We start from the raw sequence: 41,253 nt of genomic DNA on the forward strand, positions 1-41,253 counted from the left end.
TCGGGGGCAAGCCCCCTCCCACAATTAAAGGTTTTCACAGATCAAAATGTGGGAGGGGGCTTGCCCCCGATAGCGATGGAAAATTCAGCGCCTGGTCAACTGATACACCCGTTCATCCAGCCGCGTGACGCCGTCCTGCACGAACTTCCAGCTCTCGCCCAGGATGTCTTGTTCTTCCAGCACCTCCAAGGCCCAGTGCGCACCCAGCAACACCTTCACCTCGTCATCCGTTACTGCAAACGGTGGTCCGGCTTTTTGCGTCTGGTCGTAATCGAGGGTGATCAACAGCCCCTCGCAACCTGGACGCAACAGACTGTTCAGATGCTCGGCATACCGCACACGCATCAGCGGCGGCAAGGCGATGAGGGCGGCGCGGTCATAAAGCGCAGCGCAATCGGCCAGCGCCTCAGCATCAAGGGTGAAGAAGTCGCCACACCACACCTCGATCAAGCCCGCCTGATACACCGCAAAGGTGCCCCGTTGCGTGATACGGGGCACAAGGTCCTGTTCGTCGAAAAACGCCTCGACCGCCTGCTCCGACAGCTCCACACCCAATACTCGCAGCCCCTGGCTGGCCAGCCACATCAAGTCCAGGCTTTTGCCACACAAGGGCACCAACACCTGCGCGCCCTCGGCCAGGCCCAGTTGCGGCCAATGTCGTTGTAGATACGGATTGACCTTGGGTAGGTGAAAGCCGATCTGGTTGCTTGCCCAGCGGTCCTGCCAAAATTTAGGCTCCATAGATCACCCCGAAAATTCGATCAAAAGGCACTAAAACTTATATTAGATTTAGATCAATGATCTGATTGAAGATGGGCCCATGTTAACGCTCAGGACCCTCCTTATGTTGCCCAGCCTGTTTATCTCCCACGGTTCGCCCATGCTCGCCCTGCAACCCGGCGCCAGCGGCCCGGCGCTGCAACAGCTAGCGGCCGAGCTGCCCCGACCGAAGGCCATCGTGGTGGTGTCGGCGCACTGGGAAAGCCCTGAACTTCTGGTCAGCGGCAGCGCCGCGCCGGAAACCTGGCATGACTTCGGCGGCTTTCCCCGCGAGCTGTTTGCCGTGCAATACCCGGCCCCGGGCGACCCGCAGTTGGCCGGCAAGATTGTCGAGCTGCTGCACGCCGATGGCCTGAATGCGCGCATCGATGACCGTCGCCCCTTTGACCATGGCACCTGGGTCCCGCTGTCGCTGATGTACCCGGCGGCGGATATCCCGGTGGTGCAGGTGTCTTTGCCGAGCCGCATGGGCCCAGCCCTGCAGACCCGCGTCGGGCATGCTCTTGCGGGCCTGCGTGAGCAAGGCGTGTTGTTGATCGGCTCCGGCAGCATCACCCACAACCTGGGCGAGTTGGACTGGCATGCAGGCCCGGAGAGCATCGAGCCATGGGCGCGGAATTTCCGGGACTGGGTGGTGGACAAGCTGGCAGCCAACGATGAAACCGCGCTGCACGACTATCGCCGCCAGGCACCAAATGCCGTGCGTAGCCACCCCAGTGATGAACACTTGCTGCCCCTGTACTTCGCCCGTGGCGCCGGTGGCGAATTCAGCGTGGCGCACCAGGGATTCACCATGGGCGCGCTGGGGATGGACATCTACCGCTTCGGCTAAAGTAAATTTCAGGCAAAAAAATCCCCGAACCAGTCGGGGATTTTTTTTGTGCGATCAATCAGCCCAAGGGCGGATCAATCTTCGCGGTAGCGACGCAGTTTGAGCTGCTTACCGGCAACGCGAGTGTCTTTGAGCTTGGTCAGCAGTTTTTCCAGACCGTCTTCCGGCAGTTCCACCAGGGAGAAGCTGTCACGGACCTGGATGCGACCGATGGCTTCACGTGCCAGACCACCCTCATTGAGGATAGCGCCCAGCAGGTTCTTGGCAGCGATGCCATCACGCGCGCCCAGCGCGGTACGGCAACGCGCACGGCCTTCAGCCAATGGAACCGGAGCGCGACGCTCACGATCACCACGGTCTGGACGGTCGCCGGAACGCTCCGGACGATCACCGCGCGGTGCGCTGTTCGGCACCAGTGGACGTTCTTTCTCGATGGCCGCCAGGGTCAGGGCTTGACCGTTGGTTGCCTTGCGCAGCAGGGCTGCAGCCAGGGCACGCGGGGTGCAACCGATGTCGGCGGTCAGGCGGTCCAGCAGGTCGCCGTGGGTCGATTCAGCGTCAGCCACCAGTGGTGCCAGGCTGTTGGTCAGTTTCTTGATGCGGGCATCCAGGACTGCCTGGGCATCCGGCAGGCGCACTTCAGCGACTTTCTGACCGGTCACACGCTCGATCACTTGCAGCATGCGGCGTTCACGCGGCGTCACCAGCAGCAGTGCACGACCTTCGCGACCGGCACGGCCAGTACGGCCGATACGGTGCACGTAGGACTCCGGGTCGTACGGCATGTCAACGTTGAACACGTGGGTGATACGTGGAACGTCGAGGCCACGGGCAGCAACGTCGGTCGCTACAACGATGTCCAGGCGGCCATCCTTGAGGGAGTCGATCACGCGCTCACGCTGGTTCTGGGCGATGTCACCGTTCAGCGCAGCGGCTTTGTAGCCTTTGGCTTCCAGGGCACTGGCCAGGTCCAGGGTCGCTTGCTTGGTGCGCACGAACATGATCAGGGCGTCGAAGTCTTCGACTTCCAGCAGGCTCAATACAGCCGAGGTCTTCTGGTCAGCGTGAACCAACAGGTGAGCCTGTTCGATCGCGGTAACGGTCTGGGTCTTGGTCTGGATCTTCACGTGTTGCGGATCGCGCAGGTGGCGTTCGGCAATGGCACGGATCGACTGTGGCAGGGTGGCCGAGAACAGTACGGTCTGACGGGTTGGTGGCAGTGCCTTGAAGATGACTTCCAGGTCATCCATGAAGCCCAGCTTCAACATTTCGTCAGCTTCGTCCAGAACCAGGTGGTTCACGGTCGACAGGACTTTCTCGTCACGACGCAGGTGGTCACACAGGCGGCCCGGGGTGGCGACAACGATCTGTGCGCCATTGCGGATTGCCTTGAGTTGCGGGCCCATAGGCGCGCCGCCGTAAACGGCCACAACGGTTACGCCTGGCATTTGCTTGGCGTAGGTTTCAAAAGCGGTTGCTACTTGCAGCGCCAACTCACGAGTTGGCGCCAGGATCAGGGCTTGCGGTTCGCGCTTGGCAGGATCGATGCAGTGCAGGATAGGCAGGGCGAACGCGGCGGTTTTACCGGTACCGGTTTGCGCCTGGCCAATCATGTCCTGGCCGGCCATGATGATCGGGATCGATTGCTGCTGAATCGCCGAAGGCTCTTCGTAGCCGGTCGCTGCGACGGCTGCAAGAATATTCGGGTTGAGATTAAAAGCGGCGAAGCCGCCGGTTTCCTGGGTCATGGGTCTGCCTCTAAGTGCATCCGCAAAGACCCATGCTCCAAAGCTGCGCATGCCGTGTTGAGACTCAAGAGTCGCCCTGGCTGCTTTGTCGGCGGGGATTTGCGAAAACGAATGAATGAAAAAGATTCGTCAAGGGAGAGTCCGCTGTGCGGACGTGCAGCCGAAGCTGACTTCGGGGAATTGCGCTACCTAAACGCGGCCCGGTTAAAGGCCGGCGCGCACTATACCGGAAATAGCTGAAAAAGGGAGCTTTTTTTATCGCCATGTACCGATAAACCGCGCTATGTCACAGTCTTTGCAGATAACGCCGGCAGGGTCTATTTTCCAGAGGCCCGGCCCTGTTGGTCATAACGCTTAAACGGTTCACCTGAGCGTTGCGGCCCTTTGGTCCGAAACCTTTCCCCGCGCCCGAGGGCACACCCGATGAATCAAGCCAGCAGCAGCCGCGTCAGCCGTGAACTCCAGGGTCATGTCTTGCTTTTGGGTCTGGACCGGGTGGCCAAACGCAACGCGTTCGACCTCGACCTGCTCAATGAGCTGAGCCTGGCGTATGGCGAATTTGATCGAAATGATGACGCTCGGGTGGCCGTGGTGTTTGCCCATGGCGACCACTTTACCGCCGGGCTGGACCTGGCCAATGTCAGCGGCGTAATGGCCGGTGGCTGGCAGCCGCCTCTGGGCGGTTGTGATCCGTGGGGCGTATTTGCCGGCCCGCGCGTGAGCAAACCGGTGATCGTCGCAGCCCAGGGCTACTGTCTGACCATCGGTATCGAATTGATGCTGGCCGCCGATATCAACTTGTGCGCGAGCAACACGCGCTTTGCGCAGATGGAAGTGCAGCGTGGGATCTTTCCGTTCGGCGGCGCGACACTGCGCCTTCATCAGATCGCCGGCTGGGGCAACGCGATGCGCTGGCTGCTCACCGGCGACGAATTCGATGCCCATGAAGCCCTGCGCCTGGGCCTGGTGCAGGAAGTGATGGCCAGCGAGGACTTGCTGCCCCGCGCCGTCGAACTGGCCAACCGCATTGCGCGCCAGGCACCGCTGGGCGTGCAGGCCACGTTGATGTCGGCACGGCTGGCGCGCATGGAAGGCGAAGCCGTGGCGGCTGAGGCGTTGCCGCCGATGGTGGACAAATTGCTCAACAGTGAGGATGCCAACGAAGGGGTGCTGGCGATGGTGGAGAAGCGGCCAGGGGTGTTCAAAGGTATTTAGTCGTCGTCAGTGATGGCCTCTTCGCGGGCAAGCCCGCTCCCACAGGGGAATACATTTCAACAGGGGAATGCAGTCCAAATGTGGGAGCGGGCTTGCCCGCGAAAGGGCCAGTTCAGGCAATCAAGTAGCCGGCCGGATCGCCTTGATCAACGCCTGCAACGAATACCCCAGGCGTGGCACCAATGCCTCGGCACGCGCCGTCAACGCTTGCATATCCAGCTCCTGATCCAACTCCGAAGGCACCAGCAAGATCACGTTGCCCTCCTTCACCGGCAGCTCCCAGTAATGCCGGTGATACAACCCGCGCAACAATGCCGCGCCCAACGGCTTGCCGTCATCGGTGGCCCATTGGTTGATCACCAGCCAGCCGCCAGGATTGAGTTTCTTCTGGCAGTTTTCCAGAAAGGTCCAGGCCAGGTGCCCGACGCCGGGACCGACGTCCGTATAGAGGTCCACGAAGATCAAGTCTGCCGATTCGGCGGTTTCCAGCAATTGGAGGGCATCACCAATGCGGATATACAACCGCGGGTCGTCATCCAGCCCCAGGTATTCGATGGCCAGGCGCGGCACGTCGGGGCGCAACTCGATGGCTTCCACATCTTCCAGCGGCAGGAACCTGAGGCACGCCTGCGTCAACGTCCCGGCACCCAGGCCAAGGAACAGCGCGCTCTCAGGCTGTTCATGACACAACGCACCGATCAGCATCGCACGGGTGTAGTCATACTCCAGCCAGCTCGGGTCAGCGGTGAACACGCAGCTCTGCTCGATGGCATCGCCAAACTCGAGAAAACGGTAATCGGCCACTTCGAGCACACGGATCATGCCGAATTCATCATGGACTTCGGCGAGCAGGCGCTCGACACGCTCCTCGGTCATCACAACTCCTAACGGGTTTGCTGCACGGCAAAGGCGCGATTGTCGGCCAACCGGCGGCAACAGGTCACGCACTAATTGCTGATAACATTGGCGCCCCACCGTCAATCAGCCAATCGAGTTCATGATGAGCCAACCCTGGAGCCCCGACAGCTGGCGCGCCCTGCCGATCCAGCAACAACCCCGGTACCCGGACGCTGCACACTTGCTGCAAGTGGAGCAGAACCTGGCCAGCTACCCGCCACTGGTGTTTGCCGGAGAAGCTCGCGAACTGCGCCGCCAGTTTGCCGAGGTGACCCAGGGCCGTGCGTTCCTGCTGCAAGGCGGCGATTGCGCCGAGAGTTTTGCCGAGTTCTCCGCCGCGAAAATCCGCGACACGTTCAAAGTGCTGCTGCAAATGGCTATCGTGATGACCTTCGCCGCCGGCTGCCCGGTGGTCAAGGTCGGGCGCATGGCGGGCCAGTTCGCCAAGCCGCGTTCGGCCAATGATGAAACCATCGACGGTGTCACCCTGCCCGCCTACCGTGGCGACATCGTCAATGGCATCGGTTTCGACGAGAAAAGCCGCGTGCCGGACCCGGACCGCCTGCTGCAGTCCTACCACCAGTCCACCGCTACCCTGAACCTGCTGCGCGCCTTTGCCCAGGGCGGTTTTGCCGACCTGCACCAGGTGCACAAGTGGAACCTGGACTTTATCGCCAACTCTGCGCTGGCCGAAAAATACAGCCAACTGGCCGACCGTATTGACGAAACCCTGGCTTTCATGCGCGCCTGCGGCATGGACAGCTCGCCGCAACTGCGCGAGACCAGCTTCTTCACCGCCCACGAAGCGCTGCTGCTCAACTACGAACAAGCCTTCGTACGCCGTGACAGCCTGACCAACGACTACTACGACTGCTCGGCCCATATGCTGTGGATCGGCGATCGCACTCGCCAACTGGACGGCGCTCACGTCGAGTTCCTGCGCGGGGTGAACAACCCGATCGGGGTCAAGGTCGGGCCGAGCATGAACCCGGATGACCTGATCCGCCTGATCGATATCCTCAACCCGGACAACGACCCCGGCCGCCTCAACCTGATCGCGCGCATGGGCGCGGGCAAGGTCGGCGATCACCTGCCCCACCTGATTCGTGCCGTGCAGCGCGAGGGCAAGCAGGTGCTGTGGAGCTCGGACCCGATGCATGGCAACACCATCAAGGCCAGCAGCGGCTACAAAACCCGCGACTTTGCGCAGATCCTCGGCGAGGTGAAGGAGTTTTTCCAGGTGCACCAGGCCGAAGGCAGCTATGCCGGCGGGATTCACATCGAGATGACCGGGCAGAACGTCACCGAGTGCATCGGCGGCGCACGGCCGATCACCGAGGATGGCTTGTCGGACCGCTATCACACCCACTGCGACCCACGGATGAATGCCGATCAGTCGCTGGAACTGGCGTTTCTGATTGCCGAGACCTTGAAGCAAGTCAAACGCTGAGTTTTCAGTTGCCTTCAGGGCCTCATCGGGGGCGAGCCCCCTCCCACACTTGAATGTATTCACAGATCAAAATGCGGGAGGGGGCTCGCCCCCGATGAGGCCCTGAAGACCAACCCCCATGCTGATCATCGCCGCCCGCAACCGCTCGGCACTCGGCCTTTGGCAATTGAGTTGCACCTGCTCCAGCCCCAGCCAGTCGGCCATTTGCCGCAGGTTTTGCGCCAGCGCCAACATCCCTTGCTCATCCAGCCCCGGCTCTTCTTCGTGCACCGCATGCACCGCCAGGCGCCCATTGGCGCGTTCGGCGCGCAGGTCGACGCGCGCGGCGATCCGCTCGTTGTGCAGGAACGGCAGCACGTAGTAACCGTACACCCGCTTGTCCTGCGGGGTGTAGATCTCCAGCCGGTAACGGAAGTCGAACAGCCGCTCGGTGCGACTGCACTCCCAGACCAGCGAATCAAACGGTGACAACAAGGCGCTGGCCGGCACTTTGCGCGGCACTTTGGGATCGGGCAGGCAGTACGCCGCCTGTTTCCAGCCTTGTACCTGGCACGTCACCAGTTGACCGTCCTCCACCAGTTCAGCGAGGCGATGGCGGCTGTCGGCCGGGTCGAGACGGAAGTAATCGCGCAGGTCTTTTTCAGTACCGACACCCAACGCGGTGGCGCTGTGCAGCAACAAACCACGCTGGGCCTCGGCTTCGGTCACAGTGGTTTGAAGGATATCGCCGGGAATGACCCGCTCCGGCAAATCATAGAGCCGCTCAAACCCGCGCCGACCGGCGACTGTGACCAAACCAGCAGCAAACAGCCATTCCAACGCGTGCTTTTCGTCGCTCCAGTCCCACCATGGGCCGGCGCGTTCCTCGCGGGTCGACAAGCTGCCGGCACCCAGCGCGCCCTGCTGCTCAACAGTGTGCAGTACACGTTGAATCGTGGCCTGTTGCTCACGCCCAAAACGCGCCATCTGCGAATAAATGCCCTGCCCTTGCCTGGCCCGCTCCATGCGCCAGCGCATCAACGGGAACAATGCCATCGGCAGGAGCGACGCCTCATGCCCCCAGTATTCGAACAGAGAACGCCGCCGCCCCTGGCTCCAGGCAGCCTGTTCGAGCAACAACGGGGAATAGTGACCCAGACGGGAAAACAGCGGCAGGTAATGGGAGCGCACCACCGCATTGACCGAATCGATCTGCAGCACGCCCAGGCGCTCGATCATACGGTTGAGGTGCGCAGCCTTGATCAGTGCAGGCGCCTGGCGCCCGGAAAAACCCTGGGCCGCCAGCGCCATGCGTCGAGCTTGCTTGAGTGAAAACGACTGGTCGGCGGGCATGGGTTTCTCCGTGGGGGCTCGCCGACTACCCTACTGCATCCGCGATCATTTTCGCAGCGGATCTTGCCAGAAATGCAGGTGGAGCTCCTGCTCCACGTCGCCGCGATTGAGGCCGATGTCCTTGAGCGCATCATCGCTCAAGGTCGCCAGCATCTGGCGCTCCTCATGCAGCGTCTGCCAACGGACAATCTTGTGAAGCAGCCCGGTAAACGGACGTTTCGCCAGTAATACAAAACCTCTTTGACCTTTCATCTTCTCGCCCTCCAGTGGGGATGGCGCAAGTGTGTGCGTGGGCTTAAGATCAATCCAACGAATGTTTTTTATGCAATACATCTCGGAGATTGATCAATTGTCCGGCTACCCAAGCATCGACACTGAGGTGCTGCGCACCTTCGTCGCCATCGCCGACCAGGGCGGCTTTACCCGCGCCGGCGAGCTGGTCAACCGCACTCAATCGGCGGTGAGCATGCAGATGAAGCGCCTGGAAGAGGACGTATTGCAGCGCAAGCTGTTCGAGCGCGATGGCCGGCAGGTGCGGCTGACGCCTGAGGGTCAGGTATTACTGGGCTATGCGCGGCGTATCCTGAAACTGCACAGCGAGGTGTTCAACACCCTGCGCGAGCCGCACATGGTCGGGTTGGTGCGCATCGGCACGCCGGACGACTACGTGATGCGGTTCCTGCCGGGCATTCTCAAGCAGTTCTCCAAGGCGTACCCGCTGATCCAGATCGAGATGCACTGCGAGGCGTCGACGGTATTGATGCAGCGTCGGGATTTGGCACTGACCGTTGTCAGTCGTGAGCCGGGCAATGAGATCGGTGAACTGTTGCGCACGGAGCGCATGGTGTGGGCAGCGGCGCCGTGCTTCTGCGCCGACGAGCACGACGCCCTGCCGCTGGCGATGTCCGGCGCCGATTGCCTTTATACCCAGTGGGCACGCTCGGCACTGGACGCGGCCGGGCGCGATTATCGCCTGGCCTACCACAGCTCCAACGTGTCGGCGATCCAGGCGGTTGTCAATGCAGGCCTGGCGGTGATGGTCAGCATGGAGAGCCTGGTGACCGAAGACCTGCGCGTACTCGGCCGCGACGAGGGTTTCCCGCCGCTGCCGTCAATGAATCTGCATTTGCTGCGTAACCCGCAGATGAATTCGCCCATCACCGACTGCCTGGCGGAATACATCCTCGAAGGTTTCAGACTTTAAAGGTCAACATCACCGCGCACACCACCAGGAAGCCGCAGAACAGACCGCGCAGCACACGTTCCGGCAGTGCATGGGCCACCTTCACGCCCCAACTGATGCTGAGCAAACCGCCCACGGCCAACGGCACACCGATCATCCAGTCAACTTCCTGATGCCAGGCGTAAGTGACCAATGTCACCCCCGTGCTCGGCAAGGCCAAGGCCAGGGACAACCCTTGGGCAACCACCTGGCTCGTGCCGAACACACTGGTCAGCACCGGCGTAGCGACCACGGCGCCGCCGACGCCAAACAAACCGCCCATGGACCCGGAAGCGGCACCGAGCACTCCAAGCCACGGCCAGGAATAGCGCATCTGCGCCGTAGGCGGTGCGTTGCGGGTGAACATGCGCAGCAGGTTGTAGGCAGACAGTGCCAGCAAAAAAGCGATAAAACCGATGCGCATTGCACCCGCGTCCAGCCCCACCGCCCAGATCGAACCCAGCCAGGCAAACGTGAACCCCATGACGCCGAGCGGCAGCGCATGGCGCAACTCGATACGGTTGCGCTGGTGATAGCGCCACAGCGCCAGCATCACGTTGGGCACCACCATCACCAAGGCGGTGCCTTGGGCCAATTGCTGGTCCAGGCCGAACAACACGCCCAGCACCGGGATGGCAATCAACCCACCGCCAATGCCAAACAGGCCGCCCACCGTGCCGAGGGCCGCACCCAAGATCAGGTACATCACTAAATCCAACACCGCTTGTTACTCCGCAATCCCAGGCCTTGCATGCTACGCAGTCGGCTCTGGCGCGGAAACGCACAGCAACGCACAATGGCTGTGCCAATCTCGCATAAGCGACTTTACGATGAACCCCAATCCTCTGACCGATCAACTGAGCCTGTTTCTCGATGTACTGGAGACCGGCAGTTTCTCCGCCGCCGCACGCCGCCATCCGCTGACGCCGTCGGCGGTAGCACGGCGGATCGACAGCCTGGAAAGCTCGGTGGGCAGCCGCTTGTTCCAGCGCAGCACCCATGCCGTGGTGCCGACCCCGGCCGGCCTGGCCTTCGCCGAGCGGGCACGGCGGATCGTCAGCGAGCTGCAACTGGCGCGTGCCGAAGCGGTGTCCCTCAGCCACGCGCCGGAAGGCCTGATCCGGGTAGATGCGCCGGCAGCGTTTGGGCGACGGCATCTGGCGCCGGTGATTGCGGACTTTCTGAATGTCTACCCGGGGCTGGATGTGCACCTGCATTTGATCGACAGCTTTGTGGATATGCAGGGCGCACACCTGGGCAAAGTGGACCTGGTGCTGCGCGCCGGGCATCTCGTCGACACGCGGTTGATCGCCACGCCCTTGGCGAGCATCGTGCGCATCGCGTGCGCCAGCCCGGCCTATCTGAAAAGCCGCGGCACGCCGATCCACCCTCGGGAACTGAGCGAACACGATGGGTTGGACTGGGATGGCCTGGCGCCCACGTTCGCCTGGCGCTTCGAGCTGGATGGGCGCCGCGCCACCTATCGCCCGCAACGCATCCGCATGAGTGCCAATAACGCTGAAGCCTTGTTGTCTGGTGCTTTGGCAGGACTGGGTATCGCTCACCTGCCCACGTGGCTGGCCAGCGAATACCTGGTGCGCGGCGAACTGCTGCCCTTGTTCTGCGAAGACGGCCTGCCCAGCCCCGAGACCACCGGGATCTACGCGCTGCGCCTGGAACAGCAACCCAATGCCCGCAGCCGATTGCTGCTGGAGTATCTGAAGTCCCGGTTCAGCCCGGTGCCGCCTTGGGATCTGGCGCTACAGAGTGGCCTGGTCTAACCATTCGGTCAGAATTATCTGGCGCATTAAAGATTTGCCCGCTAGATTCCAGCCCAGACATGCTTTTTCGAGGTACCGCCATGAGCAAGAACCCTGATCCGTGCGAATCCCTGATGCTGGACAACCAGCTGTGCTTCGCCCTGCACTCCACCTCGCTGCTGATGACCAAGGTCTACAAGCCAATGCTGCAAGCACTTGGCCTGACCTACCCGCAGTACCTGGCCATGATGGTGTTGTGGGAAGAGGATGGTTTGACCGTCGGCGAAATCAGCAGTCGCCTGCTGACCGATCCGGGCTCGCTTACCCCACTGCTCAAGCGCCTGGAAGCCGAAGGTGTGCTCAGCCGTACCCGCAGCCGCGAGGATGAACGCGTCGTGGTTGTAGAACTGACCGAGGCCGGGCGGGCACTGCAGGACAAGGCCCTGGGGATCCCGCAGTGCATCCTGGGCGCCAGCGGCCTGGAATTGGACCAACTACGCAAGCTACAAGCTGATTTGATTGCACTGCGCAGCAACTTGCAGAACGCAATTTAGAACGCCCCTCCCACATCGGTTTTGGCTACACGAAAATATTTTATAAATTTATCTTGCGCACTAAACATTAGCGCTATACATTTGCCTCACCAACTACTTAGCGCGCAAACATTTAGCGCTAACGACCAAGAGGAAAACACCATGCAAACGCTCTACACCGCAGTAGCTACCGCCACCGGCGGCCGTGATGGTCGTGCTGTTTCCAGCGACAACATCCTCGACGTCAAACTCTCCACCCCCAAAGAACTGGGCGGTGCCGGCGGCCAGGCCACCAACCCTGAACAACTGTTCGCTGCCGGCTACTCGGCCTGCTTCATCGGTGCCCTGAAATTCGTCGCCAGCCAGACCAAACGCAAAATCCCGGATGACGCCTCGATCACCGCCCACGTTGGCATCGGCCAGATCCCCGGCGGTTTCGGCCTGGACATCGACCTGCACATCAGCCTGCCCGGCCTGGCCCAGGACGACGCGCAAAGCCTGGTCGACGCCGCCCACCAAGTCTGCCCGTACTCCAACGCCACCCGTGGCAACGTCGATGTACGCCTGCACGTGATCGTCTAAATGAAACCGGCCGCCCCTGGAGAACGAAATGAACACAATTGGTAAAGCGCTCACCGGCACCCTGCTCGCCTTGTCCATCACCCACGCCTTTGCGGCGACCGGTGAAGTCGAGCACAACACCCAGGCCTTCCTGGATGTGTTGAACGCAGGCAACGGCAAACCGATGGAACAACTGACGCCCAAGGACGCCCGTGCCGTACTGACCGGCGCCCAGGCCGGTGTGAAGCTGACCTTGCCCAAGGCGGATGTGAGCCAGAAGACCATCCAGGTCGACGGCAAGCCGCTGGACCTGACCATCGTGCGGCCAGCCGGGGTCAAGGGCACATTGCCTGTGTTCATGTTCTTCCACGGTGGCGGCTGGGTGCTGGGGGATTACCCGACCCATGAGCGCTTGGTGCGGGATCTGGTGGTGGGTTCGGGGGCGGTGGCGGTATTCGTCAACTACACGCCTTCACCGGAAGCACGTTACCCGGTGGCGATCAACCAGGCCTACGGCGCCACAAAATGGGTGGCCGAGCACGGTAAAGAGATCAATGTCGATGGCAAGCGCCTGGCGGTCGCGGGCAACAGCGTCGGCGGCAACATGGCGGCAGTGGTCAGCCTGATGGCCAAGGATAAGGGCACGCCGGCGATCAAGTTCCAATTGTTGCTATGGCCGGTGACCGACGCCAATTTCGACACCGCGTCCTACAACCAGTACGCCGAAGGGCACTTCCTGACCCGCAACATGATGAAGTGGTTCTGGGACAACTACACCACCGACGCCAACCAGCGCGCCGAGGTCTATGCCTCGCCGCTGCGGGCCACCACCGACCAGCTCAAAGGCTTGCCGCCTGCGCTGATCCAGACCGCCAGCGCCGATGTGCTGCGGGATGAGGGTGAAGCCTACGCCCGCAAGCTGGACGCAGCCGGTGTACCGGTGACTGCCGTGCGCTACAACGGCATGATTCACGACTACGGTCTGCTCAACGTGGTCAGCCAAGTCCCGGCAGTCCGCTCCGCATTGCTCCAGGCCTCGGATGAGCTGAAGCAACACTTGAAGTAAAAAGCAGCGCCCACGAAAAAGCCCGACTCAAGGTCGGGCTTTTTTTCGTATCGGCGGGGCCAGAATTACTTCTTGGCGCGACCTTTGTACGAACCGCCTTCGCGGGTATCGATCTCGATCAGGTCGTCGATTTCGATGAAATCGGCCACTTGCAGTTCGGTACCATTGCTCAGCTTGGCAGGCTTCATCACCTTGCCCGACGTGTCGCCGCGAGCGGAACCTTCGGTGTAGGCCACTTTACGCACGATGGTGGTCGGCAGCTCTACGGAAACCAGGCGCTCTTCGAAGAAAATAGCTTCGCAGACGTCTTCCATACCTTCTTCGATGAACGGCAGAACAGCTTCGATATCTTCAGCGTTCAGCTCGTACATGGTGTAGTCGGTGGTGTCCATGAACGTGTAGGTGTCGCCGCTGATGAAGGACAGGGTCGCTTCTTTGCGGTCGAGGATTACGTCGTCCAGTTTGTCATCGGCGCTGTAGACGATCTCGGTCTTGTAACCGGTCAGCAGGTTCTTCAGCTTGGTCTTCATGATGGCGCTGTTACGACCAGACTTGGTGAACTCAGCTTTCTGAACCAGCCAAGGGTCGTTTTCGAGACGGATCACTGTACCGGGTTTCAGTTCTTTACCAGTTTTCATTGCATATATCCGAAATTTGGATGGGATTTACAAAATTCAAGGTGGCGTATCATATCCAACTTTCATGAAAGTTCACCAGCGCCGTCGCAAGATCGGCCCGCAAGCCCTGTTCCAGACACCACGTTTCGGCGTGCTGGCTGACCTCCGGCCAATGTTCCAGCAGCATTTTCCACGGCTGGGCCATATCGCCCTCCGTGTTCCAGGCTTGCCAGAGCCCGATCAGCGCCGCCCTTGCCGAGGGTGATAAGCCTGCGGTGTACAGCTCCAGGAAGGCATCGAGTTTGTCGAGGTGAATATCTTCGTCCTGTCGATAGATATGCCACAGCAGCGGTCGCCCGGCCCACTGGGCGCGCACGAACGAGTCTTCACCGCGTACGGCATTGAAGTCACAGCACCACAGCAGGCGGTCGTATTGCTCCTGGCGCACGAACGCAATCACCTGCACCGTCAGCGATCCCCGCTGCTGGATATCCCCCGCCACCAGCCGCTCCAAGCCCAACCAACGCTGCACATCGCCAAGAATGCGCCCCTCCGGCACCAATAGATGAGTGGCACGCCCGTCCGTCGATAACACGTCCAGCCAACTGGCGAGCCCGGCATTCTCATAGGCAAACAGTGAGATCAGCCGCGCACCGGCTGTGGGAAACACACCCAAGGTTTGCAGGAAGTCTTGTTGCACGTTCACATCCTGCTGAAAAGCCCGACGCTGTTCCAGCAACCCGGCCTCACGCAAAAGGCCGCCGGTGCCAGGCCGGAATCCGGGGAAGAAGAAGTACTTCTGCACGCCCTTGAACTTCACCGATGGCAGCCGGTGGCAACCGACGACCCATTCCTCGGCGCTGAGATAATCCAGGTTCATCCACACCGGCGTGCGTTCGCGCTCGGCCATGGCCTCCATATACTCAGGTGGCAACTGGCAGGCAAACGCGGCGATTACGACATCCGCTGCAGGCGCGCCCACCCACTCCGTCGGCCAATGACGCACTTCGACACCTTCCTGCCATTGCTGGTCGAGTTGCACATCAATCTCAGGGCACATGCGCTCGAATGCGCGCAGGTCGTCGACCCACAAGCGCACAACACAGGCATGTTCCGCCACCAATTGCCGGGCCAGGCGCCAGGTCACGCCGATGTCGCCGAAGTTGTCGACGACGCTGCAAAAAATATCCCAGCGGGCTTTCATTCCGGGCTCCAACGCTCAAAGGTTCGATTGTCCGCATAAATGCGCGGATGCAGAAGGCTTGATCGCGATTATTCTGCACTGTGGCTGTGCGACAATCGCAGCCACGCCATCAATGCCTGCCAGGAGGGCACCATGTCTGATCGTCCGTTGTCGCTGTTCAAGCTCAGTGCCGCTATTGCGTCTGGCGTATGGCTGGGGTTTATCGCCATCGTGCTGACCACCTGGCTGGCGTCGCGCTACCTGTTTCCCCAGAGCCTGGCGCCAGTGGCCCAGGCCGTACAGCAATTGGGCAAACCTGCTGTGGCGGAGCCTGAACCGCCGAATCGCATGTTCGAGCAATATCAGCAGAACCTGCAGAAGCAGGAACAGCAACAGAGCCTGGAGCAGGCGCGCAACAACGCGCGCAACCTGTCCAACCCCAAATGCCAGTTCTGGCTGCAACAGGACCAGAACGCCCCCAACGAAAAGACCCGGGCCAATGTCCTGCAATTCTGCGATTGATGACCATGAATAAACACGCCGTCCACCTGCTGATCCTGGAAAAGCTCGGCGTCGACCTCGACATCGCACAGCGCGCTGCGCAGACCGCCTACGAAACCGCGACCCACGAAGAAAACATCGCTGAAAACAAATACGACACCCTGGGGCTGGAGGCGTCCTATCTGGCGGCCGGGCAAGCCAAGCGCGTCGAGGAGATCAGGCAGGCGTTGGCGCTGTGCCAGAACATGCCATTACGTGCCTTCGATGATCAGCGCGGCATAGAAGTCGGCGCCCTGCTGGGCCTGGAAGACGAGAACGGTCGCCAGCAATGGCTGTTCCTGGCACCGGATGCGGCCGGTTTAAAGGTGGACGTGGTTGGACAACCGGTGACCGTCATCACCCCGCGCTCACCACTGGGCAAAAGCCTGCTGGGCAAGTTCGAAGGCGATGAGGTGGAGATTCTGGTGGCAGGCGCCCGGCAACATTTTACGGTTACCGAGGCCAAATAAACCGCTGGCTTAATGGACGGGCAATTCAACGCCGTCGAACAGCTCTTCCAGCTCCTGCTTGTTGTGGCACTGGATCGCCTTGGCCATGACTTCGCGGGTCAGGTGCGGCGCAAACTTCTCGATGAAATCGCACATGAAGCCACGCAGGAAGGTGCCACGACGGAAGCCGATCTTGGTCACGCTGGACTCGAACAGCTCGCTGGCATCGAGCACCACCAGGTCTTTGTCGAGGGCCGTGTCGACCGCCATCTTGGCGACGATACCCACGCCCAGGCCCAGGCGTACATAAGTCTTGATCACGTCGGCGTCGGCGGCAGTGAACACCACTTTCGGCGTGAGTCCACGATGGCTGAAGGCTTCGTCGAGCTTGGAACGGCCGGTGAAACCGAACACGTAGGTCACGATCGGGTATTCGGCCAGGGCTTCCAGGGTCAGCTTCGGCAGCTTGGCCAATGGGTGACCTTGCGGCACGACCACGCAACGGTTCCAGCGGTAGCACGGCATCATCACCAGGTCGCCGAACAGCTCCAGGGCCTCGGTGGCAATGGCGAAATCGACGGTGCCGTCAGCGGCCATCTCGGCGATCTGCATCGGCGAACCCTGGTGCATGTGCAGGGCCACATCCGGGTACTGCTTGATGAAATCACGGATCACCGGCGGCAACGCGTAACGCGCCTGGGTGTGGGTGGTGGCGATGGACAGGGTGCCTTTCTTCTCGTTGGAGAATTCCTGGGCGATCTGCTTGATGCTTTCGACTTTGCGCAGGATCTCGCCGGCGGTGGTGATGATGCGCTCACCGGCGGGGGTGACACGGGTGAGGTGCTTGCCACTGCGCGCGAACACTTCGACGCCCAACTCGTCTTCGAGCAGGCGGATCTGCTTGCTGATACCGGGTTGCGAGGTGTAGAGGCTTTGAGCGGTAGCGGAAACGTTGAGGTCGTGGTGCGCCACTTCCCAGATGTAGCGCAGTTGTTGAAGCTTCATATGTGTCCCTCAAAGCAGATAGACGCCACGGGTATCAGCGACGGTATATAACTATATTAAAGGTTTGATGGATAAATCTAGAACTTTTTATCGTTTTCATCCATCACACGTCATCACTGCGTCGACGTTGCAACGAAGGCACCAGGTAGACCGGCACCGTAGACAGCTGCAGCACCCGTGCAGCGGTGCGACCCAACGGGGTGGCCGCCGCGGTTGCATGGCTATGACTTCCTACGATCAACAGATCCACGGAAAGTTTGCGCAGTTGGTCGAGAATCACCTCGCAGGGGTCCCCCTGGATCACCCGTACCGAGCGAATCAACTTCAGGTCTTGCTCCCCGTCCTCCAATTCCTCGCGAAAACTGTCCAGCACCCGCTGTTCGATCGTCGCCATGACCGTGGTCAGCCCCTGGCTTTGCCATTCACTCAGGGCCTTCTCATCAAGGTAGCTCTGCAACACCGATTCGGCGAACAGGCCGATGGGCTCGACCACATGAATCACATACAGGTCCGCCTTGAACGTTCGGGCCAGCGCCAGCGCATGTTGCATCACATAAGGCGCGTACAGACCGAGGTCCGTGGCGTACAGCATCGAACGGATCATAGAACCTCCTGGACTGCCAGGATGGCGGAGATGAAATCAGCTTAGCAGCGCCCTAGATCTTCACCTCATTACTGATTCCATGGGGCACGTGCCCGGTGGCGACAAATTCCATGGCTTTCTCGCAATGCCCGGCCTGGTCATCGAAAAACACGTCGGCGGCAAACGCTTCCAGGAATGCGGATTTCTCCAGGCCGCCAAGGAACAACGACTCGTCCAGGCGGATATCCCATTCACGCAAGGTGCGAATCACCCGCTCGTGTGACGGCGCCGAACGGGCAGTGACCAAGGCGGTGCGGATCGGGCAGGCCTCATCGGGAAACTCACGCTGCAACAGGTTGAGCGCCGCCAGAAATCCCTTGAAAGGACCGCCGTGCAACGGTTGGCGCGCCGCCTCCCGCTCATTGGCCTGGAACGCGGCCAGGCCACCGGCCTGGTACACACGCTCGGACTCATCGGAAAACAGCACCGCGTCGCCGTCGAAGGCAATGCGCAGTTCTTCGCTGGAAGCGCGGTTCGGGCCGCCTGACAGAATCGTCGCCGCCGCGAACCCCGCATCGAGGGCACTGCGTACATCCTCGGCATGGGTCGAAAGAAACAGATGGCAGCCAAACGCCGCCAGATAAGGATAAGGACTACGCCCGCCTACGAAAGCGGCGCGGGAAATATCCAGGCCGTAATGCTGGATCGAATTGAACACGCGCAAGCCGGTGTCAGCGCTGTTACGCGACACCAGCACCACCTCAACCCGCGCACGGCCCAGGCTGGCGTTCAGGCTCAGCAGTTTCTTGACCAGCGGAAATGCATCGCCGGGTTCGAGGATTTCTTCTTCGTGCTCGATCTGGTACTTGCGGTACGCCTCGACGCCTTGGGCGAGGTAGATCTTGTGGCTGTCACTCAGGTCGAACAGTGCCCGCGACGAAATCGCCAGCACCAGTTTGTCGCCCAATCCCTTTGCCATGGTATGCCCCCCCTGCTCAGCGGTTACGCCGATCAATAAAACTCAAGGCCTGATACAGCGCCTGCATCCGTGGCAGCTCACAGCCGGCAGCCCTGGCCGCAGCAAGTGGGCGGGCGTAGATCGCCGCCAGTTCCAGCGGGCGTTTGTGCACGTGGTCGTGGTACATGCTCGGCAGGTAATCGTCCATGGTTTCAGTCAGGGTAAACATCTGTTCGGCGTAGCTTTTGGGAATCTCATGACCACAGGCGTGGGCGCCCTGCACCACTTCGGCCATCAGCGCCTGGATCAGTTCGCGGCTGGATTCGTCCGCCATCATCGCCGTGGTCCCCGCGCCCAATAACACGGACAGGCCGTTATAGGGCACGTTCCACACCAGCTTGTGCCAGCGCGCCAGATGCACATTGGCCATGGCCTGGGACTCGATACCCGCCTGGTGAAACAACGCGGCGCCCGCTTCGACAATCGCTTTCTGGAGGGCGTCATCGTTGGCCGCCGTACCACTGTGATACCCCAGGTTGACCCGCCCCAGCGCCTGGTGCTCGATAACGCCCGGACCCGAACGGTGCACGCCGATATAACACAGGCCACCCAGCAAGTGCAGCGATGCTGGCAAGTGTTCACGCAGGCAATCTTCCACATCGAGGCCGTTTTGCAGCAACACCACCTTGGCATCCGGCGCCGCCGCCTGGGCGAGGGTCGGGGCCAATTCGACGTTACCGGTCGACTTGGTGCCCACCAGCAGCCAGTCGCACGGCGGCATATCGGCAGCGCGGGCATAAGCCTGCACGGGATGCAGATGCAATACGCCGTGCACGGTGCTGTTCAAGTGCAGGCCGTGCTCGCTGACCGCCGCGTATTCACTGCGCAACAGAAAGTGCACATCGAAACCGGCACGCGCCAGCATCAGTCCGTAGAAACCACCAATGGCACCGGTGCCGATAATGCCGATGCGGGGTGACTGGAGGTTAACTGCTGTCATGGCAAATCCTCAGGTGAACGGGTGAGTGCCTGTTTTACGGCATCGAAAACGTCATCACGCGTAAGACGTGTCTGTATTTGCCCGAGGAATTGACCCTCGCACACCACGAACAGCGCCGGCAAATGAAAGATCTGGTAGCGCTCGACCGCACCACCGTTGTGCCCGGCGTCCACCCAGCACAACCGGTCCACCGGTAACGGCCAGCCCGGCATTTGCTGGCGTGCCCAGCGGCAACTGGAACACCCTGCGCTGGTAAAGATCACCAGAGAAATACCTGGCAATCCCAGCAATTGCTGGTCAATATCCAGGTCGGTCAATTCCAGTTCCTTCACTATACTGCTGCCACCGCCGTCAATTGGACGGTGCTCGGAGTCCGTGTACATGGGTCGTTTTTTACCTCACCCTGATGATGTCGCTGTCGAGTTAATCCAACGTCCCTCTCCCGCTATCCCCCGCCAACGCCTGCACACGATCGGCCTGGGCGGCATCGCCTGCCATTGGCCACGCGCCTGGCGCGAAGGCACGGCGGTTGATCTGCATATCCCGTCCCTGGGTGCCAGCGCGCGTTATCCAGGCTATGTGGCGTGGTGTCGCAAGGTGGAAAACGGCTACCGCGTCGCTGTCTTGTTCACCGATGAACATGCGTTGTTCGGTGCACGCATGGGTGAGCAAGCATGCCGGATAGAACGCTACTGCCGCCAGCACGAAGACGCCGAGCCGACACCCCAGCAACTCGAAGCCCTGGCCCGCGAGTGGGTATCGCGCCATGCCAGCGAGTTCTCCCATGAGGCATTTGTGGCGCCGGCACTGGATTAAAGCGGGCTTTGCCCATTGTCGCGGGCCGGTGTTACGCGCTAAGGTTCCTCCCCCCTGCATTCAAATCATGCTGTGCTCCGCCGCACGGGGATGGCTGGCGGCCGGCACCCGTGACCCTGACGAGTAACACGATGGCTGATTTACCGATCAATGACCTAAACGTTGAATCCAACGAGACCCTGATCACGCCCGATCAGCTCAAGCGCGAAATCCCTTTGAGCGGCGCTGCCCTGCAGACCGTCACCAAAGGCCGCGAAGTCATCCGTGACATTCTCGATGGCACCGACCACCGCCTGTTCGTCGTCATCGGGCCTTGCTCGATCCACGATCTCAAGGCTGCCCACGAGTACGCCGAGCGCCTCAAGGTGCTGGCGGCGGAAGTGTCCGACACCCTGTACCTGGTGATGCGCGTCTATTTCGAAAAACCGCGCACCACGGTCGGCTGGAAAGGCTTGATCAACGACCCGTACCTGGACGACTCGTTCAAGATCCAGGACGGCCTGCACATTGGTCGCAAGTTACTGCTGGACTTGGCCGAGATGGGCCTGCCCACCGCCACCGAAGCCCTGGACCCGATCTCCCCGCAGTACCTGCAGGACCTGATCAGCTGGTCGGCCATCGGCGCACGCACCACTGAATCCCAGACGCACCGCGAAATGGCGTCTGGCCTGTCCTCGGCCGTGGGCTTCAAGAACGGCACCGACGGCGGCCTGACTGTGGCGATCAACGCGTTGCAATCGGTTTCCAGCCCGCACCGTTTCCTGGGTATCAACCAGGAAGGTGGCGTGTCCATCGTCACCACCAAGGGCAACGCCTACGGTCACGTAGTACTGCGCGGCGGCAACGGCAAGCCCAACTATGATTCGGTCAGTGTTGCCCTGTGCGAGCAAGCGCTGAACAAGGCCAAGATCAAGCCGAACATCATGGTCGACTGCAGCCACGCCAACTCCAACAAGGACCCGGCCCTGCAGCCGTTGGTGATGGAAAACGTCGCCAACCAGATCCTGGAAGGCAACCAGTCGATCATCGGCCTGATGGTCGAGAGCCACCTGAACTGGGGTTGCCAGGCGATTCCAAAAGACCTGGCCGACTTGCAGTACGGTGTGTCGATCACCGATGCCTGCATCGACTGGGCCGCCACCGAAAACACCCTGCGCAGCATGCACGCCAAGCTCAAGGACGTGCTGCCTAAGCGCAAGCGCACCTGAGTCTGTATCGAGCGCACACAAAAACGCCGGGCTGAGCCCGGCGTTTTTTTCATGCTGCTGTTTATGCCTTACAACTTCGCGGCATGACGCTGGTGGCGCTCCATGTAGCGTTCGACATAGGAGCAGGACGGGATCACCGTGTAGCCCGCCTCCTCGGCAAACTTCAAGGCTTCCTCGGTCAGTGCCGCCGCAATACCACGGCCCCGCAGTGCGTTGGGCACGAAGGTCCGATAGATATCCAGGGTCTGTTTGCCGAGGTCCATATAGGTCAGATAGGCACGATGACCGTCCACATTGGTCTCGAACTGATGACCAGCCTGGTCATGGTGGATGGACAACGCCTCGCTCATCACTACTCCTCGCGGGTCTTGGTTTCTGACCCCTACCTTACCGATGTTTTTCCGGCGAAGGAACATCTACGCCACCCCGTGCCGGTTTCGACAACGAGAAAACCTTGAGCGCTCACACCTGCACGTAGGGAATAGTAGGCACCAATCCTGCAATTGCTCAAGGCGCACTCGTCATCCCCTGCCACGGGTGGATATAGAAAGGGCTTCGATCTACCGATGATCGAAAGCCTGAACATTGCCGGCAGTTGAACCTTGAGACGAACAGGCGCTCTTAAAGTCACCTCTACATGCGCAAAAGATACCGGGCAACGCGAAGCCATGCTGAACGTAAGTGTCAGCGTGGATATATAAAATTTCATCTGTTTACAGGGCTTAACACATGCGGGCCGGCCCTTTCAGCCTGGATCCGATTTGCGCCAGGTTAAAAAATTGGACAGTTTTTATACAAACCTCAAAAAGATTAGCCAAAATAGATTCGGCACGAGAATTTTTTTTGCTTCTTGCGCTACGTCAGTTTACTTACTACAAGTAATGGGTAGTATGTACGCCGGCTATTGGCTCACTCTGAGATACTAGCCATCTAATAGAAAGTCCTTGAAGGGGAACACGATGAACAACGTTCTGAAATTCTCTGCTCTGGCTCTGGCCGCAGTTCTGGCTACCGGTTGCAGCAGCGTCTCCAAAGAAACCGAAGCTCGTCTGACTGCGACTGAAGACGCAGCAGCTCGCTCCCAGGCCCGTGCAGACGAAGCCTACCGTAAAGCTGATGAAGCGCTGGCTGCTGCTCAAAAGGCACAACAGACTGCTGACGAAGCTAACGAGCGCGCTCTGCGCATGCTTGAAAAAGCTAGCCGCAAGTAATAATCCCTCGGGGTTGTTATCAAGCCGATCCATTTATGGGTCGGCTTTTTTATTGCCTGGGATTTGTGCCTGGATCACGGGCAATAAAAAGCCCGCCGTGGCGCAAGGCCTTGGCGGGCGTTTGATGTCGTGCCTTATTGCTGCAGATCGATCGGCGCGCTGGCGGCGACCGCCGCTGCGCCGGGCACACCGATTTCCGTCGGCAAACCATCTTCCGCTGCGACCACGTCACGTACCTGATCCCAATTGACCCGCAAATTGTTGGCCAGGTCTTCACGCTTGAGCAAGGCGTTGATCACCGCAGTGTGCTTGTCGACCACCGACGGCGTACCGTCATCATTCAACGGCGTATGCGCTTCAAGGTACACCTTGCCGCCACTGCTGCCGAACTTGTAGGCATCGTTGATGATGCGCACCGATGTCCCCACCGGCACCATGCCGGCCATCTCCAGCACATTGTTGTTGAACATGCGGAAGCAGCCGTGGCTTGTACGCGTGCCGATACCAAATTTCATGTTGGAACCGTGGATCAGGTAACCCGGTGTGCCCAGGGTGAACTTGAACGGCCCCAGCGGGTTGTCCGGGCCGGCCGGCACCACGTTGGGCAGCGGGTCGCCGTTGGCGGCGTGCTCGGCCCTGATCGAGGCGGGCGGGGTCCAGGTCGGGTTTGGCGTCTTGGCGATGATGCTGGTATGGGCAATGGGTGAACCCCAGCCTTCACGACCAATTCCCAACGGGAACGTGTAGACCACGTTCTGACCCTTGGGGTAGTAATAGAGCCGGTATTCCGCCAGGTTGATCACGATGCCCTCGCGCGGCCCCGGCGGCAGGATGAAACGCGTCGGCAATACGATCTCGGTACCCGCACCCGGCAACCAGGCATCCACGCCTGGGTTGGCCGCGACCATCTCCGAATAGCCCAGGTCATAGGTGGTGCCCAGGTCGGCAAAGGTGTCTTCGTACTTGGCCTTGATCACCTGGACCTGGCCGACGATGTCTTCACCCGGTGGGGGCAAGGGCAACTGCAAAGCTGACGCAGAACCGGCCGCACATAGCGCAGCGAGAGACAGGCAGCAGGTGACGACGGAAAGGCGCGACAACATCCGGTAAATCCTTCGCAGACGACGGGTAGTTAAACATCGATTGTATACGTGAAGCGCGCTTCTAGCTGCCCCCTATAACTCGAAACGCAGCTCCGGCCAGATCGGCGGCGTGCCGCGCTTCTGGGACTCCAGGATGGCACGGCACAGCGGGCACAGGCGCTGGTCCTGGAAAATCGAACGATCGACTCGCGACCAACGCGGTTGCGCCGGCAACAGGGTGCCGCACAGCGTGCGATCGATGGAGCCCCCCAGTTCCAGTTGACGTGCCACCAGATGCACCCGCACTTCCTGGCAGGCGAACAGATCCAGCTGCTCGTCCGGCTCGATCAGTTGGTAGTTAAACAGGGACCAGGCAGGACGCGACATCAGGGGCTCCAAATCGGGGGGGCGCCACCTTAGCCGAAAGCCTGCCGGTAGAAAAGCGTCATAGCAGCGGTTTTAACGTCGGCCAGACATTTTCCAGCAACTTGCCCTGGGCGCCGACCGCCGGGTGAAGTTGATCGGCCTGCATCAGCTCCGGGTGACCGCCCACACCATCGAGGAAAAACGGCACCAGCGGGACATTCTTTTGCTTGGCCAGCTCGCCATAGACTTCGGCAAACGCGGTGGTGTATCGCGGGCCATAATTGGGGGGCAATTGCATCCCCAACAACAACACCTTGGCGCCACCTGCCCTGGACTGGTCAATCATCGATGCAAGATTTTGTTGCAATTGCGCAGGCGGTTGCCCGCGCAGGCCATCATTGCCCCCCAACTCAATAACCACCACATCCGGCTTGTGCTCTGCAAGCGCCGCCGGCAGCCGCGCCAGGCCTCCGGCGCTGGTGTCGCCACTGATGGAGGCATTGACCACTTTATCGTCGAAACCTTCCTGCTTGAGCCGTTGCTGCAGCAGGGCTACCCACCCTTTGCTGGTATCCAGGCCGAAACCGGCACTGATACTATCGCCAACGATCAGGACTGTACCCGCCGCTGCGTTCTGGGCCATGCACATCAAGGCCAGGCCAGCACTCAAAAACCACATTCGCATCGGATTCTCCATGGGCGCAAGCATTCTCACCGCGCGGAACCTTAGCAAAGTGGTTCCCAGCGCGGAAGGTGAACTGACTATCCTGCACGAACTGAGCCTGGAACTGAACAAGGGCGATAGCCTGGCTATCGTCGGCAGCTCCGGCTCCGGCAAATCCACCCTCCTCGGCCTGCTGGCCGGCCTCGACCTGCCCAGCAGCGGCGAAGTCACCCTCGCCGGGCAAGCCCTCAGTACCCTCGACGAAGACCAGCGCGCGCGCATCCGTGCCGAGCATGTGGGCTTCGTATTCCAATCCTTCCAATTGCTCGACAGCCTCAACGCCCTGGAAAACGTCATGCTGCCGCTGGAACTGGACGGCCGCAAAGACGCTCGCGAACGGGCCAGGCACCTGCTCGAGCGCGTAGGCCTGGGCCAACGCCTGACCCATTCGCCACGCCAACTCTCCGGTGGCGAACAGCAACGGGTGGCGATTGCCCGCGCCTTTGCCGCCGAACCGGACGTGCTGTTTGCCGATGAACCCACCGGTAACCTCGACAGCCACACCGGCGAGCGCATCAGCGACCTGCTGTTCGAACTCAATAAGGAGAGCGGCACGACCCTGGTGCTGGTCACCCACGATGAGCGCCTGGCCCACCGTTGCCGACGCCTGATCCGTCTTGAAGCCGGCCTGATGGTCGCGCCCCTGGAGCCTTGATGGCACGTTTGCCGCTGTTGCGCCTGTTCAGCCTGGCAATGCGCCAATTACTGCGCGATGCCCGCGCCGGTGAATTGCGCGTATTGTTCTTCGCCTTGTTGGTGGCCGTGGCCGCCAGCACCGCCATCGGTTACTTCGGCGCGCGCCTCAACGGTGCGATGTTGTTGCGCGCCACCGAATTCCTCGGCGCCGACCTGGTGCTTGAAGGCAGCTCGCCAGCCCGCCCCGAGCAGATCCGGTCCGGCACCGAACTGGGCCTGGACCACGCCCGCGTCGTGGAGTTTTCCAGCGTCATTGCCACCGATAACGGCATCCAGCTCTCCAGCATCAAGGCGGTCAACGAGCAGTACCCGCTGCGCGGTGAACTGAAAAGCGCAGCCGCGCCTTTTGGCGATCAAACCCCTGGGGGCGGCCCGAAGCCCGGTGAAGCCTGGGTGGAGGCGCGGCTGCTGACGGCGCTGGACCTCAAGGTCGGCGACAGCATCGATGTGGGCATGAAGACCTTGCGCCTGGCCCGCGTGCTCACCTATGAACCGGACCGCGCCGGCAACTTCTACAGCCTCACGCCCAGGGTGATGATCAACCTGGCGGACCTGGACGCCACCGGTGTGGTGCAACCCGGCAGCCGCGTCAGCTACCGCGAACTGTGGCGCGGGCCACAGGGCAGCTCAGTGCTGCAAACCTATCGCGATCTGGTCAAGCCGGGGCTCGCCGCCAACCAGCGCCTGCAGGATTCACGGGACGGCAACCAGCAGATCGGCGGCGCCCTGGGCAAGGCAGAACGCTACCTGAACATGGCCAGCCTGGTCGCCGTATTGCTGGCGGGTGTGGCGGTGGCGCTGTCGGCCAATCGCTTTGCCACGCGACGTTTCGACGCCAGTGCATTGCTGCGCTGCCTGGGCTTGTCACGACGTGAAGCCATGTTGCTGTTCAGCCTGCAACTGAGCGTCCTGGGGTTTTTCGCCAGCCTGGTCGGCGCCCTGCTTGGCTGGCTGGCGCAGTTTGGCCTGTTCTACTTTCTCCACGACCTGTTACCCGCGGACGTTCCACCCGGCGGGCTGCTACCGGCGGTTGCCGGGATCGGCACCGGGTTGGTCGCCCTCGCCGGCTTCGCCCTGCCCCCGCTGGCCGCATTGGGTCGAGTGCCACCGCTGCGGGTATTGCGCCGTGACCTGCTGCCGATCCCTTCCAGCACCTGGATGGTCTATGGCGCAGCGTTGTTCGCCTTGGGCCTGATCATGTGGCGCCTGAGCCTCGACCTGGTGCTGACCTTCGCCCTGCTCGGTGGCGGGGTGGTTGCGGCACTGGTACTCGGTGGCTTGCTCCTGCTCTTGCTGCAAAGCCTGCGGCGACTGCTGGCCCGCGCCTCCCTGCCGTGGCGCCTGGGTCTGGGCCAACTCCTGCGTCACCCACTGGCAGCGGCCGGTCAATCCCTGGCATTCGGCTTGATCCTGCTGTCCATGGGCTTGATCGCCCTGTTGCGTGGCGAACTGCTCGACACCTGGCAAAACCAGCTGCCCAAGGACGCACCGAACTATTTCGCCTTGAACATCCTGCCGGCCGACAAGGATGCCTTTGGCGCCCGCCTGCTGGAACTGCAGGCGCAATCCGCACCGCTGTACCCGGTGGTGCCGGGGCGCCTGATCAGTATCAATGGCGAACCGGTACAGGAAATCGTCAGCAAGGACTCCAGCGGCGACCGTGCGGTGCAACGCGACCTGAGCCTGACCTGGGCCGCCGACCTGCCACCAGGCAACGCCCTGACGGCGGGCTCGTGGTGGTCGGCGCAACCTGCCGATGAAATCCCGGGTGTCTCCGTCGAAGCCAAGGTAGCGGAAAGCCTCAAACTCAAGCTCGCCGACCACCTGGTCTTCACCGTGGGCGGAGAGAATCGAGAAGCGCGGGTCACCAGCCTGCGCACCATCAACTGGGATAACTTCCAGCCCAACTTCTTCATGATCTTCCAACCGGGTACCTTGAAGGACCTGCCGGCCACCTACCTGACCAGCTTCTATCTGGCGCCCGGGTATGACCAGCAGATCGTCGACCTGTCCCGAGCGTTCCCGGCGGTAACCATCCTGCAAGTCGAGGCGTTGCTGGAGCAATTGCGCAGCATCCTCGCCCAAGTGACCCTGGCGGTGGAGTACGTGTTGCTGTTTGTACTGGCGGCAGGGATGGCGGTGTTGTTCTCAGGCCTGCAAGCCACCCTGGATGAACGCATTCGCCAAGGCGCGCTGCTGCGTGCGTTAGGCGCCGAACGCAAGCTGCTGGTCAAGGCCAGGCGCATCGAGTTCGGTTTGCTGGGTGCCGTCAGTGGGTTGCTGGCGGCGCTGGGCACGGAGCTGGTGACATTCGTGCTGTACCGCTACGCATTTGACCTGGCCTGGCACCCTCACCCGTGGCTGTTGCTGCTACCGGTGATCGGTGCCGTGCTGATCGGCGGTGCCGGTGTGTTTGGCACCCGCCGCGCGCTGAATGCCAGCCCGTTGACGGTGTTGCGCGAAGGTTGAAATGCGATGGGCCCGGATTCCTTACAGAATACGGGCCCATTTTGCTCACTTCACATATTCGATCCCGGTGATCCACCAGCACACCTCACCGCTTGGGGTCTGCACGATAGCCTCGTCATCCACCTCCTTGCGCAACAGCGCACGGGCCATGGGCGAATCGATGGAGATGTAGTCCATCCGGTCATAAATCTCGTCATAACCGACAATACGAAAACGCTTGGTTTCACCCTGCTCGTTTTCAATATCCACCCAGGCGCCGAAAAACACCTTGCCCTCCTGCTCAGGCATGTACTCCACCACGCGCATGTCTTCCAGGCGTTTGCGCAGGTAGCGCACACGACGATCAATCTCACGCAACAGTTTCTTGTTGTACTGGTAGTCGGCGTTTTCGCTGCGATCCCCCAGCGAAGCCGCCCACGTCACTTTGCGCGTGGTGTCCGGGCGCTTTTCGCGCCACAGGTAATCCAGCTCCTTTTTCAGCGCTTCATGGCCTTCTTTGGTAATCAGCTTGGTACTCAAACGCTTGCATCCCCAGGCAATGTCCATAGGTGCCGATACGCCTGGGTTTCATGCCCTGGGTTCGGCTGGCTGGCGTTGATGATAAATGAACCGGTGAAAGTAGCCAGGCCGGTCTAGCTGTCCAGCGTGCGATCCAGCTCCAGCAACATGCCCCGCAGGCTTTGCCGCAAGCCCGACACCTGTGACGTCATCACCTTCAAGGCTTCGGTCCTCTGGCTGACGGCAAGCGACTGATCATGCAGTTGAGTGGTGCGCTGTTCCAGCTCTCGAACCTTCTCATCCAGTTGGTTTTGTTCCTGTTGCAGCCGCGCCTGCCACTGCTCAAGTGCAGTCTCCCGCTCGATTGCAGCGAGTTTTTGCTGGGTCAACTCTTGAGCGACACGGGCAAGGTTGGTCAGCGTGCTATCGACTTCGAACAATGTACTGTTGTCGCCTGAAGACATGAACTTCGTTGGCACCGGCGCATCAGGCTCACGTGGAATGGCAGGTGCGGCCTGCGCCATGTCCACTGGCGTGCTCAAGGGTGCCTGCCGGGGCTCCTCAACCGGTTGTTCATGCAGCGGAGGGCGGACCGACTCGGGTGGGCTCGCGCTCTTGGGAGGAGAGATCATTTGTGACGAAAACCGAATGGACGGCACAATCACTGAAGCACTTTCGATCGCTGGCAACGTCGGCGCAGACATGCCCAGGGTGATCACTTTCATCACCAGCGCTTTCTTGATGATCACCGAATGATGATCCTCAGGCCTGGCCGGTGGCAACTTGCAACCTTTCAAATCGACAAAATGATAAGGCACTTGGGTTTCGGTAACACTACCGGGTTTAACGCCCGAAGCGGCTAATGTCAGTATTTGCTTGAAAACATGCAATGCCACCTGCAGGTCTTCCTTGGATTCAACGCTTCCCAGGAAATAACGATCAAGTTTCTTACGCAAGGCCGCGATATAGACCCTGGAACTTCCAGGCTCTATCTCTTCATCCAGGCTATACACAAGGAAGTTTGAGGCCGTCTGACCGACAGCAAACCCACAGAGCAGTGCACCGTTAACCGGAGCATCTTGACCATTGCGTTCAAGAACAAGGGTACGTAGCAGCATCATGCAATCAGGCCTCAATATTCGGAAAGAAAGCTTATATAAACAAAAAATAAACAATCAAAAATTAGACACTCCAAAACACGACACATTGTTTCAGTGGTCCGCCCGCCCTGCACGTAGGACTTGTCTTATTAATGCTGACCGACGTTCCCAAAACCGCGAGCAACCCGTACCCTTTTTTCAACCTCCCTACGTCATACCAAACTTATTCGGTAAAACAATGATCGAAATAAGCAATCTGACAAAACACATGGGTAACAATACTGTTGTCAGCGACTTTTCATTCAGTGCCGGTCAACAGGAATGCCTTGGGTTGTTCGGACAGGATCACACGGCCAAAACAGTCCTGCTCGATGTCATTGCCGGTTCGACACAGCCGTCCAGCGGTCATATAAATATTCAGGGCTTCAACACACAAACCCACCCGCTCGAAGCCAGGCAACTGGTCGGCTATCAACTGTCCAACGACCTCGGCCATCCAACGATGTCGGTCAAGGCGTTCCTGGATTTCATTGCTGCCATTCGTGGCTTTCGCGGTACCGAAAAACGTGACCGCCTGGAACAGTCCGTCGCACGACTGGAGTTGTTTCCGGTGCTCGATGCCCCCCTCGACCTCCTTTCTATCGCCTGGAAACGCAAAGTCGCGATTGCCCAGGCCATCCTGCATGGCCCTGCCCTGTTACTGCTGGACGAACCCACCGAAGGACTCGCGCAGGATCAGAAGCACGCATTCAAGGCACTTATCCAATCATTGACGCAAGAAATGACGGTCATCATTGCCTCGCGTCACTGCGAAGAGTTGTCCGAACTGTGTACACGCGCCCTGGTAATTGCCAACGGTCGCCTGGTGGCCGATACGCCACTGCCCGATCTACAGCGCGACTCGCGTCACTTCCAGGCAGTCACCCTTACCGCCGAGACGCCACTGGACCTGTTGGCACTGGCTGTCCTTCCAGGTGTGGCAGGCATCGAAGAGCATCGAAACGCGCCCGGCACAGTGACGGTTCTCGCCATGCCCGGACACACCATCTATCCCCATATCAACACGCTGATTGCCAGCCGGCGCTGGAAAATCACCTCACTGAACCTGGAGCCAGGTCGCCTGAATGATGTGGTCCACCACCTGACCAAAGAGGCGTCCCATTGAGACTATTGCCCATCATTCTGAGGCGTCAACTCACCAGCTATGCGCGCTACCCCAGCACTTACCTCAACATTGCCATTTTCCTCATACTGTCAGTGACATTAGGGTTGTACGTAAGTCCGTGGCGGGAACAAAACGGCAGTGACTTACAGGTATTTTTCCGGTTCCACCCTTCGCTTTACTTATTGCTGATTCCCGCCCTGACCACTCAACTTTGGTCCGATGAAACCAACGCAGGTTTTTTCAGCCTGATGAAAACCCTGCCCATCACGACGTTGGAATGGGTTGTCGGAAAATTCCTGGCCGCCTGGCTGGTGGCCAGCACCGCCCTGTTTCTGATGTTCCCCCTGGTGATCATTGCGAATTATCTGGGCAACGCCGACAACGGTGTCATTGCCTCGCAATTTCTGGCGAGTTGGTTGCTGGCAGGCAGTTACTTATCCGCAGGCTGTTTTATTTGCGCACTGGTCCATCACCGCACTGTTATTTTCGTATTGACACTGGGCTTGTTACTGACAACCAGTGGCCTTTCTTATGTACTGGACTCACTTGAACACCACACCCCTATATGGCTGATCGACAGCCTGACATCCCTCAGCCCTACCTGGCGATTCAGCAGTATCGATGATGGAAAACTCACACTGCGCAACATACTCTATTTTATTAGCATGATCCTCGCCTTTCTCACCGCGACGACAGTCACACTCAACTACAAACACAGATGAGAAGGGAACCCCTTAATGCGGTCCATTCTGCGCACCGGTATGACGCTTTGCGTCACCTTTTTGCTTTTCCTGGCTTTCAACCTGGTGTGGATAGGTAAACTTCCTGATATACGCTGGGATCTTTCTCAACAAAAAATCCACACTTTATCGCCCCCCGTATACCCACTGCTCGCAACGCTCGAAAGCCCGGTGGACATGTATTACTTCAATTCAAATAACGACCCGAAACGAAGCTACGCCGTGAAACGCTATGGCAAACGTATTGAGGACCTGCTCAAGGAGTACGAAAAGAAGGCTCGGGGCATGATCAACCTGCACGTGATTGAACCCGCTCCCTATTCGGAAGACGCCTATAAGGCACGGCTGTCAGGGCTCGACGAGAACACAGGGTTTCTCGGTCTCATCAGCACGAGCCCCGGTCATGGCGTGCGCCGTATCGGTTCTTTCAGCCTCGAGCGCGAGCCCTTGCTCGAATATGAAATAAGCCACCTGCTCTACAAGTTGCAGCACCCGGAGCGACCGGTTGTTGGGCTGCTGTCGGGGCTGCCCATGGACGAATCCGCAGGTCGGCTCCTGCAGGCGGTGCGGCGAGAATTCGAACTGGTCGCTCTGGAGCCGAATGCCGCTCTAATCCCCGAACACATCAAAACGCTGATGGTTGTACAGCCACGGATACTGCCGGAACGGACCTTGTATGGGATTGAGCAATTTGTCTTGAGGGGCGGTAGATTGATGATGTTCATCGACCCGTTGAGCGAACAACGCTCAACCCCATTCCCAGCCAATAGCCGACTGGACGAGGTGCTTGCCGCCTGGGGTATCCGGATGCCGACGGACAAGCTGGTGGTCGACTCTCTCTACACGCCCTGGGAGACGCCAGATATGCCCAATCGAGTCAGGCTGAACTTGCCACGACAGGCAATGAACCTGAACGACATCAGCACCTGGAACCTCAACAGGGTGACAGTATCGAGCAGTGGGGCGCTGGTGCAGTTGAACAAAAGCCGCACAACCTTCACCCCGATCCTGCAAAGTTCCGAGCAATCCGTGCTGTTGGAGGCCAACCAATCCCCCCGCGCAACAAAGTCCGATTCCGTGATTGAAGAGGCTTCGAGCCGAGAACAGCGCCATGTCATTGCTGCACGCATCGAAGGGCCGAGCTACTCAGTCTTTTCCGATGGTATCAAGGGCCTGCCGCCCGGGTTGCAAACAGCCGCGCAGATTCATGTTGTGGTCATCGCTGACACCGACATGCTTACCGATAAGGTCAGCGACGCGGCGCCCGATGGCAACGCGCTGTTTGTTCTGAATACACTGGATAACCTGTCCGCCCCCGACATGCTCGTCGCGATTCGCCCAAGGGCAACGCAGGACATGCCGACGGTGCTGGAGGGTATGCGCGAGGTCGCAAGACAGGCCTATCGTTCGAAAGCCAGCGAACTGGAGCGACGCTTGCAACGAACAGAGCAGGAATGGCAACGGCTGAGCCCATGGACAACCACCCTCGGCACCCAGGCAGTGGAGACCAATACCCAGCTGCAAGCACTCAACAAGGAACGACTGCGCCTACCCATGGAGCTGAATACCCTGCAGCGCGAAGCCTACGCCCAAGTGCGTCGTCTGGAGTTGGCGATAACGCTGGTGGCGATCTTTGCCATGCCGCTGACGTTATGCCTGATCGCCTGGATGGTCTTTCTTGGAGAGCGCCGACGCCGGTTGCAAGCCGGCGGCATGATTCACTGAATGTTCAGCGACGGGCTATCAGTCCCTGTCGTGCAATACGGGTCAACTGGCGGATGACTTCGGTGGCATTGTCGGCGCTTGGGGCCTGGATAACCGCAAGGTCAAAGCTGTTGCTGGCAAAACGCGCAAGTGAGTCGCCATCTTCGACAAACTGGATCAGGAACGCCGAAGGTCGGCCAGTGCGACGCGGCCAACCATCCAGGTAACGCAATAGCGTGGGCTGGTGCTTGCCGCCAAGAAGAATTTTCGGGTTGCGTTGAGTGAGGTCCGCAGTGATCGGGGCCAGGCGTATCAGGGGGCGTAATGCATTCATCGTGTCGTGTCTCTGCCTCAAAAGTCTGCGGGCAGGTGAGAGGCAACACCGAACCAGCGCTTTAGCGGAATTTCGAAGCATGGAACACGCTTCTGTCGGGACCGATGACGATCACCCATGGCGCCCCGCAATTAGCTGTTTAAATCGGCGCATGAGCGGCATCCTAGAGAAGCCGGTGGGGCGGTGTCAAGAATCCCGAGCAACGAAAAGGCCCGCACAGGGCGGGCCGATTCAAGGTGTTGCAGCCCAATCAGTGGGCGATGGCGCGGTCTGCGGACAGTTTGCCAGCACCCTCCAGCAGTACCGCCAGTGAGCCGCCGAGCAGGGCCAGGGCGAACTCATAACCGTTGTTGGCCATGAACAGGCCGTTATGGATGTGCACCGAGAAGATCGCCACCAGCGACAGGAAAGTCAGGCCCAATGCCGCAGGGCGAACCAGCAGACCGATGATCAACGCCAGGCCGGCAAAGAACTCGGTACCGCCCGACAGCAGCGCCATCAGCGTACCCGGCGCCAGGCCGATGCTTTCCATCCACTGGGCAGTGCCCGCCAGACCGTAGCCGCCAAACCAGCCAAAAAGCTTTTGCGAACCGTGGGCGGCGAAGATGATGCCTACCACAATGCGCAGGATAGTCAGGCCGTAACCGGCGCGAGTGGAGAGAATACGGTTGATCAGTGGGCTCATGGTGCAGATCCTTTTCAAAGTAGGGTTGGTTGGCCGCTATATTAATCAGTTAAAACAATGATAAAAGCCGAAAAAATGCCTGATTAATATCGATAAAATCGATTACTTCCGTGAAGCGATTTTCGGCGCTGGCGGTTCCAGGGACTCCCGCTCCCGATCGAACGCCAAGAAATACTTGTTGACGCTATTAACATAGCTGACGCCGCCCATCCCTACCTGCTCCATGGCAATGCGTTCAACCTGGAAAAACCACTGGTTGGGGTTGAGCCCCCGCCGCTTGGCTTCAGTACGCATGCCCTGCACCCGCTCCGGCCCCATGTTGTAAGCCGCCAGCACAAAGGCCATGCGCTCGCGCTCGTTGAGCTTGGGGCTGGCGAAGAACTTGCGACGGATCATTGCCAGGTACCGCGCGCCGGCCTGCACGTTGCTGTCGAGACTTTCGATGTTGTTGACCCCCACGCGTTGCGCCGCCGATGGCGTGATCTGCATCAAGCCGGTAGGGCCGCCGCTGTTGCGCGCGCCAGGGTCAAGCGCCGATTCCTTGAAGGCCAGTGCGGCGAGGTTCAACCAGTCCATGCCCTGCTCGCGGGCGTGTTTCTGCAAGACCGGGCGCAGTTTTTCCAGGCGCTGTCGGTCGACGCGGGCCAATGGGTTGCGCACTTGGTAAAGGCGACGGTAGATACGCTGGAATGCCACATCCTGATCGGACGGGGTTCGATAGGTCTTGAGGAATCGATCAATGCTGGCCCGCAGCATCGAGGCATCCTGGCGCACGAACCAGTATTCGTCGCCCGGCTCGCTGATCGCCACCTGCTTATCGAAACGCAACTTGGGCAGAATCTTCGACCAGCGCTCGGCAATCGGCTTTTCGACAATAGTCAGGTGGAAAATACCGGCCTGGACCATCTCCAGCACATCTTCCACGGCCAGGGTCGGGTCCACCCACTCCACTTTCACCGGCGGCTGCTTGTGCAGCGCGAGTTTTTGATTGACCTGGTTGATGGCATCCGCCGCAGCGCTACCGGTGGTCAACGCCAGGGTGCGGCCGGACAATTGTTCCAACTTGGTAAACCGCCGCTCGCCCTTAACCCCCACCAGCCACAACGGCACATCGCTGGCAATCGGGTCGCTGGTGCTGATCTTGTGCGCCGCTTTTACATCGAGCAGTTCACCGGGCGCCACCAAATCACCTTCGCCACGGGCCAGTGCGCCAAGCAACTGATCCTTGGCCTTGGGAATGATCTTGAGGTTGATCTCCTGGCCATCACGGGCATGGCCATTGAGGTACTGCTCGAAGGCGCGCAGGCGATGGTATTCAACACCGATGGCCTGGCCTTGCACCTCACCGGAGCTGTTACGGCTCTGGTTGACCAATACGCGCAACGTGCGGCTTGAACGAATCTCCGCCAAATCACGTACCTTGCCGGGCTTGGTCACTTCCAGCGGCCCGTCCAGACGCGCAACCGCCGCCATGGGCAGCAGCATCGTCAGGCACAACATAAGCAACGCCGAGGGTCGGATCATCCGCTCTCCGGAAAGAATACTGGCCAACGCCCTCGCGAAAAACGAGGCGGTGGGGGTCAGAAACAGAGCGCTTTATGCGCTGGCAAGGTACGCAACGGCGGCATGATGAAAGGCGGCGAGCCAACCACAATGTCGCTTGCGACGTTCAAAGACAGCTATAACTCGTTGTAGTTCTTCGTTTTTCTTATAAATCTACAGCTCTGATATGCTTTCCGGCCGCAGGCGGAGATAGCACCATGCAACTCATTGATATCGGCGTCAACCTGACCAACCCCAGTTTCGACGAGAAGCACCAGGCCGTGCTCGAGCGTGCCTATGCTGCCGGCGTGCAACAATTAGTACTCACCGGCACCAGCATCGAGGGCAGCGAACAGGCCCTGGCGCTGTGCGAAAAACTCGATGAAAGCAGCCAACGCCTGTTCAGCACGGCGGGTATCCACCCCCACTCCGCCAGTGACTGGAACGGCGATAGCGCATCACGTTTGCGCGGGTTGCTGAAAGAAAACCGCGTACGCGCAGTCGGAGAATGCGGGCTGGATTTCAACCGGGATTTTTCACCGCGTCCGCAGCAGGAAAAAGTCCTCGAAGAACACCTGGTGCTGGCCATCGAGCTGAAACTGCCGGTATTCCTCCACGAACGTGATGCCAACGAGCGCCTGTTGGATATCCTCAAGGACTACCGCGACCACCTCACCGCCGCCGTGGTGCACTGCTTCACGGGCGAACAACAGGCGCTGTTCAGCTACCTCGACCTCGACTTGCACATCGGCATCACCGGCTGGATTTGTGACGAACGCCGTGGGACACACCTGCACCCCCTGGTCAGGGAAATTCCCCGTGGCCGCCTGATGCTGGAAAGCGACGCGCCCTACCTGCTACCGCGCACCTTGCGTCCGAAGCCGAAAAACGGTCGCAACGAGCCCGCGTATCTACCCGAAGTGCTGCGCGAAGTCGCCCTGCACCGCAACGAGAGCGTGGAAGACCTGGCACGCCACAGCACGGCCTGCGCCCGTCGCTTTTTTGGGCTGCCTGCCGTGGATTGATGCGGCGCATTGACCCATGTCAAAACCGTTTTCCTGGATAGCGGCACAATAATGGCACCTTGCCAATGCTGTTTCCGCTATCAGAGAAAACCTTCCATGGGTGCCTGGCTTAGCAATATCTCGCTGAAGTACAAATTCTGGGCCGTCAATGCGGTCGCCTTCATTACCACCCTGCTGCTGGTGCTCTATGCCGTGCAGCTTGAGCAACAGTCCCGCAGCGATGCATCCCGGGCTTCGGCACAGGCGCAGGCACACTTGTTCAATGCGTGGCCGACTGGCGAAGCTTTGCCCAAGGGCGAGCACTGGCTGACGTTCAAGCGCGGCCAGGTCCCACAACTGGCGGAGCAGGATCTGTCAGCCCTTGGCAGCAACCTGGGCTGGGTCGAACTCAATCACATGCCGTGGTTCGGCGAAAACCCGCTGATGGGTGCCGAAGTCATCGCCCGCCCTGACGGTCAATACGTCGCCGTGCTTGCCTACGCGCCAAGCCTGAGCCAGGTGTTCGAAGAACGCTTCGCCAACTATGCAGTGGCGGTCTTGATCCTGATGCTGGCGATGCTCGGCGCCTCGCAACTGCTGATCCGCTTCCTGCTCAGCCAACTCAACACCCTGAAAGACGTGATGCTGCACGTAGAGAAAACCGGCGACCTGTCGGCCCGCGTGCCGTTGGCCTGCAAGGATGAAGTTGGCCAGATGGCCAGCGCCTTCAACGCCATGCAAGCGGGCTACCAGCGCGTCGTCAACACCGTGGCACGCACGGCCCAGCAACTCGACGATGGCGCCGCACGGTTGGCCAGCAGCATGAACGACGTGCAGCACGGCATGCTCGGCCAGCAAAGCGAAACCGACCAGGCCGCCACTGCCATCAACGAAATGACCGCCACCGTCTACCACATCGCCCAGCACGCCGGCGCCACCCGCGACCTGTCCCAGACCGCCGACACCCTGGCGGGCAGCGGCCAGGAAGTGGTCACCCGCGTACAACGCTCGATTGCCGGCCTCTCCACGGGCGTGCAGCAGACCGCCGAGATGATCCAGAAGCTCGCCGAGGACAGTCAGAAAATCAATGGCGTGGTCAGCGTGATCCATAGCATCGCCGAGCAAACCAACCTGCTCGCCCTCAACGCCGCCATCGAAGCCGCCCGCGCCGGGGAAATGGGCCGGGGTTTTGCCGTGGTTGCCGACGAAGTGCGCAACCTGGCCAAACGCGTACAAAGCTCCACCGACGAAATCACCCGCATGGTCTCGGCGCTGCAGGCCGGCACCCGCGACGCGGTGGACTTCATGCAGGAAAGCTCGTTCAAGGCTGACGACTGCGTGCAGCAAGCCCAGGAAGCCGGCGCGGCCCTCGCCGAAATCACCAGTGCCGTGGCGCAGATGCGTGAAAGCAACACCCAGATCGCCGTCGCTGCCGAGCAGCAAAGCCACGTCGCCGAAGAGATGAACCGTGCGGTGGTGAGCATTCGGGATGTGACCGAGAACACCGTGCAGCAAACCGTGGATTCGGCGACGACCAGTAATGAACTGGCAACCTTGGCCGGGGAACTGAGCAAGGCGATTGGGCAGTTGAAACTGTAGGACTGCTCAACCCGTAATCCTCTGCCTACAACAAAGCCTCGGTTTGCCCGAGGTTTTGGCGAAACGTCCTAACCCTACCGACGAATAACGCCGACTTCTTTTCCCTGGCAACCTCTCCAAAGTCTCTCGCCTGATCAATCAGCGCGAGGGACCGCCGATGCACTTCTCCAGCCGTGCCCCACTCAATGGGGCAGCCTCATGACTCCAGTTATTGCCCGGTTCATCCTGGCGCCCATGGATGCCAAGGCGCCGGACGTTGAAGGCGTCCTGCGTGACTTGCGTGAATGCCTCAACACGTTTGACGAGTGGGCCGAAAGCTTCTGGAGCGGCTCGGCGCTGGAAGTCGAGCAGGTGTTCAAGGTCGGCGACGAGGTTTCCCTCGTCGCTCCGGCGTCCTCCAAGAAACCGAATCGCACGGTTGCCACCTGCAAGGCCCAGGGTTCGTTGACCCTGGTGCATATGTTCGAGAGCACGCAATTCGTGCCTATCGGCAATACGCCGGTGATGCTGCAGGCCATTGCTGCGGACGGCAGCCCGATGGGCCCGCCGATCCATCACACCATCGACCCCAGCGGCATTCTTGAAGTCAGCGACTGCACCCGCGATCAGCGCTACCAGATCACCTTTTATCCCGACGTTTCCAAGGATCACATCAAGGCGCTGTATGCGTCTTATCAGTCGGTGATCGCGGGGCTGGAAATGGGCCTGCGTGATGAGTGGGCGAAGACTTTCAAGCCACAATGGAGCGACTTTGCCAACGCCATATCCTTGGAACGCAGTGCGATGCAAGGCATGGCGTTTTCCAGCGGCATGGCCAAGGCGCTCTACAACCTATGGGACAACTTCACACAACTGTACGACCTGCTGGCGGACCTCAAGAGCAATAGCCAGAAACTGCTGCAGTACGTCACCCAGGCCGAACTGGATGAACTGTTGAAACTGGGCAGGGACACCATTGCCCAGGGCCTGCTCGTGCTCAGCGATGAGCCGCTGATGTTTATCTATCTGTCGGCCCTGGTTGCCTGGGTACGCATGCTGCCGCCGCCGCAGATGTACGAGCTGCTGGGCGAGATGACCGGCGAGGTGCTGATCAATCTGTTTCTGATCTGGGCCACGCGAGGCATGGGGGTTCAGCTTCGTTTGGGTATGCAGGTGCTGGGGCACATCAAGTCCGAACGCGTGCGTAGATGGCTGCAAATGCTGGCGGACCAGTTGGTCGGGCCTCGGTTGGAGGCGCATGTCGAGGCGGCCAGGCCGTTGCTGCTGGGTAGCTCCGCGACGCCGATCCGGGTGATTCCGAATGCGCCGTTGAAGGCTGGGGATCAGGTGGTCTCCAACGCGGTGCCGGTGGTGCGCAGCAAGTCCCAGCGAACGGCGTTGGTGCGGCAGGAGACCGTGGATGACGTGCCGGTTTCTGCTCGCAACCCGAATGGGGATGCTGCCGCCTCTTCGGACAAGACCGCCACCAACGGCTGCCCGGTGTCGATGGTCACCGGCGAGGAACTCCTAACCCTCACCGATGGGACGCTGGACGGGATCTTGCCGTTTGAGTGGACGCGGTTGTATCGCACCAGTGCCGTAGAAGTGGATGTCGGGCTGGGGTTTGGCTGGAGTCACGCGCTGGCGCATCGGCTGAGTGTTTCCGGGGATTCGGTGCTTTGGACCGATCATGAAAACCGCTCCACCACCCTGCCCTTGCCGACGACCTCTCGACCCGCAATCACCAACAGCCTGGCCGAAGCCGCAATCTATTTGGGTGCTGTGCCTGATGAACTGGTGCTGGCCCAGGCGTCACGTTTCTACCACTTCCGCGACGGTGTGCTGACAGCGATCAGCGACGCGTATGACAACCGACTGCGCATTTCCCGGGATTTTCTGGGGCGCATTGAGCGGGTGGATAACGGCGTCGGGCGCTCGCTGTTCTTGCGTTATGCGTCGGGCCGCATCGTGGCGGTGGATTACCAGATTCATCGCGTCGTGGATGAGGGGCCGTTTGTGTGGGTGACGGAACAAACGGTTGTTTCCTACGCCTATGACGACCTGGGACGACTCATTTCAGCGACCAACGCGGTCGGTGAAAGCGAGGTTTATCGCTACGACGAACAGCACGTCATTCTTGAGCGCGGTTTGGCCGGTGGGGCGAGTTTCTTCTGGGAGTGGGAACGGACTGGCAAGGCGGCGCGGTGCATCCGGCATTGGGCCAGTTTCTCGCAGATGGACACGCGTTATGCCTGGGATGACAACGGCCAGGTCACGGTGTTTAACGCCGATGGCAGCCAGGAAGTCTACGTGCATGACCAGCGGGCGCGGCTGGTGCAGCGAGTCGATCCGGATGGCGCCGAGCATTTCAACTCCTACGATGACAGAGGCCGGCTGACGGTTGAGCAGGACCCGCTCGGGGCGATCACGGCGTATCAGTACGACGAAGCCGGGCGCTTGGTGGCGGTGTTTCCGGGGGACGATGAGCCGACGACCTACGAGCATGACAACGGGTTCGTACGGGTTGTAAGGCGGGGTCAGGCGGTTTGGAAGTATGAGCGCAATGATCAGGGCGATGTAACGCGCAAGACCGATCCTGA

General features: G+C 60.2%; 43 protein-coding genes. 21 read left to right on the plus strand and 22 right to left on the minus strand.

Going from position 1 to position 41,253, the window contains the following annotated elements; translation table 11 throughout:
* Window positions 1-84: 84 nt before the first annotated feature.
* Complete coding sequence (locus BMX59_RS16025) at window positions 85-741, minus strand: thiopurine S-methyltransferase (RefSeq protein ID WP_093123289.1); 657 nt, start codon at window positions 739-741, stop codon at window positions 85-87.
* 103 nt (window positions 742-844) lie between these two features.
* On the opposite strand from BMX59_RS16025, the gene BMX59_RS16030 reads away from it, so the two are divergent.
* Window positions 845-1,612: a DODA-type extradiol aromatic ring-opening family dioxygenase gene (locus BMX59_RS16030; protein WP_092247717.1), complete on the plus strand. Its 768-nt coding sequence runs from the start codon at window positions 845-847 to the stop codon at window positions 1,610-1,612.
* Between the two features lie 74 nt (window positions 1,613-1,686).
* Here the strand turns inward: BMX59_RS16030 and BMX59_RS16035 are convergent, their stop codons facing one another.
* A complete protein-coding gene (locus tag BMX59_RS16035; protein WP_058427958.1) occupies window positions 1,687-3,360 on the minus strand; it encodes a DEAD/DEAH box helicase in 1,674 nt (557 codons plus the stop codon).
* A gap of 423 nt (window positions 3,361-3,783) precedes the next feature.
* Here BMX59_RS16035 and BMX59_RS16040 point away from each other — a divergent pair, with 423 nt between their 5' ends.
* Window positions 3,784-4,575, plus strand: coding sequence for a crotonase/enoyl-CoA hydratase family protein (locus tag BMX59_RS16040; RefSeq protein WP_092247714.1), 792 nt, complete (start codon window positions 3,784-3,786; stop codon window positions 4,573-4,575).
* Window positions 4,576-4,695: 120 nt separating this feature from the next.
* On the opposite strand, the gene BMX59_RS16045 is transcribed toward BMX59_RS16040, so the two are convergent.
* On the minus strand, window positions 4,696-5,451 hold the full coding sequence (locus tag BMX59_RS16045) for a spermidine synthase (RefSeq protein ID WP_092247711.1): 756 nt from the start codon (window positions 5,449-5,451) through the stop codon (window positions 4,696-4,698).
* Window positions 5,452-5,575: 124 nt separating this feature from the next.
* Between BMX59_RS16045 and BMX59_RS16050 the strand changes: the two genes are divergently transcribed.
* A complete protein-coding gene (locus BMX59_RS16050; protein ID WP_071488516.1) occupies window positions 5,576-6,922 on the plus strand; it encodes a class II 3-deoxy-7-phosphoheptulonate synthase in 1,347 nt (448 codons plus the stop codon).
* A 66-nt stretch (window positions 6,923-6,988) separates the two neighbouring features.
* Here the strand turns inward: BMX59_RS16050 and BMX59_RS16055 are convergent, their stop codons facing one another.
* On the minus strand, window positions 6,989-8,254 hold the full coding sequence (locus BMX59_RS16055; RefSeq protein WP_093123295.1) for a winged helix-turn-helix domain-containing protein: 1,266 nt from the start codon (window positions 8,252-8,254) through the stop codon (window positions 6,989-6,991).
* 45 nt (window positions 8,255-8,299) lie between these two features.
* Entirely contained in the window at window positions 8,300-8,506 is a 207-nt protein-coding gene (locus BMX59_RS16060) for a DUF1127 domain-containing protein (protein ID WP_256572969.1), read from the minus strand.
* Window positions 8,507-8,576: 70 nt separating this feature from the next.
* On the opposite strand from BMX59_RS16060, the gene BMX59_RS16065 reads away from it, so the two are divergent.
* Window positions 8,577-9,458, plus strand: a complete 882-nt coding sequence (locus BMX59_RS16065; RefSeq protein ID WP_071488519.1) for a LysR substrate-binding domain-containing protein — start codon at window positions 8,577-8,579, stop codon at window positions 9,456-9,458.
* Here BMX59_RS16065 and BMX59_RS16070 read toward each other — a convergent pair.
* The gene (locus BMX59_RS16070) at window positions 9,448-10,197 is read right to left on the minus strand and encodes a sulfite exporter TauE/SafE family protein (RefSeq protein ID WP_071488520.1); all 750 of its coding nucleotides are present in this window, start codon (window positions 10,195-10,197) and stop codon (window positions 9,448-9,450) included. The two genes, BMX59_RS16065 and BMX59_RS16070, sit on opposite strands and share 11 nt — an antisense overlap.
* A 109-nt stretch (window positions 10,198-10,306) precedes the next feature.
* Between BMX59_RS16070 and BMX59_RS16075 the strand changes: the two genes are divergently transcribed.
* From BMX59_RS16075 to BMX59_RS16090, 4 genes are all read left to right on the plus strand, one after another.
* On the plus strand, window positions 10,307-11,257 hold the full coding sequence (locus BMX59_RS16075; protein WP_071488521.1) for a LysR family transcriptional regulator: 951 nt from the start codon (window positions 10,307-10,309) through the stop codon (window positions 11,255-11,257).
* 80 nt (window positions 11,258-11,337) lie between these two features.
* On the plus strand, window positions 11,338-11,790 hold the full coding sequence (locus tag BMX59_RS16080) for a MarR family winged helix-turn-helix transcriptional regulator (protein WP_093123302.1): 453 nt from the start codon (window positions 11,338-11,340) through the stop codon (window positions 11,788-11,790).
* Between the two features lie 141 nt (window positions 11,791-11,931).
* Window positions 11,932-12,351, plus strand: a complete 420-nt coding sequence (locus tag BMX59_RS16085; RefSeq protein ID WP_071488523.1) for an organic hydroperoxide resistance protein — start codon at window positions 11,932-11,934, stop codon at window positions 12,349-12,351.
* A gap of 28 nt (window positions 12,352-12,379) precedes the next feature.
* Window positions 12,380-13,396 (plus strand): alpha/beta hydrolase, encoded by a 1,017-nt coding sequence (locus tag BMX59_RS16090; protein ID WP_093123306.1) that lies wholly within the window; start codon window positions 12,380-12,382, stop codon window positions 13,394-13,396.
* Window positions 13,397-13,461: 65 nt separating this feature from the next.
* On the opposite strand, the gene BMX59_RS16095 is transcribed toward BMX59_RS16090, so the two are convergent.
* Entirely contained in the window at window positions 13,462-14,034 is a 573-nt protein-coding gene (locus tag BMX59_RS16095) for an elongation factor P (protein WP_003172723.1), read from the minus strand.
* Window positions 14,035-14,083: 49 nt separating this feature from the next.
* Window positions 14,084-15,217 (minus strand): elongation factor P maturation arginine rhamnosyltransferase EarP, encoded by a 1,134-nt coding sequence (earP, locus tag BMX59_RS16100; RefSeq protein ID WP_093123309.1) that lies wholly within the window; start codon window positions 15,215-15,217, stop codon window positions 14,084-14,086.
* A gap of 132 nt (window positions 15,218-15,349) precedes the next feature.
* Between earP and BMX59_RS16105 the strand changes: the two genes are divergently transcribed.
* The gene (locus BMX59_RS16105; RefSeq protein ID WP_092247693.1) at window positions 15,350-15,718 is read left to right on the plus strand and encodes a hypothetical protein; all 369 of its coding nucleotides are present in this window, start codon (window positions 15,350-15,352) and stop codon (window positions 15,716-15,718) included.
* A gap of 5 nt (window positions 15,719-15,723) precedes the next feature.
* A complete protein-coding gene (locus tag BMX59_RS16110) occupies window positions 15,724-16,206 on the plus strand; it encodes a GreA/GreB family elongation factor (protein ID WP_093123384.1) in 483 nt (160 codons plus the stop codon).
* Between the two features lie 9 nt (window positions 16,207-16,215).
* Here BMX59_RS16110 and cysB read toward each other — a convergent pair whose 3' ends face one another.
* From cysB to BMX59_RS16135, 5 genes are all read right to left on the minus strand, one after another.
* On the minus strand, window positions 16,216-17,190 hold the full coding sequence (gene cysB, locus BMX59_RS16115) for an HTH-type transcriptional regulator CysB (RefSeq protein WP_012722988.1): 975 nt from the start codon (window positions 17,188-17,190) through the stop codon (window positions 16,216-16,218).
* Window positions 17,191-17,293: 103 nt separating this feature from the next.
* On the minus strand, window positions 17,294-17,794 hold the full coding sequence (locus BMX59_RS16120) for a universal stress protein (RefSeq protein WP_071488527.1): 501 nt from the start codon (window positions 17,792-17,794) through the stop codon (window positions 17,294-17,296).
* 52 nt (window positions 17,795-17,846) lie between these two features.
* The gene (locus BMX59_RS16125) at window positions 17,847-18,752 is read right to left on the minus strand and encodes a 5'-nucleotidase (RefSeq protein ID WP_071488528.1); all 906 of its coding nucleotides are present in this window, start codon (window positions 18,750-18,752) and stop codon (window positions 17,847-17,849) included.
* 16 nt (window positions 18,753-18,768) lie between these two features.
* Window positions 18,769-19,731, minus strand: a complete 963-nt coding sequence (locus tag BMX59_RS16130) for a putative 2-dehydropantoate 2-reductase (RefSeq protein WP_093123315.1) — start codon at window positions 19,729-19,731, stop codon at window positions 18,769-18,771.
* A complete protein-coding gene (locus BMX59_RS16135) occupies window positions 19,728-20,114 on the minus strand; it encodes a YbbN family protein (RefSeq protein ID WP_093123319.1) in 387 nt (128 codons plus the stop codon). The genes BMX59_RS16130 and BMX59_RS16135 overlap by 4 nt, the downstream gene beginning before the upstream one ends.
* Here BMX59_RS16135 and BMX59_RS16140 point away from each other — a divergent pair.
* Window positions 20,113-20,547 (plus strand): pilus assembly protein PilZ, encoded by a 435-nt coding sequence (locus tag BMX59_RS16140; protein ID WP_093123323.1) that lies wholly within the window; start codon window positions 20,113-20,115, stop codon window positions 20,545-20,547. The two genes, BMX59_RS16135 and BMX59_RS16140, sit on opposite strands and share 2 nt — an antisense overlap.
* A 131-nt stretch (window positions 20,548-20,678) precedes the next feature.
* Window positions 20,679-21,755, plus strand: coding sequence for a 3-deoxy-7-phosphoheptulonate synthase (locus BMX59_RS16145; protein ID WP_093123327.1), 1,077 nt, complete (start codon window positions 20,679-20,681; stop codon window positions 21,753-21,755).
* 68 nt (window positions 21,756-21,823) lie between these two features.
* On the opposite strand, the gene BMX59_RS16150 is transcribed toward BMX59_RS16145, so the two are convergent.
* On the minus strand, window positions 21,824-22,105 hold the full coding sequence (locus BMX59_RS16150; RefSeq protein ID WP_003189869.1) for a GNAT family N-acetyltransferase: 282 nt from the start codon (window positions 22,103-22,105) through the stop codon (window positions 21,824-21,826).
* Between the two features lie 609 nt (window positions 22,106-22,714).
* On the opposite strand from BMX59_RS16150, the gene oprI reads away from it, so the two are divergent.
* Window positions 22,715-22,966: an outer membrane lipoprotei OprI gene (oprI, locus tag BMX59_RS16155; RefSeq protein ID WP_003172710.1), complete on the plus strand. Its 252-nt coding sequence runs from the start codon at window positions 22,715-22,717 to the stop codon at window positions 22,964-22,966.
* A 134-nt stretch (window positions 22,967-23,100) separates the two neighbouring features.
* On the opposite strand, the gene BMX59_RS16160 is transcribed toward oprI, so the two are convergent.
* From BMX59_RS16160 to BMX59_RS16170, 3 genes are all read right to left on the minus strand, one after another.
* Window positions 23,101-24,069: a L,D-transpeptidase family protein gene (locus BMX59_RS16160; protein ID WP_093123331.1), complete on the minus strand. Its 969-nt coding sequence runs from the start codon at window positions 24,067-24,069 to the stop codon at window positions 23,101-23,103.
* A 72-nt stretch (window positions 24,070-24,141) separates the two neighbouring features.
* Complete coding sequence (locus BMX59_RS16165; protein ID WP_010211879.1) at window positions 24,142-24,435, minus strand: hypothetical protein; 294 nt, start codon at window positions 24,433-24,435, stop codon at window positions 24,142-24,144.
* Window positions 24,436-24,493: 58 nt separating this feature from the next.
* Window positions 24,494-25,099 (minus strand): arylesterase, encoded by a 606-nt coding sequence (locus BMX59_RS16170; RefSeq protein ID WP_092247678.1) that lies wholly within the window; start codon window positions 25,097-25,099, stop codon window positions 24,494-24,496.
* Window positions 25,100-25,109: 10 nt separating this feature from the next.
* Between BMX59_RS16170 and BMX59_RS16175 the strand changes: the two genes are divergently transcribed.
* A complete protein-coding gene (locus tag BMX59_RS16175) occupies window positions 25,110-25,793 on the plus strand; it encodes an ABC transporter ATP-binding protein (RefSeq protein ID WP_005786391.1) in 684 nt (227 codons plus the stop codon).
* Window positions 25,793-28,303 (plus strand): ABC transporter permease, encoded by a 2,511-nt coding sequence (locus BMX59_RS16180; protein ID WP_093123338.1) that lies wholly within the window; start codon window positions 25,793-25,795, stop codon window positions 28,301-28,303. Before BMX59_RS16175 ends, BMX59_RS16180 begins: the two co-directional genes overlap by 1 nt.
* A gap of 45 nt (window positions 28,304-28,348) precedes the next feature.
* Here the strand turns inward: BMX59_RS16180 and greB are convergent, their stop codons facing one another.
* Together greB and BMX59_RS16190 are read right to left on the minus strand one after the other, a co-directional pair.
* Window positions 28,349-28,822 carry a transcription elongation factor GreB gene (greB, locus tag BMX59_RS16185; protein WP_092248076.1) on the minus strand — a complete coding sequence of 158 codons (474 nt, stop codon included), beginning with the start codon at window positions 28,820-28,822 and terminating at the stop codon, window positions 28,349-28,351.
* A gap of 113 nt (window positions 28,823-28,935) precedes the next feature.
* Window positions 28,936-29,922 carry a hypothetical protein gene (locus BMX59_RS16190; protein ID WP_092247672.1) on the minus strand — a complete coding sequence of 329 codons (987 nt, stop codon included), beginning with the start codon at window positions 29,920-29,922 and terminating at the stop codon, window positions 28,936-28,938.
* Window positions 29,923-30,139: 217 nt separating this feature from the next.
* On the opposite strand from BMX59_RS16190, the gene BMX59_RS16195 reads away from it, so the two are divergent.
* From BMX59_RS16195 to BMX59_RS16205, 3 genes are read left to right on the plus strand one after another with little or no spacing between them, the layout of a single operon-like run.
* Entirely contained in the window at window positions 30,140-31,066 is a 927-nt protein-coding gene (locus BMX59_RS16195; RefSeq protein WP_093123345.1) for an ATP-binding cassette domain-containing protein, read from the plus strand.
* The gene (locus tag BMX59_RS16200) at window positions 31,063-31,788 is read left to right on the plus strand and encodes an ABC transporter permease (protein WP_093123348.1); all 726 of its coding nucleotides are present in this window, start codon (window positions 31,063-31,065) and stop codon (window positions 31,786-31,788) included. Before BMX59_RS16195 ends, BMX59_RS16200 begins: the two co-directional genes overlap by 4 nt.
* Before the next feature lie 15 nt (window positions 31,789-31,803).
* Complete coding sequence (locus tag BMX59_RS16205) at window positions 31,804-33,531, plus strand: Gldg family protein (RefSeq protein ID WP_093123351.1); 1,728 nt, start codon at window positions 31,804-31,806, stop codon at window positions 33,529-33,531.
* A 4-nt stretch (window positions 33,532-33,535) separates the two neighbouring features.
* Here BMX59_RS16205 and BMX59_RS16210 read toward each other — a convergent pair whose 3' ends face one another.
* The 3 genes from BMX59_RS16210 to BMX59_RS16220 form a co-directional block, all read right to left on the minus strand.
* The gene (locus BMX59_RS16210; protein WP_092247660.1) at window positions 33,536-33,844 is read right to left on the minus strand and encodes a hypothetical protein; all 309 of its coding nucleotides are present in this window, start codon (window positions 33,842-33,844) and stop codon (window positions 33,536-33,538) included.
* Window positions 33,845-34,094: 250 nt separating this feature from the next.
* Window positions 34,095-34,529, minus strand: a complete 435-nt coding sequence (locus BMX59_RS16215) for a DoxX family protein (protein WP_071488540.1) — start codon at window positions 34,527-34,529, stop codon at window positions 34,095-34,097.
* A gap of 102 nt (window positions 34,530-34,631) precedes the next feature.
* Entirely contained in the window at window positions 34,632-36,053 is a 1,422-nt protein-coding gene (locus BMX59_RS16220; protein ID WP_058427986.1) for an MltF family protein, read from the minus strand.
* Window positions 36,054-36,289: 236 nt separating this feature from the next.
* On the opposite strand from BMX59_RS16220, the gene BMX59_RS16225 reads away from it, so the two are divergent.
* The 3 genes from BMX59_RS16225 to BMX59_RS16235 all read left to right on the plus strand — a co-directional run.
* Window positions 36,290-37,096 (plus strand): TatD family hydrolase, encoded by an 807-nt coding sequence (locus BMX59_RS16225; RefSeq protein WP_093123355.1) that lies wholly within the window; start codon window positions 36,290-36,292, stop codon window positions 37,094-37,096.
* A 96-nt stretch (window positions 37,097-37,192) separates the two neighbouring features.
* Window positions 37,193-38,674, plus strand: a complete 1,482-nt coding sequence (locus tag BMX59_RS16230; protein WP_058427988.1) for a methyl-accepting chemotaxis protein — start codon at window positions 37,193-37,195, stop codon at window positions 38,672-38,674.
* 198 nt (window positions 38,675-38,872) lie between these two features.
* Window positions 38,873-41,253 (plus strand): RHS repeat domain-containing protein (locus tag BMX59_RS16235; protein ID WP_256572970.1); only part of this gene is annotated, 2,381 nt, incomplete at its 3' end.

Origin of the sequence: Pseudomonas sp. NFR09 (assembly GCF_900111535.1) — a bacterium.
GTDB lineage: Bacteria > Pseudomonadota > Gammaproteobacteria > Pseudomonadales > Pseudomonadaceae > Aquipseudomonas > Aquipseudomonas extremorientalis.

Excerpts from the sequence above, each read along its gene's own strand:
- BMX59_RS16025 (WP_093123289.1), bottom strand. The coding sequence starts at position 741 with ATGGAGCCTAAATTTTGGCAGGACCGCTGGGCAAGCAACCAGATCGGC.
- BMX59_RS16030 (WP_092247717.1), top strand. The coding sequence starts at position 845 with ATGTTGCCCAGCCTGTTTATCTCCCACGGTTCGCCCATGCTCGCCCTG.
- BMX59_RS16035 (WP_058427958.1), bottom strand. The coding sequence starts at position 3,360 with ATGACCCAGGAAACCGGCGGCTTCGCCGCTTTTAATCTCAACCCGAAT.
- BMX59_RS16040 (WP_092247714.1), top strand. The coding sequence starts at position 3,784 with ATGAATCAAGCCAGCAGCAGCCGCGTCAGCCGTGAACTCCAGGGTCAT.
- BMX59_RS16045 (WP_092247711.1), bottom strand. The coding sequence starts at position 5,451 with ATGACCGAGGAGCGTGTCGAGCGCCTGCTCGCCGAAGTCCATGATGAA.
- BMX59_RS16050 (WP_071488516.1), top strand. The coding sequence starts at position 5,576 with ATGAGCCAACCCTGGAGCCCCGACAGCTGGCGCGCCCTGCCGATCCAG.
- BMX59_RS16055 (WP_093123295.1), bottom strand. The coding sequence starts at position 8,254 with ATGCCCGCCGACCAGTCGTTTTCACTCAAGCAAGCTCGACGCATGGCG.
- BMX59_RS16060 (WP_256572969.1), bottom strand. The coding sequence starts at position 8,506 with ATGAAAGGTCAAAGAGGTTTTGTATTACTGGCGAAACGTCCGTTTACC.
- BMX59_RS16065 (WP_071488519.1), top strand. The coding sequence starts at position 8,577 with ATGCAATACATCTCGGAGATTGATCAATTGTCCGGCTACCCAAGCATC.
- BMX59_RS16075 (WP_071488521.1), top strand. The coding sequence starts at position 10,307 with ATGAACCCCAATCCTCTGACCGATCAACTGAGCCTGTTTCTCGATGTA.
- BMX59_RS16080 (WP_093123302.1), top strand. The coding sequence starts at position 11,338 with ATGAGCAAGAACCCTGATCCGTGCGAATCCCTGATGCTGGACAACCAG.
- BMX59_RS16085 (WP_071488523.1), top strand. The coding sequence starts at position 11,932 with ATGCAAACGCTCTACACCGCAGTAGCTACCGCCACCGGCGGCCGTGAT.
- BMX59_RS16090 (WP_093123306.1), top strand. The coding sequence starts at position 12,380 with ATGAACACAATTGGTAAAGCGCTCACCGGCACCCTGCTCGCCTTGTCC.
- BMX59_RS16095 (WP_003172723.1), bottom strand. The coding sequence starts at position 14,034 with ATGAAAACTGGTAAAGAACTGAAACCCGGTACAGTGATCCGTCTCGAA.
- earP (WP_093123309.1), bottom strand. The coding sequence starts at position 15,217 with ATGAAAGCCCGCTGGGATATTTTTTGCAGCGTCGTCGACAACTTCGGC.
- BMX59_RS16105 (WP_092247693.1), top strand. The coding sequence starts at position 15,350 with ATGTCTGATCGTCCGTTGTCGCTGTTCAAGCTCAGTGCCGCTATTGCG.
- BMX59_RS16110 (WP_093123384.1), top strand. The coding sequence starts at position 15,724 with ATGAATAAACACGCCGTCCACCTGCTGATCCTGGAAAAGCTCGGCGTC.
- cysB (WP_012722988.1), bottom strand. The coding sequence starts at position 17,190 with ATGAAGCTTCAACAACTGCGCTACATCTGGGAAGTGGCGCACCACGAC.
- BMX59_RS16120 (WP_071488527.1), bottom strand. The coding sequence starts at position 17,794 with ATGATCCGTTCGATGCTGTACGCCACGGACCTCGGTCTGTACGCGCCT.
- BMX59_RS16125 (WP_071488528.1), bottom strand. The coding sequence starts at position 18,752 with ATGGCAAAGGGATTGGGCGACAAACTGGTGCTGGCGATTTCGTCGCGG.
- BMX59_RS16130 (WP_093123315.1), bottom strand. The coding sequence starts at position 19,731 with ATGACAGCAGTTAACCTCCAGTCACCCCGCATCGGCATTATCGGCACC.
- BMX59_RS16140 (WP_093123323.1), top strand. The coding sequence starts at position 20,113 with ATGGGTCGTTTTTTACCTCACCCTGATGATGTCGCTGTCGAGTTAATC.
- BMX59_RS16135 (WP_093123319.1), bottom strand. The coding sequence starts at position 20,114 with ATGTACACGGACTCCGAGCACCGTCCAATTGACGGCGGTGGCAGCAGT.
- BMX59_RS16145 (WP_093123327.1), top strand. The coding sequence starts at position 20,679 with ATGGCTGATTTACCGATCAATGACCTAAACGTTGAATCCAACGAGACC.
- BMX59_RS16150 (WP_003189869.1), bottom strand. The coding sequence starts at position 22,105 with ATGAGCGAGGCGTTGTCCATCCACCATGACCAGGCTGGTCATCAGTTC.
- oprI (WP_003172710.1), top strand. The coding sequence starts at position 22,715 with ATGAACAACGTTCTGAAATTCTCTGCTCTGGCTCTGGCCGCAGTTCTG.
- BMX59_RS16160 (WP_093123331.1), bottom strand. The coding sequence starts at position 24,069 with ATGTTGTCGCGCCTTTCCGTCGTCACCTGCTGCCTGTCTCTCGCTGCG.
- BMX59_RS16165 (WP_010211879.1), bottom strand. The coding sequence starts at position 24,435 with ATGTCGCGTCCTGCCTGGTCCCTGTTTAACTACCAACTGATCGAGCCG.
- BMX59_RS16170 (WP_092247678.1), bottom strand. The coding sequence starts at position 25,099 with ATGCGAATGTGGTTTTTGAGTGCTGGCCTGGCCTTGATGTGCATGGCC.
- BMX59_RS16175 (WP_005786391.1), top strand. The coding sequence starts at position 25,110 with ATGGGCGCAAGCATTCTCACCGCGCGGAACCTTAGCAAAGTGGTTCCC.
- BMX59_RS16180 (WP_093123338.1), top strand. The coding sequence starts at position 25,793 with ATGGCACGTTTGCCGCTGTTGCGCCTGTTCAGCCTGGCAATGCGCCAA.
- BMX59_RS16190 (WP_092247672.1), bottom strand. The coding sequence starts at position 29,922 with ATGATGCTGCTACGTACCCTTGTTCTTGAACGCAATGGTCAAGATGCT.
- BMX59_RS16195 (WP_093123345.1), top strand. The coding sequence starts at position 30,140 with ATGATCGAAATAAGCAATCTGACAAAACACATGGGTAACAATACTGTT.
- BMX59_RS16205 (WP_093123351.1), top strand. The coding sequence starts at position 31,804 with ATGCGGTCCATTCTGCGCACCGGTATGACGCTTTGCGTCACCTTTTTG.
- BMX59_RS16210 (WP_092247660.1), bottom strand. The coding sequence starts at position 33,844 with ATGAATGCATTACGCCCCCTGATACGCCTGGCCCCGATCACTGCGGAC.
- BMX59_RS16215 (WP_071488540.1), bottom strand. The coding sequence starts at position 34,529 with ATGAGCCCACTGATCAACCGTATTCTCTCCACTCGCGCCGGTTACGGC.
- BMX59_RS16220 (WP_058427986.1), bottom strand. The coding sequence starts at position 36,053 with ATGATCCGACCCTCGGCGTTGCTTATGTTGTGCCTGACGATGCTGCTG.
- BMX59_RS16225 (WP_093123355.1), top strand. The coding sequence starts at position 36,290 with ATGCAACTCATTGATATCGGCGTCAACCTGACCAACCCCAGTTTCGAC.
- BMX59_RS16230 (WP_058427988.1), top strand. The coding sequence starts at position 37,193 with ATGGGTGCCTGGCTTAGCAATATCTCGCTGAAGTACAAATTCTGGGCC.